Raw genomic sequence first — 57,671 nt, forward strand, 5'->3', positions numbered from 1 at the left:
CTCTGGGTGCTGCGAAACGGCCCAAAAGTTACGAATATCTCTCATGCCTTTCAAGCATTTACTTCAAGGATATCCTGCACAAATTCTGGCGAGGAGCCTATTTCTGTTTTGAGCCCTGTTAGAGTTGGTAAATGCAGTGCGCAGAAGCCCCACAACCGCTCAAACGTGCTTTCGCCCGTTGTCAGGCAGAGAAGCTGTGAATAGCGATAAGGAGGTGCCAAATGAGCGACCTAAAGTACGGAGGCTTTTGGCGACGCTTTGCCGCCACTGTAATCGATGGAGCCGTAATAGCCTTTGCCCTTAACCTGTTCGCCGGTCAATTGCGGACGCAACTGTATGCCCTTATCACTGAGTACCATGGTTACCATAGCGTAGAGCAGTACGTTGCAATCTCTACGTTACTGATGTCCATCGTGGTTACGTGGGCTTACTTCAGTGGTATGGAGAGTTCACCGCTCCAGGCCACTATAGGCAAACTGGCAGTAGGGCTATTATATGTCTCCGACCTGCAAGGCCAAAGGATATCCTTGGCACGGGCTACCGCTCGCTTCTTTGGGAAATTTCTGTCAGGGGCGATTCTATCAATAGGATACCTTTTGGCAGGTTTCACTGAAAAGAAGCAAGCCTTACACGATGAGCTATCTGATTGCCTGGTTTTGTCCAGGTAGCGACTGTGTTTCTATGTCAAGGACGCCGAGCCAATAATCTGTTAAGATCCCATGAATGACAGCGCGCGCCCCAACTGTTCTTGCATAACCTGGCCCAACATTGTTTGGCCCCTCACGCGAACTTGTCTACAAACGTGGGCATCTTGAGGCGGCCAGCACAGTGGAGCAACAGGGTAGAATAGACCACTGGGGACCTCTAGCCCCGTGCCCTCATGCTCGTCGCCTTGGCACTGGCATTCATTGCCTCCGCAAGGCCGTTGTCGATGGGAAGCGCAAGGGAGGCTATCATCTTCTCGCGATGCTGCCCAGGGGACGCGGCGAACTGCCGGGTCGGCCGTACTTCTAACGTCATGGCCGAGACCACCCGATGCTCCGGGGGCGCGGCCCCTTCCTTCCGACCGCGCTGCTCCCTCAGATTGCATGCCGCTTCTTAAGAAAAGACGTGGGACTGATTTGCTGATGCGATTGCGGCGGGTGGGCTAACCGGCGTCGCAGGCCTCGACTGCTTTGCCAGTGGTTTGCCGGGTGGGGAGGGCCGCAACACAGGGTTTCACGGTGGCCGCCCGCGACAGGTTCCAGGCAATGGCCATACCCCGGCAGGTGACTGCTCGCCCCCGCCGTAGGGCCGCAATTGGCTCAAACTTCCCACCTCCGTTCTCCCGATGCGCGTGGAGGGCCCGTTCGCAACTTCCCTTTGTGCGCAGCCCAAAGAGTTGTCAAGCGTCGTTACGTTTTTCAAGCAATTTGCTCAGCGCGACTGCGCACGGGCTCTTTAGACAAGCCAGCGGGTCAGCCTCCTGGGTCGTGCCACGCTAATGTTTCCCCAACTCACGGCCCATCGGCCTCTCCGAATCCCTATTCTGTCTATTCGAGCCTGTCACGGTCATCCCTTGCACCGGGGTCTCTTCGACCTTTGCTCCACTCTAATTCGACTTTAACTCCGCTTTAACTTCGCTTCTCCCTTACCGCTCCTCGAGCGAAGCTGGCGGTCGCACCCCACTCCGGAGCACGGTGGGTTTGCCGGTTCTTGCACCGGTTCCAATCCCGACCGCAAGGGTGACCCCGGTGCGGCTGGCTGGGGCGGAGAAGCAAGAAAACAGGAGGGGGCAACCTGCGGGTGGTTCTTACTGGCGCGCGAAGGCGTGACGTGTCCACGCAGACGTGGTTCCCGAGATTCGAGATTTCCCGAGGGCTAACCTCCGGGAGGCTCTCGCAGGCCCGGGAAGGGAGCATGCGGCCAGGGAGACCATGGGGGCCAGCCTTCCCGAGGTGCAGCGGGCCTATCCCCAACGCGGTAGGTTCATGCTCGCCCGAAGGGCGAGTCCCCAAGGTGGTCCCCTTGGGAGTCGCAAAAAGACTTTTGCAGATTCGGAAAATAGTGCTATCTTTTGACGCAATGAAAGACCCGGCGACCGAGAGCACGGTTTGCAGCGCAACCTATACCTCGGGCAAGGGAAGGGTTCTTGATCGGAAAAGGTGACTGCCGTACGCGCACATAGAGCCGCCGTGCTGAGCTTGCTTTGCTTGGCAGCCGCATTGTCCTCCGCCGGACAGCCTCCGCTGCACATGGTCGAGCGGGGAGCGAACTACTGCGTGCTGGAATGGGCGGCCCCCGCGCTTCGCTTCGAGCGCTTGCTGGATGGGGGGGAAGAGGCTCATTTGCCTCTGCTCGGCGATCTGCCCATAGACATTGTCCACGGGGCTTTGGCCCTGCCAGTGGCCGGCCTGGCGGTGGAGGTCCCGCCCGGGGCGAGGGTCACCTTGGTCGTCGCGGACAGCAGTTCCACACCCGTTGCCGGGAACTACCGCCTGCCGTGTGCCGTGCTTGGCCAAGAGCAGGGCCCCGAGGGCATCAGCCGTGTGAGCCATCGTTTTGTCGCCTCTGCGCCATACAGTCAAGGGGACCCGGTTGCGGGAAGGCCATTTGCCATGCTCGACGGGATGGCCACGGTGGCCGGTCACCAGCTCGTCCGGGTGGCGGTGCATCCGCTGCGCTATGATGCGGCCACGGGGAGCATGCGCCTTGTCGAGCGGGCGCGCCTCCGCCTGCAGTGGCAGAGTGCAGAGCAGACCTCCCTGCAGCGGGCGCCTGTGGGGGACGAGGTGAAACGCGTCGCGGCTGACCTCCTGCGCGGCAGGGAGGTGCCGAGGCCGTTGCCCCGAGGTGCTCCTCAGGACGACTATGGCTGGTACGATCCGACGCGGCCCTACTGCAAGCTGTTGCTGGTGGAACAAGGGCTCTACGTGGTCTACGGCCGCGATCTACAGCGGTTGGGCATTCCTGCCGGCGGGGTGGCAGCCAGCACGCTGCGCCTGTACCACAGGGGCGAGGAGATAGCTCTGCACGTGGCCGATGGCGGCGATGGCCTGTTCGACGCGGACGATTGGCTGCTCTTTCCTGCCGAGCGCCGTTGTGGCGACACTAGCTATTTTGCGGCGCAGTCGGACACCAATGTCTACTGGCTGAGCTGGGGAGGATCGATAGGGAGGCGGCTGGCCGCAGCCGTGGCAGCGCCTGCCGGGCAGGATTTCCTCTACTGGTTCACCGACACCCTGCACCTTGAACAAGACCGACATTACTACCAGGGTGACAGCGATGCCGAGGTGCACAACACCTTTGCCACGCCCGGCGAAGGGTGGGTGTGGCACTTCTTTAACCCGGGGGATTCGCTGAGCGTACAGGTGCCGCTGCCGGATTTGGCCTTTGAAGGGGATGCCCTGCGGTTGATGGTGCGCCTGCGCGGCACCACGCTGGACCAGGCGAACCCAGACCACCATGCGCGCCTCTGGTTCAATGGTCGCTTGGCCGCCGATGTTTGGTTTGATAATCGGCAGCTCATCCTTCTCGAGGCGACCGTCCCCACCGCTGGGGCGCGCACCCTGAACGACCTCGCTATTGCCTCGGTCGGCAATACCGGTGCGGTGATCGACCAATTCTACCTCGACTGGATTGAGCTCGTGTACCCGCGTCGGCCCCAGGCGTTGGCAGGGCGGTTCGCTGGCTACCTCCCTGGCAGCGGAGCGCCGCGAAACATCGCCATCCAGGGCTTTTCTTCTGACAGCATCCTCATCGTCGACGTGGGCAAGGGGCGTGTGCTCACGGATGTCCGCCGTTCGACGAGCTGGTGGGCGCGTTTTGTTGTGCTCTCTGCCGGCTACCACGATGGCAACCGCGCCGAGTTTTGGCAGGACGACCAGCCCCTGTGGAGCGGTGGCCGCGGGCACAATCTGCTCGTGCTGGACGGCCAGAGCGGGCAAGTCCTGGACAAGAAGAATTTCGACACCTATGCTTCTCAGGCGAATGCCGATAGCATGGCGACCTACGTGGAGCGTCTGCCCAGCGGTACGGTGGTACTGGTGGCCATCCGCGATGAGGGGAGCGTGGCCATGACGCCGCGAGCGCACACTGCCTTGGAGAGCTTGGGCAGCGCCCTCACGCGGCAGGTGGGCGCGCGCGACTCCTGGGCCCTGATCGGGCGAAAAGGCGCGGCTCCAGGCTCCGTGCCCGAGGCCTTAGCCCCCGCACGCACGGGGCCTGTGCGCCTGGCCGAGGTAGTCTCTTTTCCCTCAGGCGGCAGAGGAGTGACTGCGGTATTCCGCGATTCCTCGGGTGCTGCCCTCCACCTCGTGGCAGCCGACCTGAACGCCCTGAGAAGGCCGGCGCGCATTGTGCTGGATCAGCCCTCGCACCTGCGCTCGCCGCAGAACGCTGCCGACTATCTGCTCATCACCCACCCGCGCTTTGCGGCTGCCGCAGAAGAGCTGGCCGCATTCCGGCGGGCGCACAACGGCTTCGCCGTCGCGACTGTGTTCATCGAGGATGTGTACGACGAGTTTACCTATGGTCTGGCCGAGCCCGCTGCCATCCGACTGCTCATCGAGCACGCCACGGCCCACTGGCAGCGGCCCCCACGCTTCCTCCTCCTGCTTGGCGATGCGTGCTGGGACCCAAAGGGTTTGCTTGCGCAGACGGTGAAGAAGGACTATGTGCCGACCTTCGGAAATCCGGTGAGCGATGCCTGGTTCGCCTGCACCGATGGCCCAGAGGACTTTATGCCGGACCTTTTTGTGGGACGGATTCCTGCGGAGAGCGCGGAGCAGGCCGAGCGCATCGTGCGCAAGATCATCGCCTACGAAGCGGACAGCACACCCGCAGCGTGGAAAAAGCACGTGTTGCTCATCAACGGCGGCTTCGACACTTGGGAGCAACAGCAGTTCGCCCAGCAGTCGCGGCTGCTCGTCGACTCGATCATCGCTAAGCCGCCGGCCTCCTGCCGACCCGTGGTGATAAGCAAGACCTCCCAAGGGTACTTCCAGGGGGAGCATCGCGACGACATCCTGGCGGCTCTCAACAGCGGGGTGCTGTGGGCGAATTTCGTGGGACACGCAGGCACCGGCACCTGGGACCTGGTGTTCAGCTCCACCGACTTGCAGGAGCTGCACAACCAGGGGCGCTATCCATTCGTGACCAGCCTGACCTGCCACACGGCCCGCTTTGCCAATCCCTACACCAACTGCTTCGGGGAGGAGTTCCTCGCACTGCCGCAGAGCGGAGCCGTCGCCTTCTGGGGCACGACCGGATGGAGCTACCTCTTCCACGACCAGGTGCTGGTAACCAATCTGTTCCGCGCCGCGCTCGTCGATACCGTGCACCTCTTGGGCGCCGCCACCACTCTGGCAAAGCTGCGCCTGTGGGAAAGCCTCGGCAATAGTCAGTTCACCAGGAACGTGATTCTACAGTATTCGCTCCTTGGCGACCCGGCTACAGACTTGGCGTTGCCCTCGCTGCCGGACCTGGTAGTCGAGCCTGCTGATTTCTCTCTGACTCCTGCCACGCCCACTGAAGAGGACTCTTTGGTGCAGGTGGCAGTCAGCGTGCACAACTTTGGGCTGGCCACACCTGGCCCTGTGCAGGTGGGGCTCTGGGCACGGTCACCGGGAACCGGCGCATTTCCCGTGGACACCCCAAAGCTCCTGCCTGCCTTGGGGTGGCAGGACTGTGCTTTGTTTGCCTGGCGCCTGGGGGGACGCGGGGGGAGCTTTGATCTGGAGGCCGTGGTCGATCCGGACGACAGCATCCGCGAGGCGCTGGAGACGAACAACCGCGCCACCATCCGCGTGCCTGTGCGCGCCGTGGAGGTGGTGCTGCTCAAGCCTTTCCCCCATGCGCTCCTCGGCGCTCCCCCGACGCTGGAGGTCCTCACGCCGCTGTCCGCCTCAGGGGCGCCTCACTACGTGCAATTCGAACTGGATACGACGGCGGAGTTTTCGTCTGGGGCTTTGCAGCCCTCCCCGGATATTCCGCCTGGCCCACTTTCCACGCGATGGACGCCTGCGCCGCTTGCTGCCGGACGGCGCTACTGCTGGAGGGCAAGGGCCGTCTATGCAAGCGGGCCTGGGCCTTGGCGAGCAACATCCTTCACTCTTGCCGATGGGGGCAGAGAGATGCGCTGGCAGCAGTACTTTCCCGTGCAGGTAGATGCGGGCGCTTTTCAGGGGGCAGAACAGACGGCCACAGGGGTGCGGCTGGCGCAGGGAAAGGTGGTTCTGCGGGTCGAATCGGCAGGGTACAACGACGGGCAGTACGCGCGGCTCTTGGTTGGCGGCAGCCCGGCGCTGGCCCAAGGACGTGGCCACAACGTGGCCGTCGTGCATCCAGGTAACGGGCAGGTGATCCAGGCCATGGCCTTCGACACCTACGAGTCGCCTGCTGAGGCGCAGCGGCTGGCCGGGTTTGTGGCGCAGATACCGGAAGGCATGCTTGTCCTGGCAGCCATTGCCGATGAGGGCAGCCGCAGCATGAACGAGGCGGCATACCAGGCGCTGGAATCGATAGGGAGCGCGCTCTGTCGACAGGTGGGGGCCCGCGACTCCTGGGCCATCATCGGCACGAAGGGCGCGGCGCCCGGGAGTGTACCCGAGAAGCTGGTGAAGCGCGGCCAGGGTGTGGCGGTGTTACAGGACAGCCTATTCTTCCACATTGCCCAAGGGACTCTGCAGTCGCCACTCATCGGCCCGGCTACCCGCTGGCAGAAAGTGCAATGGCAGGCAGAGGAGCCGGCTCCCTGCACGGCGGTGGCGGTAGCCGTGGAGGCCTACGACCGGACCTCAGGTACCTGGCTGACCGTGCAAGAGGGCAGTGGCGCACAGGGAACCCTTGACCTCAGCCAGCTTGATGCGCAACGCTTCAGGTTGCTGAGGGTGCGCGCCGAGCTATCCACCAGCGACGGCCGCTGGTCGCCTACTCTGCAGTGGTGGGCCACCTCCTTTACCCCCGCAGCGGAGCTGGCGGCGCTTCCCCTCCGGGTGGCGCCGAGCGGCAGTGTGGTGGCTGGCGACCCTGTGCAGCTCGAGCTCGAATTGCACAACCTCGGCTACGCTCCTGCGGAAAAGGTGGTGGTTTGGTGGAGCCAGGTCAGCCAGGCCAAGGAGGAGCTGTTCGGCGCCGACACGCTGCGACGTCCCCTTGCTCCGGACAGCGCCGCAGTCGTGCGGCGCGTGTGGCCCACTGCGCGGCTGGCAGGCAGTTACGAGCTCCGCGCCAAGGTCGATCCAGCCGACCAGATCGGCGAGCCGGTTGAATTCAACAACAATCAGTCCTGCCTCGTGGAGGTGCTAAGGGATTCGCTCGCGCCGGCCATCGAGCTGCTCGCGGACGGTCGTGCCATTGCCGCGGGTGAGTTCGTCAGTGCTCGCCCGCAGATTCTGGTGCGCCTGTACGACAATACCGGAGGGGCCCTCACCGACACTTCTGGCCTGCACCTTCTCCTGGACGGGAATCGCCTCTCCTTCGCAGGTGTCGAGCCCCGTTTGCAGCTTCTGCCGCCCGACCCTGCCGGCGACCAGCGCCTGAAAGGCTCCGTTGTGTGCCAGCCGACCTTGAACACGGGCCGCCACGAGATAGAGGTGCTGTTCACCGACCCGAACGGCAATACCTCCCACCTTCGCGTGGACTTTCAGGTGGCTGAGCGCCTGGAACTGCGCGAGGTGGTGAACTTCCCGAACCCGTTCCGCGCGGGCACAGATTTCTGCTATGTACTCACCGCGCCGGCAGACGAGGTGAACATTCGCGTCTACACCCTGGCCGGCAGGCTGATCAAGACGCTGCGCGACGCGCCAGGCGCAGCCGGCTTCAACCGCGTGCATTGGGACGGTCGGGACGAGGACGGCGACGAACTGGCCAACGGCGTGTACCTCTACAAAGTCACTGCGACGCAGGAGGGAAAACAGGTGGCGGTGATTGGCAAGGCCGTGGTGGCGCGATAGCATGGGCCAGTGTTCTGAGAGAAAGAAGCTTCTGCGGCATCGAGGAATCTACCTGGGCTGACGTGAACGTCCTCTATCTTTCGCAATACTTCCCCCCGGAGGTGGGGGCCACGCAGAATCGCGCCTACGAGATGGCGACGAACTTGGTGCGCATGGGGCACAAGGTGACGGTCCTGACCGAGGTGCCGAACCACCCGAAGGGGGTCATTCACGCGGGCTACCGGGGCAAATTAGCGGTGCGCGAAAAGCTTGAGGGCGTAGAGGTCTTGCGCGTCTGGGTGATGACTTCGCCGCACAAGACCTTTGCCACGCGCCTGGCGTTCTACTTGTCGTTTGCCGTGATGGCCTCGCTGGCAGGCATGCTTGAGCGCAAGCGTTACGACGTGGTCTTTGCCACCTCGCCGCCTCTCTTCGCCGGGGCAGCGGGCCTGATCATCGCGCGTACTCGCCGCACGCGGTTTGTCTTCGAGGTGCGGGATGTGTGGCCACTCTCGGCAGTGGAGCTGGGCGAGATACGCAGCCGTGCCTATGCCCGCTTGGCCGAAAAGTTGGAGATGGCCCTTTACCGGAACGCGCTGGCTGTGCCGGTGGTGACCAGAGGCATCCTCGACGTGCTCCGTGCCCGAGGCGTTGCTGAGGAGAAGCTGGTCTTCATCCCTAACGGCACGAACACCGAACTGTTTTATGACCGTGGCCAGCGGGTGCGCACCGAGTGGGGCCTGAGGGACGAATTCGTGGTCATGTATGCCGGCATCTTCGGCATTGCCCAGGGGATGGAAGTGCTATGTCAAGCGGCCCGTCTCTTGAAGCAGCAGTCCCACATCCGCTTTGTCCTTGTCGGCGAGGGACCGATCAAGGAGCGCGTGCGCGCCTTGGCGCAGCAGTGGCGGCTTGCCAATCTGCTTCTCCTGGACGAGGTGCCCCGTGAGCGCATTCCGGAGTTCATCTCGGCAGCAGATGCCTGCATCGTGCCGCTGAAGAAGAAGCCACTCTTCACGGGCGCCTTGCCCTCCAAGATGTTCGACGCCTGGGCCTGCAGCAGGCCGGTGCTCTTGGCGGTGGACGGGGAAGCACGCCGCGTGCTGGAAGAGGCTCAGGGGGGAGTCTTTGTGGAACCCGAGGATGCCGAGGCCCTTGCGCGGGCGATCGTGCGCCTGGCAAAAGACCGTAGTCTGGCGCGCCGCTTGGGGGCTAACGGCAGGCGCTACGCGGAGCGGCATTTTTCGCGCCGCGCCCAGGCCGAGAGGCTGGCACACCTTTTGGAGGCGCTTGTGCGATGACTTGGCAGTTCAAAGCCTTGCTCTATGCTTACGTGCTGCTCAGCTCGCTGGGGCTGGCACTGCTGCTGGTGCCGTGCTGCCGGCGTGTTGCCTTGCACTTGGGAGTACTCGACCGGCCCATCTCGCGCAAGGCGCACGCGCGACCTATGCCGCTCTTGGGCGGCGTTGCCATGTACGCGACCTTTGTCCTTGTCGTGCTGGCGAACATCGGCCTTTTCTTCTTGCTGGGCTCCCATCCGCTGGTGGCGGAGCATCTGGCGCCGCTCATGGCGCAGAGCTCCCGCTTGCGCCATGTCTTGCCCAAGGTGCTTGGCATTCTCCTGGGCGCCACTGTGGTCACGGGCGTCGGCACGGCCGACGACCTGACCGGCATCCACTTTTCACCGCGGGTGAAACTTGCCGGGCAGACCGTGGCTGCCCTCGTGGCCAATGCCGTGGGCATACGCACCAGCTTTATGCCGGGCGTGGCTTTGGACTGTCTCATATCGCTCCTTTGGATCGTGGGCATAACCAACTCCTTCAACCTCTTGGACAACACCGACGGTGCGGCCGCCGGGATTGCTGCGATCGCCGCCAGCGTGCTCTTTGCCGTGGTGGCGCTGCAAGGTCAGGTCTTCACCGCGCTGATGCTTGCCACCCTGGTAGGCACGGTGTTGGGCTTCCTGCGCTACAACTTTTACCCGGCCAGCATCTTCATGGGCGACGCGGGCAGCCTGTTCATGGGCTATGTGGTTGCCTGTCTGACCCTGGTGGGCTCGTACGTGGTGCCAGGCAGTCCGGGCCTATTGCCGGTCATCTTGCCGCTGTTGGTGCTTGGGGTGCCTCTCTTCGACACGTTTTCCGTGGTGTTTATCCGTCTTCGCGAAGGGCGCCCGATCTGGGTCGGCGACCGCTGCCACTTCTCCCACCGGCTGATGGACATGGGTATGACGCCCAGGCAGGCAGTGCTCTTCTTGTACCTGGTGACCTTTGGCGTGGGCGTGGGGGCCGCGCTCTTGCCCAGCCTCAACGTCTGGCAGAGCGTGCTGGTGCTCCTGAATGAGCTCGTCATCTTTGCCATTATCGTTTCCCTGATGCACATCCGGCAGCAGAGAAGGGTATCCAAGGAAGAGGACTGAACAGGAGAGGAGTGCGTATGCGCATATTAGTGACGGGCGGCGCAGGGTTTATCGGCTCGCACCTCTGCGAGGAGCTGCTGCGCCGCGGCTACGAGGTGTGGGCCATCGACGACCTGTCCACGGGCACGCTCAAGAATATCCAGCACTTGCGGGACAATCCGCGCTTCCACGTGGCCGTGGAGACCATCCTCAACGAGACGGTGATGGACCGGCTGGTGTCGGAGTGCAACATCATCTACCATCTGGCTGCGGCGGTGGGGGTCGAACTCATCGTCAGCAAGCCGGTGGAGGTCATCGAGACGAACATCTTAGGCACGCATGTGGTGCTGCGCTTGGCTAACCGCTACCTGCGGAAGGTGCTCATCACCTCGACCTCGGAGATCTACGGCAAGAGCGAAGCGGTGCCGTTCAAGGAAGACGACGACCGGTTGTTGGGGCCCACCACCAAGAGCCGTTGGAGCTACTCGGCCTCCAAGGGCATCGACGAGTTCCTTGCCCTCGCCTACCACAAGCAGAAGGGGTTGCGCACGGTCATTGCGCGGCTGTTCAACACCGTGGGCCCGCGGCAGACCGGACGCTACGGCATGGTGATCCCGCGCATGGTAGGCCAGGCCCTGCGCGGCGAGCCCATCACCGTGTACGGCGACGGCTCGCAGGTGCGCTGCTTCACCTATGTCGCCGACGTGGTGGAGGCGCTCATTGCCTTGGCAGAGCATCCGGCCGCAGAGGGGCAGATCTACAATGTCGGCAACAACCAGGCGATCACCATTGCCGAGTTGGCAGAGCGCATCAAACGACTGTCAGGCTCCAGCTCGGAGATTGTCTACATCCCCTACGAGAAGGCTTATGAGGCCGGGTTTGAGGACATGCGCGTGCGTGTGCCGGACTTGACCAAGATCCGGCAACTCATCGGCTACCAGCCCAAGTTTGGCCTCGACGAGATCCTGCAACAGGTCATCGACTACACACGGGAGCAGATGAGGCAGCAAGGGGCCTGCTGAACAGGGGAGGCGCCTATTTCGAAGCCGCACGGGCTCAAGGAGGGAACCAAGCCCTGGCCAGGCTTTCCGAGGACTTTGGCGCAACGGCCAGAGGGAGAAAAGCCCACCTTCTCCACGATTAGCGCCAAGTCTCCCGTGAAGGCCCATATCTTTGGCTTTCCGGCTCCGGGGGAGTCGCCACAGTGGGCCTGCGCAGGCTGAGGGCGCGGCGTCGGTCGCTACCGCCCCCGTGTTCGTTATGCACGCCAGCGTGTCGTGACCTTCGAAGCCTGCAAGTGCCCGCTGATTTTGCCAGCGAGGCGCTTCGTTTGTGATCCGCTCCAGCGCGAGGGAACGGCACACAGGCGGACAGGCTCGCGCCGGCGACATGGCGCAGCCGACCTGTGCGCCGAGAGCGCCTGTTTCCCCACGTTTGGGTTCTCCCCAGCTCAGAAAAGGCCTGGGCCAGGCAGGTGGCGAGAATTGGCAAGGCGCTTCAGCGCAGGAAGCCGAACAGAGTGCGCACGCTGCGCCCGATGGCCACCACGCCGAGGGCGCGCATGCCCACCGCCAACACGCCGATCGCCACGTAGCCGATGGCCAGAGCGGATACGCTGACCCCGCCTATGCCGAACACACTCACCGTAAGCAGGCCCGCGCCGGCGATGCTTACTCCTGCCACTCCGAGGGTGAGAAAGCCCAGCGCCAAGACCCCGGTTGCCGAGAAGATGCCGATCGCCACCACGCCCGTGGCCTTGGTGCCGATGGCGATGATGCCCCGCGCATGGCGGAGCTGTCCGTCAGGAGTCTCCGGCCCGAGGTTGATGCTCAGAAGGGGCAGACTACCGAGCCGCCGCCGGGATTGATACTCGTGCGGCTGCAGAGCCAAAGAGGCGGCAAGGTGTCGCAGGCCATCGATGAACCTGTGGAGCGCCGAACCCGACTCCGCCGCAGACCCGGAGCCCTTCGCCCTTGTTCGTGCCCTCTTTTCCCTCCCTCAGTGCAGGTAAACTTCCTGAACCTGGCGATTTGCTCGTGTATACGGCCTATGGGTGACAATGTTCGCCTCTATCTGCAGCACAAAGAGCACGAGCATGACTAGGCCCTGCGTGGGTCAGGTTTCCCAGCTCATGACCACGAAGCCAAAGCTCATGGCAAAGTACACCATGAGATACGGCGCCAACAGGCTCCACTCCTGGCCGAAGGGAAGGCGCGGCACAAGCCAAACAGATCCTCGAAAGCCAAACGCCAAGAGCATGCTCAGGAAAACGGTGTATTGCACTCCCAGCGGCTGACCGCGCGCGAGAAGCAGGGCACAGGCCGCAGGCATGGCCAAGAGAAGATGCGTCCAGCCGAGGTGCTCCAGCAGCACCATGTGCCGTGCGCGAAGGATGAAAACCGCAATGAGCAGCACATTGTGCGCAACAGCCAGCACAGAGTCGTTGCACCCTGCTCCCTCCCCTGTGGTGCGCGAGTTGGCTCGGGCAGGTCTTCTCGTCTCGTGCCAATGCGTAGCCGATCCAGGGGCTTGGCCCGGCTTGAAGGAGCCATGCCGCGTGTACCCGAGGGGAAGGCACCACGCAGCGAGCGGCCGAGTTAGCCTGCCGCATGTGCGGGGCGTACAGCACCGGTTCGAGGTTTGGACACGAGCTTCCTCTCCAGGTTCGTGCCGTCCTCGCCTTGCTGCCGGGCCGTGCGCAAATGCACGGTGGCCGAGCCATTGTCAAGACATTTTTCCGGGCTGCCAACAGTGGCGATGGCTCCGAGCGCAGCCGCAACGGCACACATTTCTGCTTGATTTTCCTGCGCGATTTTGCTACTTTGCAGTGACCGTGAACACGTCCCCGCGCTGCGCCGCGGGGTTTCCCTATCTTTTCGAGGTGCAAGCAGTGGTGACATCCGCAAGTAAGGCACAGAAGTATGAGCGAGAGCTGGCCGAATATGCTGCCCGGCTCCGCGACCTTTTTGCCGAAATGACCGCCGACCTGCGCAAGTCCGAGCACCTGTACCGCTCCATCGTGGACGGCGCAACGGACGCCATCATGACCGTGGACCGCAACCTGCGTGTGCTCTCCTGGAACAAGGGCGCCGAGGAGGTGTTCGGCTACACCGAACAGGAGGCGTTGGGCAAGACCCTGGATGACCTGATCATCCGGCCGGACGTCGGCCCTTCCAGTGACTATGTCAACAGCCAGATTCGCGCCGGCAAGGCGGTGCGCGTCTACGAGGCGGTGCGCTACACCAAGGACGGCCAGCCGCGCAGCGTCCTCATCTCGGCCACACCCATCCTCGGCGACGACGGCACGGTGCAGTTCGTCTCGCTCATCTACAAGGACATTACCGAGCAGAAGAGGGCGCAGGAGCAGCTCATCCAGTCAGAGAAGCAGGCCACCCTCGGTGTGATCGCCGGCAGCATCGGCCACGAGCTCAACAACTTGGTCAGCGGCCTGCTGGTGGAAACGCAGCTCCTGCTGCGCCGCGCCGACAACCCAGAAGAAGGGCGAAAGATAGGCCAGCGCCTGCTTACCCACCTGGAGAAGGTGGCGCTCCACGGCCGCAACCTGCTGTCGTTGAGCAAGCCGGCTCGGCCCCAACTGCAGAGCATGGACCTGACCGAGGTACTGGCGGACACCACCGACACACTGGTGCTCAGCGGGGTGCTGAAGCGCTTCCGCATTGAGAAGCACTTTGCGCCAAATCTGCCGGCGGTGTGCGGCGACCGCAACCAGATCGAGCAAGTGATCCGCAACTTGGAGATCAACGCTGCCCACGCCATGAAGAGCGATGGCGCGCTCACCGTCTCCACCTCTTTGACGGAAGACGGCAACTTTGTGCGCATGGTGATCGAGGACAATGGCCAGGGGATTCCCGACGAGATCAAGGACAAGATCTTCGAGCCCTTTTTCACCACGAAGGCAGAGGGGGAGGGGACCGGCCTCGGTTTGCCCATCGTCAAGCAGATTGTCGAGTCCCATGGAGGCCGCTTCTATCTGGAAAGCCAGGTGGGGGTGGGCACACGCGCCATCGTGGAAATCCCTGTGGCCAAGCAGGAAGCCCGCCGCGTGAGCAACGGGAGGGGTGCTTGAGCACAGCTGGCAACCTCAAGGGCGAGCGCAGAGGGAAGGCATAGCACGTGGGCGAATTGGCTGCGCTGGCTACTGCCGCCTGTTGGGCGCTGGGAACGACCCTGTTTGGCGAGGCGAGCAAGCGGGTCGGTGCCTTCGCCACCAACTTGCTGCGCATTCCCATGGGGGCGTTCTTCCTTGTCTCCACCCTTTTCCTGAGCCGTGGCGTGCTTTGGCCCACCTGGGCCACGTCGCGCCAAGTGGCGCTGCTTACCGCCAGCTCCTTTCTCGGCCTGGCCATGGGCGACGCGCTGTTCTTTCGCTCAGTGGTGCTCTTAGGGCCGCGCCTTGCCACTTTGCTGAGCACGCTGGCGCCGCCGGTGGCGGCAGTCGCGGCGCGAATGGTGCTCCAGGAACGCCTCAGCGCGCTTGCCGTGGCCGGCATGGTGGTCACTCTGGCCGGAGTGGTGTGGGTGGTGTCCGAGCGGAACTCCGCTGCCCGGACCGCCAAGGGGGTGAATGTCGAAGGTGTGGCAGCAGGTGTCGGAGCGGCCGCTGCCCAAGGGGTGGGGCTGGTGTTGTCCAAGATGGCCATGGGTAACAGCCTGGATGCGCTCTCTGCCACGGTGATTCGCGTGACCACCGCAGTGGTGGGCGTGTGGGCCTTGGCGCTGGTTGCCGGACGCGCCCAGGCCGGCGTGCGTGCCCTGCGCAACCGCCAGGCGCTCGCCTTCATGACCGGCGGCGGCGTTGTCGGGCCGTTTCTGGGCAGCTGGCTGATGTTGACCTCCGTGAAGCTGACCGCCACCGGCATCGCCTCCACGCTCATGGCGACCACGCCCATCCTCATCATCCCGGTGGTGCGGGTGGTCTACAAGGAAAGGGCGTCGTCACGCGCCTGGCTCGGCGCCTTAGTCGCCGTGGCGGGCGTCGGACTCCTTTTTGCCGGCTGACAGCGAGGGCAGGAGGTGACCGAGATGAACAGCTCCTTGAAGGCGCTCATCTACCTGGTTCTGTTCTCTGTGCTGCATTTCCTCTACGACTTGACGCACTGGGCCGTCCTCATCCCCTTCTGTGGCACCAATGAATCGGTGTTTCAGCACCTGAAGATGGCGTTTTGGTCTTATCTTGGGGCCAGCGCCATCGAGTATGCCGCCAGCAAGAGGCGAATACGCGAAATGGAGGCCTTTTGGTATTCACGATTGCTGGCAACGGTTGTCGTGCCCTGGCTGGTCTTTCTGATTTGGTATCTGGGCCCGGCTCTTTGTGGGAAGCTCGAGCGTCTGCCCGTGGAGCTCCTCTGGGCGCTGGCAGTTACCTACATCTCCGGCGTCATGGGTGGGGTGTTGGAGAACCGGCTCGTGGGAGATAAGCCCACGGTCTCTTTCAAGGTGCTGGTGGTCGTTTTGGCGGTCGTGTCCGCCTTGCTCTATGTGCGCTTCACCTACAAGTTACCGTGCATAGACCTCTTTGTCGACCCGGCGGGGTTGTGAAAAACGCGATCCCCTTGGGGGCGCCAGGCCAGGGGCGAGGCCTTGGGATGAGCTGCCCGCCTCCTCGGCCGATAGAACCTGCCCTGACCTGGGTCAAGTGGCGAGCCGGGCGATTGTCGTGGAGACTGGTGCATGAATCCGGGAACGATTGTGCGCTGCCGCAATCGCGATTGGGTGCTGCTACCCAGCGATGGGGAGGTGATTCGCTTGCGACCGCTTGCGGGGGCCACCGAGGAGGTGGTGGCCATTCATCGCGCCTTGAGCAACGAGGTTGCCTCCGCCATACCGGAAGAGCGAGTTGAGCCGTCGCTCTTCCCGCCGCCGACCCAGGCAGACCTGAGCGACGCCGCAAGCGCCCACCTGCTCTGACAGGCTACCCGCCTGGCGCTGCGCGAGGGGGCCACCCCCTTGCGCTCCTTGGGCCGCATCTCCATTCGGCCGCGTGTCTATCAGTTCGTGCCGCTGCTCATGGCCCTGCGCCTGGACCCGGTGCGCTTTTTCATCGCCGATGACGTAGGCGTGGGCAAAACCATCGAGGCCTTGCTCGTGGCCCGCGCACTGCGCGACCGCGGCGCAATTGGCAGTTTCTGTGTGCTTTGCCGGCCGTATTTGTGTGAGCACTGGGAGGCGGAACTGCGCACGAAATTCAACCTCGAGGCAGCAGTCGTTCGTTCCGGGACGGTGGGGAGCCTGGAGCGGCGCGTGCCACGGGGCAGGACTATCTACGAGCACTTCCCAATTCTCGTCATCAGCCTCGATTGGGTGAAGAGCGACCGCAACAAGCACCTCTTCCTGCGCTTCTGCCCAGACCTGGTTATCGTCGACGAGGTGCACGGTGCCGCCGAGGCCGCCGGACGCAGCCGCAACCAGCAGGAGCGCCACCGCCTCCTGTGTGAAATTGCCGAAGATCCCCGGCGCCACCTTATCCTGCTGACCGCCACACCGCACAGCGGCATCGAAGAGGCGTTCCGCTCGCTCCTCGGCCTGCTGAGACCGGAGTTTCGCCACTGGAACCTGTCCGAGCTCTCCGAACCGCAGCGCAGCGAGCTTGCTAAGCACTTTGTGCAGCGCACCCGCAAGGACATTGAACAAGGCTGGGACGGTCAGCGCTGCTTCCCAGGGCGCGATTCCTCGGACTTGACCTACCAGCTTTCGGCCCCTTATCGCCAGCTTTTTACCCAGACGTACCACTTCTGTTCCGAGATCGTGCGCAGCGGTGCGAACTTGGAACAGCTTAGGCGCAGGGTACGGTATTGGGCGGCGTTGGCCCTTCTCCGTTGCGTGATGTCCAGCCCGGCGGCAGCGCTGGCCGCTCTGGAGGCGCGTGCCAAGAGACAGGGGGAGAGGGAACCAGACAGCGAAGAAGAGGGCGAATTCAGCCCATCGGTGTTCGAATCCGACGTCGACCGCACCGACGATGAGGTTCCGATCCCGCCAGTGGCGGCAGCGGAACAGACGCTCCAGGAGGATGAACGTCGCAAACTGCGCGAGCTTAGCCGCCTTGCCCAGGCTCTGCACAGCTCGCAAGAGGACACCAAGCTCGCCCGCTGCCAGGAGGCTGTAGGCCGCCTCGTCGCCGAAGGTTTTCACCCCATCGTCTGGTGCCGTTATGTGGCCACCGCCGAGTATGTGGGCGAGCACCTGCGCAAGGTCCTGCCTGAGGAAGTGCAGGTGGTGACCATCACCGGCCGCATCGGCGACGACGAGCGCGAGGCACGCATTAGGGAAATCGAGCCCGATCGCCCGCGCGTTCTGGTAGCCACAGACTGCCTGAGTGAAGGGATCAACCTCCAAGACAAGTTCAGCGCGGTGATGCACTATGATTTGCCCTGGAACCCCAACCGGCTGGAACAGCGAGAGGGCCGGGTGGACCGCTATGGCCAGACCTGCCCGCGGGTGAAAGCCATCCGCTTCTACGGCCAGGACAATCCGGTTGACGGCGTCCTTATCGACGTGCTGCTGAACAAGGCGCGCCAAATCCGCCAGACCCTCGGCACGCACGTCCCGGTGCCGGAGGAGAGCGAGAGCGTCATCGAGGCAGTGCTGAATGCCCTCTTTTTCCGGCGAAGGGCACTGGACAAGCCCGCGCAACTGCGGCTTTTCGAGCTCGAGGACGTAACCGCCCTGCACCATACATGGGACCAGGAGGCCGAACGAGAGCGCATCAATCGCACGCGCTTTGCTCAGCGGGCGCTGAAGCCGCAGGAGGTGCAAAGGGAACTGGAGGCCACCGATAGCGTCCTGGGTGACCCCGAAGCGGTGCGTACCTTCGTGCTCGCCGCTGCCCAGCGCCTCGGTCTGGCCATTGCCGAGGACAAGAGGGTGCCTGACGTGTTCCGCATCAGCATTGCCCCAGAGAGCACGCAGAGATTGCCGGACGCCATCCGTTTTGCCCTGCCCGAGCCGCCCAAAGGCAGCACCCGCTCCAGACCGCAATAGGTGGTGAGCTTCACCTCGCCGACACCCGAAGGCGCCGAATACCTTGGCGGCAACCACCCCTTTGTGGCAGCATTGGCCCGCTACTTAGTGGAAGAGGCCCTGGGCAGACAGGGCGCCGCCGCCGCTGCCCGCTGCGGCGTAATGCGTGCAGGGGCAGTCTCTCACCTGACGAACCTCTTGCTCCTCCGCGCGCGCTACCTCCTTGAACAGACCGACAGAGCGCCGCTGTTGTCGGAAGAAGTCCTGGTTCTCGGCTATCGTGCGGGCGGCACCAAAGAGCCGCAATGGCGGGACAACAACGACGCGCTGCGGCTGTTGGTCGAGGCCAGGCCCGATGCCAACGTGCCCATGGCGGAGAAGCGCGAGCTGGTGCGTGCTGCTCTGGCCCAGATAGGCGAGTGGCCAAAAGAAGGTGCCGATCTGGAGCAAGCCAGCGCAATCCAGCAGCATGTGGGCCAGGTGCTCACCCTGCGCGCCCAGGCATGAGCAGAAAGCCACAAGCGTATTCTACACGCCGCAGGGCAACCGTGCGCCGCGCGTTCGTCGTGAAGCCGTTTTTGCCACCGGACCTTCTGGGACTGTTGGTCTTGCAACCCTTGGTGAGGTCATGAGAGCATTTCCTGCCATTCGCATCGAGGGTGGACTCTTCGGCCCGGACGTCTTGGAGCAGCTCCTGGCCGGCGAGCTGCCCGGCCAGCGCCCTACTGATTTTGCCATTGGCCGACGCCACCTCACCGATGAGATCGCCGCGGTGTTTGCCGATGCTCGCTCCCTGTGGGGCGTGTTCCAGCACCGCCTGGAGCGGTTACCTTCGTCCGACTTGGGCACTTCTGTGACCCGCGACGCCTGGGTCATCCCCTTTCTGGGGCTCCTTGGCTACGAGCTCCGCTACAACGCTCGCGCCTATGACGTGGACGGCCTCACCTTTGCCATTTCGCATCGGGCTGGCGAAAGCGAGGAGTCGCCGCCGGTGCACATCGTCGGCGCGCGCCAGGAATTGGGCCGGCTGGCCCCCGCCGGCCGCCCGCGCCTGGCGCCGCACTCCCTGGTGCAGGAGTTCCTCAACCGCACCGACCACCTGTGGGGCATCGTCACCAACGGCCTGACCCTGCGCCTGCTGCGCGACAGCACTTATGTGCGCCGCCAGGCCTACATCGAGTTCGACATGGCCGCCATTCTGGAGGAGCAGCACTTTCAAGATTTTGTGGCCCTCTACCGGCTGCTCCACCGCTCCAGGCTGCCCGAGAGTTTTGCCGATACCGACCAGTGCCTGCTCGAGCAGTACTACCGCTACTCCGTTGAACAGGGCGGTCGGGTGCGCGAGCGTCTCCGCGACGGCGTGGAGCAGTGCCTCACACGTCTAGCCGAGGGCTTTTTGAGGCACCCCCGCAGTGCGCGGCTCAGGGAACTGCTGTCGCCAGAGTACCATGGTAGCAACAAACTCCTCCCGCAGGACCTGTACCGGCAACTGCTCCGCCTCGTCTATCGCTTCCTCTTTCTCCTGGTTTCCGAAGACCGGGGCCTGATCAGCTCTGACCCCCTCTACTGCGAGCACTATGGCGTGGCCCGGCTCCGCCAACTGGTGGATCGACGAAGCTGATACACGGAAGACGACGACCTCTGGTGCTGCCTGCGCGTGCTCTGGAAGGTCCTCTCCGACGAGAAGTTGGCCGGTCTCCTCGGTGCTGCCCCTCTCAACGGGGAGTTGTTCGCCGAGCTGGACCTCGACGCCGCAACCATCAGCAATCGCGACCTGCTGGAGGCCTTCCGCTTCCTGGCCTACTACCAGGAGAGCGCATCGAGCCCACCGCGCCGCGTCAACTATGGCGCGCTGGATACCGAAGAACTCGGCTCGGTCTATGAGAGTTTGCTCGATTACTACCCGGCCGTGACCTCCGATGCCGCCGGGCGGCCGAGCTTCGAACTGAGGCCCGGCTCGGAGCGTAAATCCACCGGCTCCTACTACACGGCGCCAGAACTGGTGGCAGAACTCGTCCGTTCGGCGCTGGAACCGGTGCTGGCAGAGCGATTGAAGCAGGCCAAGACTCGTGACGACAAAGAAGAAGCCGTTCTCTCCCTGCGGGTGCTCGATCCTGCGTGTGGCTCTGGCCACTTTCTGCTGGCCGCCGCCCGCCGCTTAGGGAAGGAACTGGCGCGCATCCGCACCGGCGAGCAGGAGCCGACGCCGGAACAGGTGCGGCCTGCCACCCGCGACGTCATCGCCCGCTGCATCTACGGCGTGGACAAGAACCCGCTGGCCGTAGAGCTCTGCCGCTTGGCCCTCTGGTTAGAAGCCATTGCCCGGGTATGCCGCTCACCTTCCTCGGCCACCGCATTCGCTGTGGCGACTCACTTGTGGGTATGATCGACTTGGCACGCCTCAAAGAAGGGGTGCCGGACGAGGCGTATAGGCCGCTCTCCGGCGATGACCGCCAGGTGGCGCGCCAGGCGGCGCGGAGCAACCGCAACGCGCGGCAGGTGCATGAGCAGCAACTCGAGACGGCCTTGGACGACGGCCTGGGCCAGGAGCTGCAGGCCTATGCGATGGAGAGTAGCGAGCTGGCCAAGGTGAGCCAGGACTCGCTGGCGCGGGTACAGAGCGTCGAACAAATCTACCAGAATATGCGCGGCGGGGGCTCGTCGTACGAACGCCTGAAAAAGGCTGCCGACCTGTGGACGGCCGCGTTCTTCACGCCGCTGACCAAAGAAAACGTGACGCGTATCGCCATCACGCGTTACGTTCGCCAATGCATGGAGAACCCGCAGACGCCGGACGGCCGGGTGACTGGTGGGGCTGAGGGGCTGGCCACCGAACACGCCTTCTTCCACTGGCCGCTGGAGTTTCCGGAGGTCTTTCTCCCCTCTCCCTCTGGCAGAGCGCCCCGGGGTGAGGGGGCCGGCTTCGATGTCATCCTCGGCAACCCGCCCTTCATGGGCGGGCTGCGCATCAGCGGCAACTTCGGCGAACCCTACCGCAAGTGGCTGGAATATGCCTTTGCGCCCTTCGGCGGCACCGCCGACCTGTGCGCCGCCTTCTTCCGCCGCGCCTTCAGCCTGCTGCGCCGCGGCGGACGGCTGGGCATGATTGCCACCAACACCCTCGGCCAGGGCGACACCCGCGAAAGCGGCCTGGCGGTCATCCTCCAACAGGGCGGGCAGATACACTTTGCCCAGCGCTTCGTCAAATGGCCCGGCCAGGCCAGCGTCGAAGTCAACCTCGTCGCCCTGAGTCGCCCCCCTCTCCCTTTGGGAGAGGGGCTGGGGGTGAGGGCGCTCCCGTTCTCGACTGCCGCCTCGATGACCAGCCCGAACGCGAACCCGCCCGCCTGAAGCGCAACGAAGGCAAGGTATTTCAAGAGAGCATCGTATTGGGAATGGGTTTTGTGTTACAGCCTGAGGAAGCCGAACGATTACTTGCCCATAACCCGCGCCATGCCGACTGCCTCTTCCCCTACCTGAACGGCGAAGACCTCAACAGCCACCCGCAGCAGCAACCTTCGCGCTGGGTGATTAATTTTTTCGATTGGGATTTGGAACGCGCCCGCCAATACCCCGACCTGCTGCGCAGTGTGGAAGAGCGCGTGAAGCCAGAGCGCGAAAAACTGCGCGATTCCATTCCTACCCAAGCCAGACGCAAAAAATTCTGGTGGGAATATGGCTCTGCCGCAACACAACTCTATCAAGCCATCGCCCCCCTGCAGCGGGTACTGGTGCGAAGTCTTACGGGCGACAAACACGGAATGATATTTTTACCCAAGGGGCTTGTATATGACCAAACAATAATCGTTTTTGGTTTTGGCGATGATTACCACTTTGGATTATTGCAATCCAGTTTACACGAAACCTGGGTGTGGAAATACGGACCCACACTACGAACTGATAAACGTTATACCGTAAGTGCCTGCTTCGAGACCTTCCCCTTCCCGCCTGCCGAATACGCCGCGCCCCATTTAGCCGCCCTGCTAGCGCGGCCGCCCTTCGCCCGCGCCGCGCAGGTTGGGGGCGCCTATCACGAACACCGCCGCCAGGTCATGCTGGCGCGGGGCTTGGGCCTCACCAAAACCTACAACCTGTTCCACAACCCCGCCTGCCAGGATGACGACATCCGCCGCCTGCGCGAACTGCACGCCGAAATGGACAACGCCATCCTTGCCTGCTACGGCTGGGAAGATTTAAACTTGCAGCACGACTTCTACCAGAACGAACGCGGGCAGGTGCGCTTCATGCCCTCGGCAGAGGCAAGGCGGGAGAGCATTGTGCCGTTGATCGAATTGAATCAGCAAATTGCAGCGCGTAGTAGGAGGCAACCATGACTTGGCAAGACAACCTTACACCAGAACAACAACAGGCAGTGTCTTCAACTGGAGTGCATGCAAGACTTCTCGCCGGTCCAGGAACAGGCAAAACTCTCGTACTTACTCGCAGGATTCTCTATCTCGTGCATGACATAGGCGTAACTGCTAGCGACATTCTAACACTGACATTTACACGAGCTGCGGCTGCTGAGCTAAGACGGCGAATTACTAACGAGTTTGGTAATGGGGCAATGCCTCACATTTCTACATTGCACTCTTATGCCCTTAGTCTCATACTACAGCGGGGAGCGCGCGGAAAGCTTCCTACCCCGATTCGCATCGCCGATGATTTCGAGGAACGTTTCATTATCGAAGAGGATTTAAAACACATCATGGGTCTTTCGCGTGTAACTGAGGCGCGTGAACTTCTAAACCAACTTTCTGCTGATTGGGAAAGGTTGATTGCGGATGCAGATGGTTACCGCGCTCCCAATCCACAGTTCCATGGCGCATGGCAGGAACATAGGCAGATTTTTGGATATACCTTACGCGCAGAGCTGGTTTATCAGCTTAAGCACGCTCTTGAAGAAGGGATTGTCGGTATAGAGCAAAAACCCAAACACATTGTCGTTGATGAGTATCAGGATCTTGATCCATGTGACTTGGCAGTTAGCAAAGGCTTGACCGAACATGGTGCAGAGCTGTATGTAGCAGGAGATGATGACCAGAGCATATACGGATTTCGATATGCTGATCCAGAAGGCATTCGACGCTTTGACAAGGATTACACGCCCTCTGTCTCACTTGACCTCAAGGAATGCAAGCGGTGCGGCTCACAAATACTAGCTCTCGCTAATTACGTCGCTAATCAGGACCCCCGTCGTCTTCCCAAGACTATTGCTCCAGCCGCCGAGGTGCCTTCAGGTGAAGTTCACATTCTCAATTTTGCTAACCAGAGTAGAGAAGCTGACGCGATCGCGCATATATGCCAATGGCTTGTGACAGAGCAGAATATTCAACCTGAGCAGATTCTGATTTAGCTCAGGAGTGACCGAAACCGCGTTTTCTCCGATCCTATCCGTAAAAAACTCGAACAGCTTGGAGTACCTGTAAGCATAGCAGTTGACCCACTTGAGCCCGTAAACAGCAAAGAAGGACGTCAGTTCCTGAGTGTTTTGCGTCTGACAGCCAACGATAACGACCATCCCGCTTGGCGCACCCTGCTTATGTTACGAAGGAATAGCATAGGTGAAGAGAAGCTAAACACTCTCTATGCCTTACCTCGCAAGCAAGGTAAGAGATTTGCTGAGGCTATTTCTGCTGTAGTTTCCAATCCTGGTCTTCTGCCAGGATTTGGTCAATCATTTGTGCGAGAAGTGGAGAGCATACGACAAGCCGTCGCTGATGCCAAGACAACTGTCCAGTCTACCACTGGCCTGACAGATGCTATCAAGGAGATTGCTAACAAACACATTGCCAGCCAAGATGTGCGGCAAAAAGTGATAGCACTGTTTGAGCATGTTATCAATGCATATTCTGTCCGAGACATTATTGAACTTCTTCGCTCAATCAGTGTGTCCCTTGGTGATGCTGAGCAGGAACAACAAAGCAACGCTGTCAACATTATGACTATGCATCAAGCGAAGGGATTAACAGCTCAGGTAGTAATAGTTGTTGGTGCAGAGGAGGCCCAGGACGCCGCGCGCCTGGCGCTCTATCTCCGCCTTGCCGAGCCGAAACCGTTGCTTAGCATACTTCTGCTGCGTCCCGGATGTGCTTCCCATGAAGCTAAGCGGCAGGCGCTAGGCCCAGAGCGGCGGAGGCAGTCGCAAGACTCCTCGAGGACCAAAAGGGACAAGATCACGACCTTGCACTCAGAGCTGCTCAGCCTTTCGCATGTGCTCAACCCGCTCCTCCGGCAAGAGCAAGGGCGGCAAAACCTACGATTCACCCCCCGCAGAGGAGCCGAGGGGGCCACCAGGGGCCCCGAGTGGCTGTACAACTGTGTGGCCCCTCCAGTGGGGGTCATGCACGGTGGCCTGGACGTGGGGGTACTTTGCCGACGGAAGGTGGAATCGCTGGCGGCAGGAGTAGCTGAAGTGGTGCCGCCGGCGGGCAGCACGCGGTTGTGCCCGGCTCCGTGCGCCTATTCTGCCGCCCGAATGTTGTTGCTCGCGGGGCTCTCACCAGGCGAAAACCAGCCGCGGGCAATGCAAGGATCACGGCTCTTGGGAGGCGCGCGGCGGTACAGGTGGCCCTTGCTGGTCGGCACGACCTGGCAGGTTGCAGTGCCCGGCGGTCTTTTCGCGGCAGTTGGTTGGTGTTGGGCACAGGGCAGCTGCGGACAGTTGCCCTGTGGCTGACATCGGCAAGGCCCGGGGGACTGCGGGTGGTACCCCCCTGCTGCGCCCTATGAGCGGGAAGGGCCGAGCGGTGAGCCACCCTTGCGGGCCTCCTGCTGATCTGGGACGGCTGACCAAAACGCCCGGGGAAGCATCCAGGCGAGGGAGGTTCGCAGGCGGCAGATTTCTCCTTCCCAGAAGGAGAAAAGTGCTTGATATTCGCCTTCCAAGAAGGTAAATTTAGACCGATGCGCTGGCAAGACACATCCTCCATCAGGGCGCGCCTGGCGCAAATGCTGAGCGATTCGTTGGTGGCGCCTTTGCCGGCGGCTACTCCGCGCCGGGTGCACACGCGGGTCTGGTTGCCCGGCAAGGCCACGGCGGTCATCGGCATGCGTCGGGCGGGCAAGACGACCTTTCTCCATCAGTTGCGGCGCGAACGCATGGAGCAAGGAGTGCCCCGCGAGCGCCTGCCCTACATCAACTTCGAGGACGAGCGGCTGGCCGGTATCGAAGCCAGCCGCCTGCACACGCTGGTTGAGGAGTACTATCGGCTGTTCCCCGCCTTCCGCGGCAGAGAGACGGTGAGTTGGTTCCTTGACGAGATCCACACGGTGCCTGGCTGGGAGCGTTTCGTGCGCCGACTCATCGATACCGAAAAGGTGGAAATCTGTGTGAGCGGTTCATCGGCGGCACTGCTGAGTCGGGAAGTGGCCACAAGCATGCGCGGCCGCGGCTGGGAGGTGGTCATCTATCCGTTCAGCTTCGCCGAGTACCTTTGTCACCATCAGCGCCCCGTGCCCAGTCGGTTGGACCTGTTGAGCTCTGTCGAGCGCTCTGAGCTTGACCATGCCTTGCGCGACTACCTGCGCGTTGGTGGTTTCCCCGAGGCGCAGGGGTTAGACGAGCCTGAGCGCTTTGCCCTGTTGCAGCAGTATGTGGACCTGGCCGTGCTCCGCGGCGTGATGGAGCGCCGTGGTCTGACGCAGGTGGTGGCCTTGCGCTGGCTGGTGCGGCACCTCTTGGGGAATCCGGGCGGGTCGTTCAGCGCGGAAAAGTTCTACCGCGACTTGAAATCACAAGGCATAGCGGTGTCGCGGGACACGCTGCACCAAATGGTCTCGTCGCTTGAGGATTGCTTTCTGGTGCGCATCTGCTGGCTGGACACCGCATCCGAGCGCCGGCGTATGGTGAACCCGCGCAAGGTCTATCCGGTGGACATGGGCCTGATTCCGGTCTTTGACCGCATGGGCAAAGCCAATGTCGGCCATGCACTGGAGACGGCAGTGAGAATTGAGTTGGAGCGCTGGGGGATGGAAGTGAGCTATGTGCGCACTGCCACTGGCGAGGAGGTAGATTTTGTGGCGCGCCGCCCCGGCGCCAAGCCCCATTTGATTCAGGTGTGCGCCGAACTGGCCAGTGCGGACACGGTGCAACGCGAGGTACAGGCATTGCAGGCTGCGGCCGCAGAGTACCCCGGGGCCAGTCTGCATCTGGTCACCCTTACCACCGACGCGCTGCCGGAGTTGCCTGCCCATGTTCAGGTTCATTCGGCAGCGCTGTGGTTGCTGGGCGAAATGCTTGGCTAAGGAGAACTCATGAACATCTTCGACCTTCATGAGGCGGTCCTGAGGGATTATCGTGACTTTGTCCGCTCGTTTCTGCTCATTGCGGACGCGCGGGCGCGCGCCTTTGTCGACGAGGCCTTTGACCGGGAAACGACCTTTTGGCCGGATCCGCTCGTGCAGGTGAGCCCGGCATACGCATCTGGGCCCACGGTGGACGAACTGCTGGCCGAGGGGTTGCTTGTGGCGGAAACCGCCCGCATCTTTCGCAACAAGGATGGTGCGCCATTCCTGCTCTACCGCCATCAGGAGATGGCCATCCGCAAAGTACAACGGGGTGAAAGCATCGTGGTCACCAGCGGCACCGGTTCGGGCAAGACACTCTGCTACTTCCTGCCGATCTTTGACAACCTGCTGCGGCAGGCGACTCGAGCTCCAGGAACGCCGGCGTTGGTCGTCTATCCCATGAACGCGTTGGTGAACTCCCAGCACGCCTCGCTGGAACGCCTCAAGGCCAAGTACGAAGAGCGCACTGGCCGGCGCTTTCCCCTCACCTTTGCCAAGTACACCGGCGAGACCCCCGATGACCAGCGCGAACAGATGCGCACGCAGCCGCCGCAAATTGTGCTCACCAACTATGTGATGGCAGAGCTGATGCTGGTGCGCCCAGAGGACGAGAGCTTGCTCCCTCGCGGAGGCGGTGCCCTGCGCTTCTTAGTGTTTGACGAATTGCACACTTATCGTGGCCGGCAAGGGGCGGATGTGGCCATGCTCATCCGACGCCTCAAGGAGCGTTGTGCAAGCACAAACCTGGTGCACGTAGGCACCAGCGCGACGATGGCAGCCCACCCGCAGGCCAGCCCCGAGGAGCGAAGGCAGGCCGTTGCTGACTTTGCGACGCGATTCTTCGGGCATCCGTTCACTGCGGACAACATCGTGGAGGAGACGCTGGAGCCCTTTACGCCGGGTGGCCCACCTTCCGCAGAAGAGCTGAAGCGGCGCCTGGCCCAGGGCCAAGGCCTGACAGAAGACCTGGAGGCATTTCGCCGGGACCCGCTGGTCCGCTGGGTGGAATACGAGATGGGGTTGGAACCCCTGGTGGAGGGTGGCCTGCGGCGGCGCATGCCGAGCTCCTTGAAGCAGACCGCGGCGCGACTCGCCGCGCTCGTGGACGCGCCTCAGCAGATCTGCGAGCAGCAGTTGCGCCAGGTGTTCGCGCGTGGCGGCGACCTGGTGCGCAAAGGAGGGGGGCGAGCATTGGCTTTCAAGTTGCACCAGTTCCTCGGACAGGGGCGAACCGTGTACGCGACACTGCAGGGCGCTGACCGCCGCGCATTCTCCCTTGAGGGACAGATTCAGGCAAGCCAGGGCCGCCTCTTTGTGCCCATCAAGTTCTGTCGCCACTGCGGGCAGGACTACTACCATGTGCTGCGCACCGCGGACAGCTTCTTCCCTCACCCGGTGGGGATCGCCAGCGAGGACCAGGAGGGGAAGCCTGGTTTCTTGATGCTCGCGCCACAGGAAGACTGGAGCGAGGATCTGCTCCCCGAAGAGTGGCGTTACCCGAACGGCAGGCTGCGCCCCACCTGGAAGGAGCGAGTGCCAACCCCACTGTGGGTCTTCCCGGGTGGGTCCTTTTCCGTCACCGCGGTCCCTGGGGCCCAGAAGATGTGGTGGCAGGGGGGTGGTTTTTACCTCTGTCTGAGTTGCGGCGAGTTTTACACCGACCGAGAACGGGAGTTTACCAAGTTAGCAACCCTTTCCAGCGAGGCGCGCTCCAGCGCAACGACGGTACTTGCCACTTCTCTGTTGCGCCATGCCGCACGCACAAAGGCCGCGCAGCAGAAGCTTCTCACCTTTACCGACAATCGGCAAGATGCCTCTCTGCAGGCGGGCCACTTCAACGATTTCGTGCAGGTAGGGCTCTTACAGGCCGCCTTGTACGCGCGCTGCGCAAGAGGAGCCCGCTGCGCTCCGACGAAGTAGCCGCGGCCGGGGTCCAGTGCTCCGGGCTGAGCATTCGCGACATTGCGCGCACACCGCAGTTGGAACCAGGGTCGCCGGCAGCGCGTGACGTCTGGGAGGTGTTTACTGATCTGACTGAATATCGCCTGTACGATGACCTGCGCCGTGGCTGGCGCGTGGTCCACCCGAATCTGGAGCAAGTGGGTCTGTTGCGCATCGAGTATCGCGGGTTGCAAGAGCTGTGCAGAAGGCCGGAGCTGTGGGAGTTCAGTCTGGCAATGGCCGCGTCTACCCCGGAAGAGCGTGAGGCAGTGCTCCGACCGGTGCTGGATCAGTTGCGCCGCAAGTTGGCAATCAGGGCCAGTGTGCTGGACAGAGACCGCCAGCGGCGGCTGCGTACCCGTGCGGAACAGCACCTCAATGAGTTTTGGGGCCTGGACCCAGAGCTCGACGAATTGCAGCAGGCGAGGCGTTTTGTGCTGCCGGGCTCCTCAAAACGGCAGGTGGAGGGTTTTTGGCTGGGGGTGCGCAGCACAATCGGCCGTTTCTTGCGCGCCCAATTGCACCTCGACGGGCAGGCGTACGCCGACTTTATCGCCAAGCTCCTTGACCTGCTCGTTGCCCATGGTCTGCTGGTCCGCTTGGACCCGGTGGACGACCACCAGTTCTTTCAGCTTGACGCGGCCTGCCTCATCTGGTGCTTGGGGGACGGCACACCGCCACCGCCGGATCCTATCTACGCCCGCCGTGCTCAAGGCGACTACTATCGTGAGGCGCGCTCCTTGGTTAACACCTTCTTCCAGCAGTTCTACCAACAAGAGGCGGCAGCGCTGGCTATGCTCCAGGCGAGGGAGCACACCGCGCAGGTGGTCAGGCCCGGCGAGCGAGAACGTCGAGAACGAAGGTTTCGCTGGGCAGAAGAGGACAGGAAAGAAGCGCCCACGCTGGGCCGTCGTCTCCCCTACCTGGTCTGCTCGCCGACCATGGAGCTGGGCGTAGACATCGCCGACCTGGAGATTGTGCATCTCAGAAACGTGCCGCCAACTCCCGCTAATTACGCGCAGCGCAGTGGTCGGGCCCGCAGACAGGGACAACCAGGCCTAATCCTCAGCTACTGCGGGGCCTTTAACACGCACGACCAGTACTTTTTCCACAGGCAGGCGGAAATGGTGGCCGGAAGCGTGCGGGCGCCCCGCCTGGACATCGCCAACGAAGCGCTGCTGAGATCTCACATCCACGCCCTCTGGCTTGGCTGCATCGGTCTGTCGCTGGGGAAATCCATCGAGTGCGTGATCGACATAGAGCAGCCGAACCTCCCGCTGGCGGAGAAGAAGGCGGCGCGGATCCGGCTCAGTATTACCGCTCGCGCCGATATCGCCGAACGAGTGCGTCGTATGGTCAGTGCCGACAGAGGGCTGTTAGCCACATCCGGATGGTTTGATGACTCATGGATAGACAGGGTTCTTGAACAGGCGCCTGAAGCTTTCAACAGGGCATTCGACCGCTGGCGCGAGCTGTACAGAGCGGCCAGGTGCCAGCTTGAGGCCGCACGCATTGACGAAGACCGCGCCCGGACCGCAGAGGGCCAGGCACAGGCTCGCAGAAGGCAGGACGAGGCACGTCACCAGCTGAATCTCCTTCTGCAGCGGGTGGTGGCGCGGGAAGAAGGAGACTTTTACCCCTACCGGTACCTGGCAAGCGAGGGCTTTCTGCCCGGCTACAACTTCCCTGCCCTACCGGTGCGGGCCTGGGTGCCACGAGGGGAAGGGGAATTCATCGCGCGCCCGCGCTTTCTGGCCATCCGTGAGTTTGCCCCGAACAATGTGCTCTTTCATGAAGGCGCAAAATGGGAGGTGGTGGCCTTCCAGAGCCCGCCGGGAGGCATGGACGAGCGCAGGAGCCAGAAGCGCTTCTGCTACACCTGCGGCGCCTACTGTGATGACGACCTTGACCTCTGCCCCGTGTGCCACTCCAGGTTCGATGCACAGAACAGTCTGGTGGCCACCGTGCTGGAAATGCCCAATGTGCGCACGCGTCGCCGCGAACGCATTACATCCGAAGAGGAGGAGCGACGTCGCCGCGGGTACAAACTGGAGGTTTTCTACCAGTTACCCATGCTCCCAGAGGGTTTGCGTTTCCTGCAGGCCGATGTAATAGCGGAGAACGAGACGTTGCTCCAACTCCTCTACGCGCCCGCAGCCACCCTCATGCGTATCAACCACGGGTGGTACGGTTCGGATCAACCTGGTTTTCTTGTAGACTTTGAGCCGGGCGAGGTGGTGTCAGCAAAGCCGGAGGAGAACGGGCAGCCGGCTCGTGTCCACCGCGTGGAAAATGTTCGCCTGGGTGTGGTAACTACCCAAAATGCCTTGCTTGTGAAGCTGGTGCGCCCAGACCTCCAGGGCGACCCAGCACTGGAAGCAACCCTCCAGTATGCGTTGGAACGAGGCATTGAACACGCTTATCAGTTGGAGGAGACGGAGCTCGGCGCGGAACGCATCGGACAGGGCGAGCACCGTTCCATCCTACTCTACGAGGCCACAGAGGGGGGATGCGGAGTCCTGAGGCGCCTCGTGGAGGAGCAAACGGCCTTAGCGGAAGTGGCAGAAGAGGCGCTCGCACGCTGCCATTTCGGCCCAGATGGAAGCGACCAAAAGCCAGACTGCGTGGCCGCATGCTACCAATGCCTGCTCAGTTTCGACAATCAGCACGAGGCACTGCTGCTCGATCGACGGCGCATTCGAGAATTGCTTGTCCAATTGGCGGCCAGTCGCACGTTAGTGCGTGCCGGCGAGCGCTCGCGCGAGGAACAACTCGCCTGGCTTCGTTCCGTGACCGACGCGCGCTCAGACCTCGAACGCCGGTTCTTGGATGTACTGGCCTCCGAACGCCTGCGACTGCCGGACGAGGCGCAAAAGAGCATCGCCGCGCCACGTTGCATCGCGGATTTCTTCTTTCGACCCAACATCTGCGTGTTCGCTGACGGTTCCGTGCACGACGATCCGGTGCAAAGGGACCGGGATGATGCGCTCCGAGCAGAGCTGCGGGCGCGGGGCTACCGGGTGGTGGTCATCCGCTACGATCGCGAAATCCGCGAGCAGATTAGCGAATACCCCGAAGTGTTCGGGCAGATTAGCCCTTAAGGAGTGCCCATGAAGCAAACCCCCTTCTCCCTCCGACAGAGGGGACGGAGTTTTCGCTTCGCCTTTCGCGGCCTGGCCCTTCTGCTGCGCGAAGAGCACAACGCGCGCATTCACTTGGCCGCTGCAGTAGGGGTCATCGTGGCGGGGTTCCTTTTCCGCATCTCGGCCGGCGAATGGCTGGCAGTCACCTTTGCCATCGGGTTGGTTTTTGCACTGGAGCTGCTGAACTCAGCAGTGGAGCGCCTCGCCGACCTGGTGAGCCCGCAACGCAGTGAGGCCATTGCCAAGGTCAAGGACCTCTCTGCCGGCGGCGTGCTGGTGGGGGCCATGACTGCCCTGGTCATCGGCCTGTGCGTCTTTGTGCCGAAAATCGTGGCCCTGCGGTGAGCAACTGGGAGGAAAGATTTGTGGCTTGCTCCTTGTGCAAAGCACGGCGGCGCACTCGAGGCGTGCGGCTGTACCGTGCGAAGGTGGAGAACCAGCATGCGTGGGATTGAGCTGCTGCGGGAAAAGAGGCGCTTTGTCATCTTGACCGAAGGGAATACCCACCCCACGCCGGGCAAGACGGCTGCAGGAGTGGTCCGTTACCGCGGCGATGAGGTCGTAGCCCTGATCGATTCCACTCAGGCCGGGGGCGATACGGAAAAGCTCCTGGGGGTGGGCAAAGGGATTCCGATTCTGGCCTCTCTCGCGGAGGCGCTTGCCCTGCGGCCCGACACGCTGCTCATCGGCATTTCGCCGGCAGGGGGGCAGTTGCCGCCAAGCTGGCGGGCCATTATCCTCCAGGCCATCGATGCGGGACTCGATGTGGTGGCGGGTTTGCATGTCTTTCTCGGCGATGACCCGGAGTTTGCCGTGCGGGCCAAGGAGCGCGGCGTGTCGCTGGTGGACGTGCGCCGCGTGCCCGACGAGCTGACCGTGAACAACTGTCGCGCGCAGGAACTGCCGTGTTTCCGCGTGCACACCGTGGGGAGCGACTGCAACATCGGCAAGAAGATCGTCGCGCTGGAGGTCGCTAAGGTTCTGCAAGCCCAGGGGCGGGACGCAGTCTTTGTCGCCACCGGACAGACGGGCATCATGATTTCCGGGCGCGGCATGGCCTTGGACCGGGTCATCGCCGATTTTGTGGCGGGGGCTGCCGAGCGACTGGTGCTGGAGAACGCCGCGCACGACTACCTGCTCATCGAGGGTCAGGGCGCCCTCACGCATCCGCTCTACTCCGGTGTGATGTTGAGCATGCTGCACGGCTTTGCGCCGCACGCGCTCATCCTTTGCCACGAGTACGGGCGCACCATCATGCGCGGCTCCAAGAACACGCCCGTGCCGTCCATAGCCAAGGCCATTGCCCTGTACGAGGCCATGGCCGAGCCGGTTTTTCCTGCCAAGGTGGTGGGCATCGCCCTTAACCTGCGCATCTTAGCGGATGAGGAGGCGGAGCGCGAGGTGGCACGCGTGGAGCAGGAGACAGGACTGCCGACCACTGACGTGGTCAAGTTCGGCGCCGACAAGTTGGTGCAAGCCATTTTGGCCTATGAAAAGGAGTGGCGCGCAGGGGAGGCTGGGCGCGCCGTTGCCTCAGCGCAACCCAATGCGAGGACATTGCCATGAAAAAGTGGAAAGAGGTGTTGCTCTTCATGTACGGGCGCGGCTCCTGGTACGGCGACCCATTGGCCGAGGTGGAGGGCCTCACCGAAGACCAGCTCTTCTGGGTGCCGGCCGACAACTGCCTGCCCATCATCTGGCACGTGGGACACATCGCTCACCGGGAGCGGGTGCACATTGGCAAGTTCCTGCAGGCGCTGCCCGAGCCGGTGGTGCCGCCGGCCTTCCGGGTGTTCGGCGGCGAGTGGACCGGCATAGAGCAGATCAAGAGTGCACTCTCTTCGGTGCAGGAGCTCTTTGCCTGGGTGCGGCAGGTTCGCCAGGAGAGCATCAGCTACATCAGCGGGCTGGGCGAGGAAGATTTTCACTCCGCAGCACCCACGCTGCAGGATGAGATGACCGTGGCCCACTGGCTCCTCAATACTGCCTCGCATACCGCCCTGCACATCGGGCGCATCCAGCTGCTGCGCGCGATGTTGGAGGGGAGACAGGAGCCGCCATGTTAGCCGGCAGAGGGGAGTCTGGGGCACGAGCCCGGTGTCAAGACGAGGGCGCCGAGGAGAGGGCAGAGGCACTCCACGAAGCGAGTGGCACCGACCTTGAGGCGGGCCAAGCCGCGCAGCCCTCTGCACCCGCCCTGGCGCATGGCTTTCGCCGGGCACTGAAGTTGGAGTACTTGACCGTGGGCTACAATGTGGCCGAGGCTGCCGCTTCGATTGCCGCAGGCACGGTTGCGGGCAGCATTTCGCTGGTCGGCTTCGGCCTGGACAGCGTGGTGGAATCCCTTTCCGGCCTGGTGCTTATCTGGCGCCTGCGGCAGCATGGCCGGAGTGACGCGGCAGGAGAGGAGCGCATCGAACGGCGCGCCACCAAATTCGTGGGCCTCACATTTCTGGCGCTGGGGCTGTATGTGCTGGTGGAATCGGTGCGCAAGCTGATTGGGCAGGAGCGGCCTGAGCCCTCGCCCTTCGGCATCGCCATCGCAGCCCTTTCCTCGGTGGTGATGCCCATCCTTGCCAGGCAAAAGCTGCGCCTGGGCCAGCGACTCGGCCTGCGCTCGCTGGTGGCGGACTCCAAGGAGACGTTCGTCTGCATGTGGCTCTCGCTGGCGCTGCTTTTAGGCTTGCTGACGAACTCTCTGTTCGGCTTCTGGCTTTCAGACCCGCTGGTAGGCCTGCTCATTGTGGCTTATCTGGCAAGAGAAGGCGTGGAACTGCTGCGCAATGAGGAGAAAGAGTGAATTTCCAGAATAGGAGGACCGGTATGACGACATCGAGCAACAGGGTGGTGGGCCACATGCGCTCCTCAGCCCGCGTTGGCGAATGGGTGCGGGCACAGGGAGGGCGTGGCAGGGGATCGAGTGCGGTATGGCTTCTGGCGGCCTTGCTGCTGGGGTGGGCCCTTTCGGCGCGGGCGCAAGTCAGCATTGGCCTGGAGTCGGGCGTTGTGATGAGCGGCTACAACGACGTGCGCGTCCCGAAGACCGCGGGAGCCGTCCTTTCGCTCTCCCAGGACCTCAGCACGACGAGCAAGCTCTTTGTCCGTCTGCGGCTGAGCTACGGCTTTGCGCAGCGCCATGTGCTGAGTCTGCTCGTGGCACCGCTCCGCCTGCAGGCGAGCGGCGCGGTGGACAGGCCTGTGCACTTTGCCGGGACGGATTTTCATGCGCAGGTGCCGTTGTCCGCCTCCTACCGCTTTGACTCCTATCGGTTGACTTACCGCTACCTCCTCGACAACGCGGGCGCTGTGCGGCTTGCCGTGGGCTTGACGGCGAAGGTGCGCGACGCGGCCATTCGCCTCCAGGCCCGCGGCCTGAGCGGAGAGACGACGAACACGGGTTTTGTGCCGCTGCTCAGCGGCCGCCTGCAGTGGCAGCCAGGCAGGCGCCTGGGGCTGGTCGTGGATGCCGATGCCTTGGCAGCGCCCCAGGGCCGCGCGGAGGATGTGCTCGTGGCCCTGACGTGGGCAGCAAGCCGACACCTGCAGGCGTACGGCGGCTACCGCCTCCTTGAAGGCGGCGCCGACGTGGAGCAGGTCTACAATTTCGCCTTGCTCCACTACCTCTCCCTTGGCGCCGTCTGGACGTTTTGCGCGCGGTGAGTGAAGACTCATTGCCGCCCGCGTTTCCGACATTCAAACCGCTCGAGCTCCGGGACCGCAGCTTCGTCGAAGAACTGCTTTGGCGGAGCCAGCCACAGGCCTCGGAGTACACGTTTACCAATCTCTTTATCTGGCGGTGGAGGTACCAGGTGAGCTGGGCGTGCCTTGGCGAGTGGCTCCTGTTCTTGTGCCGCGACCACGACGGCACACCATATGGTCTGCAGCCCATCGGGCCGCACCCGGAAGCCGCGGTCGTGCGGGAGTTCATGAACTGGCTCGGTCCGCAGGTCGGCCCGGCGATGGCTCGCCTGGAGCGCGTGGAAGAAAGGTGGGCGCAAGTGGTGGAGGAGGATGGTGGCCTCGTAGTGGAGCCCGATCGCGAGCAGTTCGACTATGTCTACCGCACGCAGGATCTCATTCAACTGGCCGGGCGGAAGTATCACAGCAAGCGCAACCACGTCAATCGTGCGTTCCGCGAGCTTAGTCCCACCTACGAGCCGCTAACGGAGCGCCACGTGCAGGCGTGCTTGGAGGTAGCAAGCAGATGGTGTGCTGCCCGCCGCTGCTGCGACGATCTGACCCTGGTGGACGAGTGGGATGCGGTGCGCGAGGCGCTGCGCCATTTCCCCGACCTCCACGCTGAGGGCGGCGTGGTGCTCATCGACGGCAAGGTGCAGGCGTTTGCCCTTGGCGAGCTGCTCAATGCCGACACGGCTGTGGTCCACCTGGAGAAGGCCAATCCCGACATCCCCCCGCTCTTTGCTCTTATCAACCAACAAACCTGTGCCCATCTCTGGCCGGAGGTGCCGTTTGTCAACCGCGAGCAGGACCTCGGCGACCCTGGGCTGCGCAGGGCGAAGGAGTCGTACCACCCCCATCACATGGTGCGCAAGTTCCGCGTGCGGTATCGCTGAGGGTGCGCGCGGCTCGCCCGATGCTCTCGCCCGAGCTATGCCAGCTTATGCTGGGCGCCCCTGGTGTGCCGGCGGGTTGGCCGATGCTGGGGAGTTCAAGGGAGAGGTCCTATCCACCGGCAGAGGTCAGGCAAAAGGTCTCCATTCCCTGTCGCAATCCGTACGATTGCGACAGTTCGGTTTGAATGCCGTTGCCTCCGTGCCCGCCTGTGCCGCCCTGTCCGGCAGAGCGTAGCGCAAGCCTGCGGTTTGGGCTGGGCAAATCGGAGATTTGCCCCACCGGGAAGGGGTAGATACCTCCGGCGAGTGAGCGGGCCATAAAGAAGGAGCCGGAGTGGGTTGTGCCTTCCAGAACCTTTGGCCTCCTCCTCCCTCGCCTCCTGGCGAGACGGCAATCAGCCAGCGGAAGCGGCTTCCAGGCCAGTTGCCGGGTCTTGTGGGCAAAGTCTGGCGGAGCCGTGCTGCGTGCGCGACTCGGCTCTGCAAGGGTGGGGGCCGGAAATGTCGATCGGGGGAGGCACGGCCAAGTGCTGCTGGCCACGTGGGCACCTCTGACAACCGACCAGGAGAGGCGACGAGCCGCATTGCCAGGGCCATAGGCATCAGGGCACGGGGTGTCGATCGCCACCGGTGCTTTCTAACGTCTTGTTCCACTGTCTCCGCGGCCTGAAGAGGGGCGTTCGCGCACAATTTGCCGAAGAACGCCAAGATTATTTCTTTTTCCTGGGCACGTAAACCTTATTGCCTTTTGCATTGATGTGGTACCTCCCGCCACGTGGCCCCATGTGGATCGCCGTATCTGACAAAGTCGACCTTCTTGAAGCGCCACAGGTCTCCGCACCGGTAGGCTGGGTGGCTCCTGCCTTCACAGGTCGTTTCCATTCACCGTATCGTGCCATCCCGCTCAGCAATGGGCTCTTGGGCAGGAACATTTCGTTGATATAGCCAATTTCATTGCCGACGACGACCCTGCAATATCCAGAGGAATAACCCACCACGAGTACTTCAGTGTCCTTGGCCAAATGTCTTACAACATCGCCCAGTGGATCCGGCCTATTTCTCATGTTGGCATCAGCGGTTAACCTAAGGAGGACACCGCTGGTCGTGTCATTGTCACTCCGCACTCTTAGCTTGATTGCATCAAGTTCGCCTATCTTGTGGTTCACGGAATCTAAGGCCGATTCCAACCTCGTCTTGACAGCCAGGAGGCTATCAAGCTGAAGCTGGATCTCCATTAGTTCTTGGGTATGACCACAACCAGGCAGAACTAAGAGGGCGATCAAGGTGAGAACAATAGCTCTTTCCTTATGCATGGCCAACCTCCTCCCATGGCTTGACGAGCCCGCCTCGGCGCGTCCATGTGCCACTTACCGCAGCGGCTACGGGAGCCCCATTCAAAGACCGCCCTTCGGTTTGACAAAGAGCAGCAGTCCCGTGAGGCAATGAGGTACGTTTGTCGTCCACCCGATCTGTCCCGCGTCGGCGCTCACAGCGCGGGGGTGGTTCGACAGGTTCCAAGGTGGTTGCTGTGCCTGTATTGTTCGTTTCAACCGAATTGACATCTCGAGGAAGGTCAAGAACAAAGTTAAGAATCGCTGCGCGAGACCGGGGAGGCCCCCGCTCCCCGGTGGGACGAGCCGCTGCCACCTGCGAAGGTCCCCTCTTGCCTGAGGTCTCCAGACTCCGCCCAAAAAGGCCTTGACATTTTAGGCATTAAGTTGTACCTTAATCGGCGTTCGAATGCACAAGGTGCTCAGCCATCATCGTCAGGAACAGGTGGATATGCCCGTACCGTTGATTTTCGAACAGAGTCGCGAAGGACAGATGGGGGTTTCGCTGCCGGCCCTGGATGTGCCGGAAAAGGCTTTGCCTGACTTGGTGCCAGCGCAGTTCATCCGGAAGCGGGCTCCGCAGTTGCCAGAGTTGAGCGAAGTGGAGGTGGTCCGCCACTTTGTCGCCTTGTCGGTGATGAACTACCACGTGGACAAGGGCTTTTACCCTCTTGGCTCGTGCACCATGAAGTACAACCCCAAGGTGAACGAGAACGTGGCGCGGCTGGCTGGCTTCGTGGACGTTCACCCGTTGCAACCTGCGGCGAGCGTGCAGGGGGCCCTGCGCCTCATGCACGAACTGGCAGGCTACCTGTGCGAGATCGGCGGCTTCCAGGGGGTGACGCTGCAGCCATCGGCAGGCGCACATGGGGAGCTCACCGGCCTCATGGTCATCAGGGCCTACCATGAGCGCCAGGGAAATCCGCGCGCCACCGTGGTGATCCCCGATTCGGCGCACGGCACCAACCCGGCGAGCGTGACCATCTCCGGCTACAGGCCGGTACAGGTCTGCTCGGGGCTGGACGGACGGGTGGACCTGCAGTCCTTGCGCGCGGTGCTGGACGAAAACACCGCGGCGTTGATGCTCACCAATCCCAATACCCTCGGCCTGTTCGAGTCGCAGGTGGAGGAGATGGCCCGCATGGTGCACGACGTCGGCGGCCTGATGTACATGGACGGGGCAAACCTGAACGCCCTGTTGGGCATCGTGCGGCCCGGCGACATGGGCATCGACGTGATGCACTTTAACCTGCACAAGACCTTTTCCACCCCTCACGGTGGCGGTGGGCCTGGCGCGGGTCCGGTCGGCGTGAAGGAGTTCTTGTTGCCTTTCCTTCCGCGGCCCTGGGTTGGGGTGCGAGAGGGGCGTTACTACCTGGAGGAGGACTGTCCGGAGAGCATTGGCCGGGTGCACGCCTTCTACGGCAACTTTGGCGTGATGGTCAAGGCGTACACGTACATTCGCATGTTGGGCGCGGCTGGCCTGCGCCGGGTGAGCCAAGGGGCCGTTATCAACGCCAACTACCTCTTGGCGAAGTTGCGCGAGGCTTACGAGTTGCCTTACCCTGGGCCGGCCATGCACGAGTTTGTGCTGTCCGGGGATCGGCAGAAGGCCAAAGGGGTGAAGACCTTAGACATTGCCAAGCGGCTTCTGGATCTGGGCTTCCATGCGCCCACGGTGTATTTTCCTCTCATTGTGCACGAGGCGTTGATGATCGAGCCCACGGAGACCGAGTCGAAGCAGACCTTGGATGCCTTTGCGCAGGCGATGCTGCAGATTGCCCAGGAGGCGGAGCAGAATCCGGACCTGCCCAGGCGGGCACCGCAGAGGACGCCGGTCAGTCGCTTAGATGAAGCGCGTGCGGCGCGCATGGGGAACATCTGCTACCGACCAGGGGCAGCATAGCGCTCACCGTCATCTCACTGCACCTCCGCGCACAGGACACCGCAGGTGTTCTCTGGTGAAGGACCGAGTTCACAAGCCACGCATTCTCGTCGTCGACGACGTGGCCGCCAACGTCGAGTTGCTCAAGAGCCACCTCTCAACTCAGGGGTATGAGGTGCTGGTGGCGCACAGCGGCCCCGAGGCGCTCGACATTGTCGACCAGGAGGCCCCCGACCTGGTGCTCCTCGACGTGGTGATGCCGGACATGGACGGCTTCGAGGTCTGCCGCCGGCTGAAGGCCAGCACGGCCACCGACTTTGTGCCGGTGATTATGGTGACCGCGCTCGACGAGGTGGAATACAAGGTGCGGGGGATGGAAGCCGGCGCGGACGACTTTGTCACCAAGCCCTTCAACAGACTGGAGCTGCTGGTGCGAGTCAAGTCGTTGCTGCGTATCAAGCAGCTCCACGACCAGCTCGAGCACAAGGTGCGCCAGCTTCAGGCCATGGAGGCACAGCTCCGCGAGATGGCCATCACCGATGGCCTCACTGGTCTTTACAACTATCGCTACTTCAAGGAGCAGCTCACCCACGAGGTGGACCGGGCGGCGCGCCACAAAGAGTGCTTTTCGCTCATCATGTTGGATATCGACCATTTCAAACTTTACAATGACACGCACGGCCATTTGGCCGGGGACAAGGTGCTGAAAGACCTCGCGCGCCTGCTGCGCGACAACGTGCGCAAGATCGATGTGGCGGCCCGCTACGGCGGCGAGGAGTTCGCTTTGATTCTGGTGCAGACGCCAAGGCCGGCAAGCGGCGTGGTGGCACGGAAGCTGCAGGCGCTGGTCGAAGAGTTTCCTTTTGCCCATGGCGAACAGCAGCCACAGGGGAAGTTGACCATCAGCATGGGCGTGGCCACTTATCCCGAGGACGGACACACGGCGGAAGAGCTCATCGCTGCGGCCGACCGTCGGCTGTATCGGGCAAAGGCAGAGGGACGCAACCGCGTGGTCATGCACGACTGAGTGAATCGCCCGCGAATATGGTTCCACGACGCAGGACAAATGGCACGCTCTTCCGTTGGCTCTATCTGGCCTTGCTGGCGGCAGGGGTAGTGCCCATTCTCTTAGTCCTGGTGGTGGTGCTCTGGCGCCCTGGCGCGGTGAGCGCGGGCGTGGTGCTGGCTGCGGCCATGGCTGGTCTGCTGCTTGTAGCGGGTGCCAGCTTGCTGGCTGCTCGCCGTCTGACGCTGGCCGTGACCCAGCCCTTGGCGCGGCTTGCTGAGGGCGCCACGGAGATTGCTCGCGGCAACTTCTCCCACCGCATCGAGGTCGACTCGGGCGGCGAAATCGGGCGGTTGGCCAAGCTGTTCAACTACATGACCACCGAGCTTCGCCGACTCAACGAGATGAACCTGAGCCAGATTATCGCCGAGCGGAGCAAGACCAGCACCATCATCCGCAACATCGCCGATGGGGTCATTGTCACCGACCCGCAAGAGCGGGTGCTGGTATTCAATAACGCCGCCGAGCGGTGGTTTGGGGTCAAAGAGGAAGAGTTGTTGGAACAGCCCATTGGACGCCTTATCAAGAACCGCAGGCTGCTCAACCTGCTCAGGAAAGCAGGAGACGGCGCGCAGGGGGAGAGCCCGCCGGTGGAAATCACCGTCAAGCCCCCTGGCGAGTGGAAGGAGCGCACCCTTGCGGCCAAGGCGGCTCGTGTTTTCCAGGAGGACCGCACGCCCATCGGCACGGTGACCATCCTGCGGGACATCTCGCGGGAAAAGGAGATCGACCGCATGAAGACGGAGCTGGTCTCCATGGTGGCCCACGAGCTGCGCTCACCCTTGACCTCCATCTCGGGCTTTAGCGAGCTGCTCCTCGACCGGAGTACCACCAAGGCCCAGGCGGCGGAGTACGCGGGCATCATCCTCAAAGAGTCCAATCGTCTCAGCGACCTGATCAACAAGTTCTTGGACATTTCACGCATCGAGTCCGGGAAGGTGCAGCCGAAGAAGGTGCCGCTGCACTTAGGCGACGCGGCGCGGACCGCAGCGGTAACCAATGCTCCGGTGGCGCAGCGCAAGGGCATAAACCTGCGCGCGACGGTGGCGGAGGAGTTGCCGGAGGTGCTGGCCGATCCGGGGATGATCGACCAGGTGTTGCTCAATCTCATTTCCAACGCCATCAAGTACAGTCCGCCGAACACGGAGGTGGAGGTGCGCGTGACCGACACCCCGTGCGGCGTGCAGGTGGCGGTGGTCGACCAGGGCTATGGCATTCCGGAGAAGGCCTTGCCCCATATCTTTGACAAGTTCTACCGGGTGACCGAAGACCAACGGGTGCGCGAGGTCACCGGCTCGGGCTTAGGTCTTTCGCTGGTAAAGCAGATTGTCGAAGTGCATGGGGGCACAATCAGTGTGAGCAGCAAGGTGGGGGAAGGGACCACGTTTGTGATTACCTTCCCCGTGGCAGGAGTAAAAGAGCTGACGGCTGTCGAGCAGAAAGAGTGAGACGGATTGGGTGACGGGCGCGGGAGGACCTCTTTCTGGCATCTCTACCAGGGAGAGAGGCGCACATGGGAAAAGATGTTATCCTCCTCATTGACGACGACCCGGAAATGCAACGGTTGGCAAAGAGGGTATTTGGCGACCCCGTCTATGACCTGCGCATTGCCGAGACTGCCGAAGAGGGGCTGCGGAAGCTGCGCGAAGTGAACCCCGACATCATCATCTTGGACTTTGCATTGCCCGACTTTGACGGCGAAGAGTTTGTGGAAATTATCCGCTACGACCCCAACTATGCGAAATGGAGCGCGGTGCCGATCCTCATGCTGACCGCTCGGGCGGAATTCTACGGGCGGGCTGAGCGTTTCTTCGGCATGGGGGTCCTGGCCTTTCTAGTGAAACCCTTCGGCCGCCACGAACTCCTCAACATCGTCGATAACCTGATTCGCCGCAGTCGCTATGAGCAACGCTTCGGGCGGGGGACGCAGGCGGCAGCCAAGCCGGTGTCGCCGGTGCCCCCGGAGGAATTGGAGGAGTCCATCAGCACCATTGCTGGCTTGACCAAAGCGGTGCTTGAGCGGCAACCGTGCGGCCTTTCCGAAGACCAGCGGCTCGACCTTTCCGCAATCTACAATCGCTGCCGCAGTCTGTTGCGCATGATGGCTGCCGCCCAAGGTGGCAACGGCGGACCAGGTAAGAACCCGTTTGGCTTCGGCATGGCAGGTCAGACACCATGAGTTTGGGCGCTCCGGCCTTGGTGGAAAGACTTCTGGGCACAGCAAGGGTTCTCCGCGTGAGGTGGCTGTGAAGGAAGGGGATGCGCCTGCACATTTGACTGCAGCGACGGCAAGTGGGCACAGAGACGAGCTGCCCTTGCTTGCTGAGGACCGGGTCATCGTCATTTCGCCGCGACCGGACCGTTGCCAGCTATCAGCGGTGCTCGGGGGAGAAGTGGAGTGCTTCGCTGACCTGGGCGGGGCGCTGCAGGCAGTGGCGCGTGAGGTGCCGACGGTGGTCCTGGTGGAATCGGCGACCGCTGGCGGGGCAATGGAGGTGCTGCGCGCGCTGCATGCGCATGGCCAGGCGAGCCCGCCTGTGATTGTTCTTTCCGACCCATTGCTGCCAGCCGCAGAGCGAGAATCGCTTTTTGCCATGGGCGTCGAGGCGCTGTTGCCCCAAGAGGCCGGCCCGCAAGAGTTGCGCACGGTGGTGGAGGCGGTAGTGCAGGCCCGTCGGGCCGAATCGCGCGCCCAGGGGATGCGGCGGAGGCTGCGCCGCACGCAGTACGAGTATCAGGAGCTCATCGAGAGCGTCAACGACCTGATCTTCACGCTGGATGCCGAGGGGCGCTTCCGCTTCCTGAACCGCCAGGTCACTGCGCTCACCGGCTTCCATCGCGAGGACTGGCTTGGGCAGCGCCTGGTGGACCTGGTCATCGCTGACGACCGGGCCGACACAGCCCACAATCTGGAAGAGACGCTCCAGGGGCGAGCGAAGATTTTCGAGATGCGCATCCAGTGCGCCGATGGCCAGGTGCGCTATTTCTCGGCAAACATCAACCCCATTTTCGAGCGGGGACAGATTGCAGGGGTGGCCGGCATTGCTCGCGACACCACGCAGCGCAAGCAACTGGAACAGGAGATCGTCGAGCTCAAGAACTTTAACGAGAGCATCATCCAAAGCATGCAGGCCGGGCTCATCACGCTCGACTTGGAGAATCGCATCACCTCCTTCAATCCGGCGGCCGAAGAGATCCTCGGCTACAAGGCGCGGGAAGTCACTGGCCGGCCGCTGGAGGAAGTGTTGCCCAAGGAAGATTGCCTGAAGATCCTGCCCAACATTGTCGGACCCGGGCATTCGCTGTGGAACCGTGAGCTCATCGTGCCCACCAAGAGTGGCAAACCGGTGCACATTGGCTTTTCGGTGGCGCCTCGGCTGGATGACCACAATCAGCGAGTGGGCACCATCATTTCTTTTCGCGATATCTCCGAGATCAAGCGCCTGCAGGCGGAGATGATCAAGATGGACCGGCTGGCCTCCCTGGGGGTGCTGGCCTCGGGCATCGCCCATGAAATCAAGAACCCGCTGGCCGGCATCAAGACCATGGCCCAGTCGCTGCAGGAGGAGAGCGACGCCGACGACCACCGCCGGGAGTACCTGGAACGCATCGTCCGCCAGGTGGACCGCCTCGATGCGCTCTTGAGGACCTTCTTCTCGTTTGCTCGTCCGCAGCCGCCTGTGCGGCGGCCGCACCGCCTGCCAGACATCATGCAGGAGGTGGTCGCTTTGGTGGGGCAGAAGATGCGCAGCAAGGGCATTGAGCTGGTCACCTCGTACGCCGATGATTTGCCCCTTGTCTTCGTCGACTTTGACCAGATCCAGCAGGTCTTTCTCAATCTGCTGCTGAACGCCGTGGACGCCATCGAGGAGCGCGGGACTGTCCACATCGCGGCCAGGCCGGTGTGGACCACCCTGAAGGCCATCGACCGCCGCCGCGGCGTCTTGCCCACCCTGCTCCAGGAAAGCCTGTTCGTGGAGGTCACCGTGACCGATAGCGGCTGCGGCATTGCCCCAGAGGACCTGGGCCGGGTCTTTGACCCGTTTTTCACCACCAAGCCCGATGGAACCGGCCTGGGTCTTTCTATCGTCTACCGCATCATGAACGAACACGGCGGAGAGATTCGCGTGGAAAGCGAGAAGGGCAAAGGTACCACGTTTACTCTGCTAATCCCCACAGAGGGTTGACGAGCGATGCGCGCGCACCTGCTCATCGTGGAAGACAATTGCGACATGTGCCAGACGCTGGCCGATGTGCTGCGTCGGGAAGGGTACAGCGTGCGGACGGCCTATTCTGGCGAGGAGGCCATCCAGATTGTGGAAAAGTACCCGGTGGACTTGGTGCTTCTGGACCTGCGTCTGCCAAAGATGGACGGCTTGCAGGTGCTGGCGCACATTAAGGAGATCGACCCGGACGTGCTGGTGATCATGATCACCGCCGTCTCCGACCCGCGGCCGGCGGTGGCCGCCATGAAGGCAGGTGCCTACGATTACCTCAACAAGCCCTTCGAGCTGGATGAGCTGAAGATGGTGGTGGCCAAGGCGCTGGAGACCATTCGTCTGAAGTTGGAGGTCTCCCAGCTTAAGGCGCAGCAGCGGCTGCGCTCACCCCTGACGGAACTGTTTGGCGATAGCCCCCAGATGCAAGAGGTGCGGCGCCTGATCAAGATCGTCAGCGAGACGCCGCGCACCTCCGTGCTCATTCAGGGGGAGAGCGGCACCGGCAAGGAGCTCGTGGCCGACGCCATCCATCGCAACAGCGTGCGTGCGGACAAGCCTCTGGTCAAGGTCAACTGCGCCGCCATTCCGGAGAACCTGCTGGAAAGCGAGCTCTTTGGCCACGAGCGCGGCGCATTCACCGATGCCAAGACGATGAAGAAGGGCATCTTCGAAATGGCCCATGGGGGGTCCATTTTCCTGGATGAAATCTCCTCCATGAGTCCGGCGCTGCAGCCCAAGCTCTTGCGGGTGCTGGAAAGCGGCAGCTTCCGCCGTGTGGGTGGCACCGCCGACATCGAGGTGGACGTGCGCATCATCGCGGCCACCAACCGGGACCTGGCGCAGTGCGTGCGCGAAGGCACCTTCCGCGAAGACCTGTACTACCGCCTGAAGGTGATGGTCATTGACCTGCCGCCCCTGCGCGAACACCCGGAAGACATCATCCCCCTTGCCAAGCTGTTCTTGGAGGCGAACAACCGCGAGTTCAACAAGAACATCCGGGGGATCGACAAAGAAGCCCAGCGGCTGCTCTTGGAGTATCCCTGGCCAGGGAATGTGCGCGAGCTGAAGAACGTCATCGAGCGTGCAGTTATCCTGTGCCCCGGAGATCTGCTCACCGCAGACCTGCTGCATCTTGGTGCGGCGCCTTTTGCCGCCAAGCCCATCACTTCGACAACCCAGCCCACGAGCGTGCCCGACGCCCTGGACGAGGTCGAAAAACGGCACATTTTGCAGGTGCTGGAAAAGTACGGGGGGAACAAGTCGATGGCCGCTCGAGCCCTCAACATTTCCCGCTCCACCCTGCGCGAGAAGCTGAAGAGCTACGGCGTGGAATAGGCAGTCAGTACCGTCCTCCTGCCTCTGCGAGGCCGCGTGAGCCCTCGCGCTGGGGCCCTCACCCTGCGCCTTTCTGACCTGCTGTCTCGTTTCCGCCCACCGCATCCCCATGTGTGGCATTTTTGGGACAATTTCGGCCACTCCCCAGACACCACCACGGCTGTGACGAAATTGCAACCTGAGGCATAAGTGTCCAGCACTATAAGGTGCGCAATAATAGGACACTACGCGGCGACCCCGGATGCTACGAAGGGACACCTCTACAGGCACAAGAACCTTGTGGCATAATAGTTGCAGCTTGCTGGTCGGCAACGGAAGGAAAAGAGATGATGCAACGACTTGTGAACATTCTGGTTGTGGAAGACGAAGAAGATATCGCTGTGGCACTGGCGGGCTCCCTGCGCACACTGGACGGGGTGGGTCAAGTGACGACCACCGCTTCGGCAGAATGGGCCTTGGCAGAGATGGCGAGGCGGGCTTACGGGCTCGTGCTGTGCGACGTGCGCCTCAAGGGGATGGACGGGCTTGAGCTGCTGTCGCGCATTCGCCAGAGCCATCCGCATACCCGGGTGTTGCTGATGACCGCCTTCCCCAGCGACCACATCCAGCTCCATGCCCTGCGGCTCGGCTCGGACGGGCTCGTCGAAAAGCCCTTCGACCTCGGGCAGCTGCGGCACGAGGTGAGCCGTCTGCTGAGGGCGGCACGTCGCGAGCTGGCAAAGGAGCCACCACCTGGAACCGGGACTCCGGTCGCCGCGGGCACGTCGGATGAACCTGCTGTCATGAGGAAGTGAGGTGTGAGGATATGGGAACAAGAAGCAATAGACCGGAAAAGAAAGGCACAATGCCGCACAAAGCGCGTGTAATCCTGGCCGTGTCGGGCATTCTGTGTGCGTCGCTTTCCCTAGTAGGCTACACGTTTCACATATACAGCCCGGCAAGGAAACCTAATGTAGGGGTCGCGACGCGGGTGGCGCAGGCGCACAGGCTTGCCGAAGTGAATGACAAGTACGAAGCCAACGTGCAAAAGATCGCCGCCATAGTGCGGCGGTACAACCCGAAGCTTTCGCCGGAGCGCGTGCGCGCGATCGGTCGTGAGATCTATGACATGAGCATCAAGTACGACAACCTCGATCCGGATCTCATCTGCGCCACCATCACCCACGAGAGTGCCCGCACGTGGGACTCCACGGTGGTCTCTGCGGCAGGGGCCATGGGCCTCATGCAGATCATGCCTGCCACCGGAGCCTATCTTGCGGCACTGGAGGGCATCCAGTGGACGACGGCTGAGGAGATCCTGTTCAACCCCATCTACAACATTCGCCTCGGGTGCCGCTACCTGTCCATGCTCATCGACGCCTATGAAGTGGACGGCGGGCTTGCCGCCTACAACAGCGGCCCAAAGCGGGCGGAAAGGTGGCTGGCCAGCAACCGCAACAATCAGGTTCTTTACCGTGAAACCCGCGGCTACATCCCCGCGGTGCTCCGCCTCTACGACCAGTTCAGGAACTCTGAGGGTCTGCTGTGAACCATGGTCAGCAATGAGCAAAACAGCCGCCTCCCCTCCTTGTGGGAAAGCCTCGACGCGAACGGCGGCGAAGCTGAAGCATCTGAGTTCAGCTCCTTTCTCTCCTCCTTGGGGGAGCCGCGCCTGATAGTGGTCGGCGTGGGCGGCAGAGGCTGCCATTGGGTCTCGCAGCTGGCCTCGGGCAGTCCGCATGAGGTGGAACTGGTCGCTGCCGACACCGATTTGACGGACTTGCACAACTCTTTGGCGCACCGCAAGGTACTGCTCGGCGAGCAAGTGGCCGGTGGCCAAGGATGCGGTGGCGAGCTGCTCATCGGCAAGGCGGCGGCCATGGAGAGTAGCGAGGAGCTGCGCAGCTTGTGCCAAAAAGTGGAGGTGATGGTCATCGCCTGCGCGCCAGGGGGTGGGACAGGTAGTGGCGCCGCGCCAGTGCTGGCCGGGATCGCTCACCAAGAGGGCCTCACCACCATCGCCGTGGTGCCAGCCCAGCCACCTCGGGATGCGAGTGCGGAACGGTGCGCTGCCGACGGGGTTGCCCGTTTGCGCGACGAGGCAGATATCCTGTTGAGCATCGCCGATCCTTGGCCGCAGCAGCAAAGCGAAGAAGCTGAGAGGAGGGGCAGCCACCCGGTCGTAGCCGTGCTCCGTCACCTGCAGCCACGCCTCGGGGAGGAGAGCCCGCTGTTGGCCGCCATTCGCCAGGAGGCTGCAGGGCAAAAGCTGACGGGCCACGTGGCAGTGAGCGAAGGTTTCAATGTCGGCGACCTGCAAGCCGCCCTTCACAAAGGCCTTCGGGCTGGGGAGGAGTGTCGCTTTTCTGGCCCGGCGAGGCACCTGTTCTGTCACATCGAGGGCGAGGCGCACCAGGCCGCCGCAGCGGCTGCTGAGCTGGCCGAGCAGCCGCGCAAAAGGGTAATGGCAGGTGTCGAGGTCAGCGTGACTTTTCGCCCGGACGAGCACGCGGGGAACAGGCTTTCGCTGATTGCCTGCGTCATGGAGCCTGCCGCGGCCGAGGCGTCCCAGGCTGAGGCCGTTGCGGAAGAGGTTTCACCCCCTGAGCCGGAGCCATGGTTCGACGTGCGACAGCCCCAGTTCGCCTTGGCGTGTGAGGAACTCCTGGCCCCGGAAGCCACGGAACCTGAGGCCGCTGCCGCACCACTGGAGGATTTTCTCAGGCGCCTGCGCAGTGCCATCGACGGCGTTCTCCGCGACCAAGGGGGCAGTTCCTTTGCCGAGTTGGCCCACTTGTGCCAGGAGGCAGATCTTCCGGCGCCATTGCGGCAGGAAGTGGTGGCTGAAATCCTCAAGACGCTGGGCGCCCTGGCCGATAGGTGGTCAGAGGGGACGCATTCGCTCGCCCCACAGGAAAGGGCGCTGCTTGGTCGTGTGCCCTCCCTTGTGGCGTCGCTCTGCTTGGGGGCGGAAACCGCCGTGGTTCCTGCACGCACCTTGGCGGCCGAGCTTGGGGGGCTGCTCCACAATGATGAGGGCACGGATGCTTCTCTCGAAGAAGCCCCAAGCGAGCTTTTTGCCGAGGGCTCGGCCCTTGATCTGCTGGCGGTGTAACGCCCTTCTTGTTCCCCCACAAATCTGCCCCGCGTCCTCCCACATTGGCAAAAAACAAGTTGATTATTTGGCAAATATTCCCTACTATTTGCCCACGAATGCGGAAAGACACCCAATACAGCCAACCACTTGTATGACCCCGGTGGTGGAACTCGACGGTGGCTCCCTCACTTTAGAGGCGCTCTGGGAAGTGGCTCACGGCCGTGGGTCGCTGGCCCTTGCCCCCTCGGCGATAGCGCGCATGGATTCGTCCAGGCGGTGCATCGAGGCGGCCATCGCACGCCACAGCGTGCTCTACGGGGTGACCACCGGTTTTGGCAAACTGAGTACGGTCACCATTCCCGTTGACGAAATCGAGCGCTTGCAGTACAACCTTCTCCTGAGCCATGCCACAGGTACGGGGGACCCATTGCCTGCCGCCACCGTGCGGGCCATACTGGCGCTCAAGGCAAATGCGCTGGCGAAGGGTCTCTCAGGCTGTCGCCGCGAGGTGGCACAGACGCTGATCGACATGGCAAATCGGGGAGTGCTGCCGGTCATTCCCGAGAAAGGTTCGGTGGGGGCATCTGGCGACTTGGCGCCGCTGGCGCACATGGCACTGGTGCTCATCGGCGAGGGGGAGGCGTTCTATGAGGGGAGGCGGCTGCCTGGCGGCGCTGCTATGGCCGAAGCCGGAATTGCGCCGCTCCGTTTGGCGGCTAAGGAGGGGCTGGCCCTCATCAACGGCACCCAGGTGATGACCGCCATCCTGGCCTTGGCGACGGTGGAATTCGAGCAACTCCTCAAAGTGGCCGACATCGCTGCGGCCATTTCTGTGGAGGCGATGCTGGGCACTGCCACCGCCTTTGACGAGCGCATCCACAGAGCAAGGGGCCTGGCCGGGCAGATGACCTCCGCTGGCAACATTAGGCGCTTGCTGCAGGGCAGCCCCATTGTCGCCTCCCACCGCCAATGTCACAAGGTCCAGGACCAGTACAGCCTGCGCTGCGTGCCGCAGGTGCATGGGGCGGCGCGCGAGGCAGCCGGTTTCGTGCGCGATATCGTCAGCACGGAGCTCAACGCCGCAACCGACAACCCACTGGTCTTTGCGGAGGACGAGGCGGTGCTTTCCGGTGGCAATTTTCATGGACAGCCCATCGCGCTGGCTGCCGACACCCTGGCGATCGCTGCGGCGCAATTGGCCAACATCGCCGAACGCCGTACCCACGACCTCCTCGATCCTGCCGCTAGCGGTCTGCCTGCCTTCCTGGCTGCGCAACCGGGACTGAACTCTGGCTTGATGATTGCCCAGGTCACCGCTGCCAGCCTGGTCTCCGAAAACAAGGTGCTCGCCCACCCCGCGTCGGTGGATTCGATTCCCACCTCGGCAAACCAGGAGAACTTTGTGAGCATGGGCACCTGGGCGGCGCGTAAGGCTGCCGAGGTGGTGGGCAATTGTCGGCATGTGCTGGCCATCGAGCTTCTCTGCGGCTGCCAGGCCTTGGACCTTCGCCAGCCGTTGCAACCGGGACCAGGAACCGGTGCCGTGCATGCGGTGCTGCGGCAGCACGTGCCCACGCTGCGCGAGGATCGGCTGCTCCATCGCGACATCGAGACGGTGAAGGCGCTTATCGCCGATGGCAGCCTCGTGGCCGCCGCCGAGGCAGCGGTTGGACCACTGTGAAGATGACGCTCACTATGGAGAATTCTATGCCTGAGAAGATCCTCTATGAAGGCCTTACCTTTGATGATGTTCTCTTGATCCCCGCCCGCTCCGAGGTCCTGCCTCGCCAGGTGGACACCAGGACGCGTTTCTCCCGTCACCTGGAGCTCAACATCCCCTTAGTGAGTGCTGCCATGGATACCGTCACCGAAGGCAACATGGGGATCGCCATCGCGCGGGAGGGCGGCATCGGCATCATCCACAAGAACATGTCCATCGAAGATCAGGCGGCGGAGGTGGACAAGGTGAAACGCTACGAGAGCGGCATGATCCTCCACCCCATTACCTTAGCGCCGGATCGCAAGGTGTCCGAAGCGGTAGAGCTCATGCAACGGTTTCGCATCTCCGGTGTGCCGATAGTGGACGGCGAGCGGATAGTGGGCATCCTCACCAATCGCGACCTGCGCTTTGAGACCGACCTCTCCCAGCCGGTGCATCGGGTGATGACCAAAGAGCCTTTGATCACCGCGCCCCCTGGCACTACGCTCGACGAGGCCGAGCGCATCTTGCGCAAGCACAAGGTGGAGAAGCTGCTCATCGTGGATGAGGAGAACCGCCTGCGAGGGCTGATCACCGTCAAGGATATTCTGAGCAGGAAACGGTACCCGAATGCTGCCAAGGACGAACACGGACGCTTGCGCGTGGGTGCAGCCGTAGGCGTGGCCTCCGACACCATGGAGCGCGCCGCGGCGCTGCTGGCGGCCGGTGCCGATGTGCTGGTGGTGGATACGGCCCATGGCCATTCTATGGGTGTCATCACCACGGTGCGCAGGCTCAGGGAGGAGTTCCCGCAGGCAGAGATTGTCGCCGGTAACGTGGCTACCCGGGAAGGAGCCCAAGCTTTGATTGACGCCGGCGTGGATGCGGTGAAGGTGGGCATCGGCCCGGGTTCCATCTGCACGACGCGTGTGGTAGCGGGCGTGGGCGTACCGCAGCTCACGGCCATCATGCAGTGCGCAGAGGTGTGCCAACGACACGGCGTGCCGTTGATCGCGGATGGCGGCATCAAGCAGACCGGTGACATTGCCAAGGCCATAGGCGCAGGTGCCGACAGTGTCATGTTGGGCAACCTGCTGGCCGGTACGGAGGAAAGCCCGGGAGAGGTGGTGTTTCTTGAGGGGCGAAGCTACAAGGTCTACCGCGCCATGGGCTCACTTTCTGCCATGCGCGGGGGCCGTGGCGATCGTTACTTCCAGGAAGGGGTGCGGGATGTGAAAAAGTTGGTTCCCGAGGGGATCGAGGGGCGCGTGCCCTATCGTGGCAAGGTCAGCGACTGCATCTACCAGATGGTGGGAGGTCTGCGCGCCGCCATGGGCTACTGCGGCACGCGGACCATCGCCGAATTGAAAGAGAATGCCCGCTTCGTGCGGATTACCAATGCGGGATTGCGCGAGAGCCATCCCCACGATGTGATCATCACCACCGAGGCCCCTAACTATAATCTGCCGCACGGGTAGCCCTTCCTGGCCAGGGACAAAATGATAACGGGCGCCTCAGACCACGTCGGGATTAGGGGGGTTACCGGCAATGGCATCGGCGCCCGTTAGAGGCTCATGAGTGCTCTCAGGCTAAGGCGTTGACCCTCCGCGCCAAGCGCGACTTGGCATTTGCCGCCTTGTTCTTGTAGATGATGCCCCGCAGGGCCAGCTTGTCCAATAGCGAGCACGCCTGCCGATATGCTTGCTCGGCTGAGGCTTTATCTGCTGCTGCCCGTACCTTTTTGATGGCCGTGCGCATCATGGAGCGGTAATGTCGGTTTGCGGCCGCAGCCTTTGCACTGGTGCGAATACGTTTGAATGCTGAACGATGATGTGCCATACTTCCTGCCTGTCAACTCCTTCCAATTTTGCAGGCCAAATATATAAGAATCTCTGACGAAAATCAAGCGATTAATTTCTCGATGCTGCGTGCATATTTTGGCCTGAGCTCCTTGACTGCAGGCGGCCGTACGGAGCGGAGGCGCTAAGCTCAGAGGCTCCCGGCACAGCCTGTCCCCAAAGGGGGCCGGGGGGGTTCGCCATGGCGGTCCGCGAGATCGTCAGCGCCGGCGTTGCGAGTTGCTCGACCCCGCAAGCGCCGTTTTTCGGCACGATGGCGCACAGGAACTGGCGTTGGCCCTTCGTTATCCGCCTGCACACACCCGCTCCTGCCCGACGTCATTTTGGCGCCACAAACTGGCGTCGCTATCCCTCGCAGGGCTACCGGAAATGGGCCGGCGAGTTCGCTTCGGCGTTGACGGCCGCAAGGTCGGTGGTGCTCTTGAGATCCGGCGTGAGGGCCCCACTCAGAGGCGCCGGAGTTCTTGCCTTGGTGCCCCCGTCGATTCAGTGTGGCTCTCGTGCTTTTCGCAGCTTGTTAGAACCAGCCTCATAGGAAGAGCCTCGTTCTATTTCTCAACTTCGTTACAGGCACATCCCCAGTGTCCTTCACCATCCCGGTCCAAATGCATCAACAAGACCGCACTTCGCTTCGGTCATAGGAATGCCCGTCTGCAGCTCACAGAGTATCCCACCCGCCGGGCTTATCCCATAGAAAGGTCTGGAGCGGGGACGAGATTCTGCTGCATTCACCGCATTGAGACGCGCGCGTGTCCTCAGTAAAAGGCATCGCAACAAAGGCCGCGGCGTGGCAAGAAAGCGAGCCTCAAGTCGGCCCCGCTCCCAGCTTCTACGTCACCAGCAGCATTTTCTGCACCGCCTGAAAGTCTCTCATGCGGATTTGATAGAAATAGACCCCCGATGGTAGGCCGTGGGCCTGGAAGCGGAGGCGGTAGACGCCCGGCTCGTGCAGCGCATCCGTCAGGCGTGCGACCGTCGTCCCGCGCAGGTCAATGACATCCAGGACAACACGGCAGCGGTCCTTCACATGATACTCGATGGTGGTTTCCGGGTTGAAGGGGTTTGGGTGGTTGTGCCGCAAGTCGAATGATGCCGGCACGACGGTTCTTTCCCCTTGGACTGAGGAAGGACCGGCATGCACCGTTGCGGTACCGGACACGCCGGAGCTCTGATCATTGCACGTGACGACAAAACTGCCTTCCTGCGTCGCGGTGAAGAGTCCGGTGGAGTCGATTACCCCGCCTGTCGCCGTCCATACGGCGGGAAAATTGAGGGTATCCTCATCCGCGTTCATGCCCACCGCCGTAAACTGTTGTTGCTGGCCGGCGGTGGTGGCGCCGACAAAGGAACCGTCGATTGTCAGGGTCACGCTGACGGTGTCCGTTGTACCGCGCGCCGTATTGGGTGGAATGGTGAACGGAACGTCGAGGCTGTCGACGCCAAAAGGCGCCAGCTTTTCCGTGCTGTCGGAAAAAGCCGCGGCCCAACCGAATTTGGAAGCCACAGAGTAATGAATGCGTTTTGCAGCCAGGCTGACATTCCACAGGCGTAACGGCAGGGAATGGTTCGTACCGGAAAAACCGCTGCCGTCGGGCAGGAAGGCACGCGCCCCTCGAATAGTCGTGTCCGCCGGAAAGACGGCGACCGGCCCGAAAAAGATGCCCTGCAATTTCCACTGCTCGGATGGGATGACACGGTTACTGAAAATCCGCTTGCTGAAGCCCCCGGAAATCGGCTGAAAGGCGGTGGTGCGGGTGAAATCGAGGGTGCCGTCGGCCGTGGTATTGAAATCAACTCCGCTGAACAGGCCGATGCCGACGCCTTGTGTGATGGCGACGTCGATCAGCCGGCCATAGACCCGCAGCGTGTCGGCCACGATCATTGTGCCTGATTCGGGCGCAATGAGAATGGTATCTGCGCGGAGGGTGACGCTGTTAAGGTTGTGCTGCTGCAAAGAGTGCTTACCTAAGCCGCTCGTCTGCCCGATATTGCCGTGGTTGGTCACTTTTTGGCCATTGATTTCCACGCTCCCATTGCTCAGAGTACCGGTTCCGGCCGCAATAGTCCTTCGGTTGATGAAGTTTTTTGTGGAAACAATCACATTACCGCCGACGGAACTAGGCCCCAAACCCATGCCGCCTATGACCCCACAGAGCGGGTGAATCATCCCCGCATCGGCATAAATCGCTATCGAGCTAACAAAAGGCGACTCAGCGCCCTTGATGGTACTCATATCCGCCATTTGGAAACTGTAGGTTGATATGGTTATATTTACCCCGCTCATTACTCCGCCAAATAGGTTGCATTGCCCTACGCAAAACTGGAAATGGCCCTGCAAAATCTGGCCGCCTTGGTTATTCAAGATAATGCCATTACGGTCGGCCGAATCATTGTTGGGGCAATACTAAAGCTACACTCAAAATTGGAGGCTCCACGAATCTCGCCTTCGTTGCTTATACCTAGCTGCTCAGTTGTTTGAGACAATGGTCTGATGCAAAAGTCGCCGCTATAGTAGATGCTGCCTGACTTTCTTACAGTTAGTTCTTCTACATTGAGTTTATTGTCTTTTTCGGCCATCAATCTTCCTACGACCGTAATCGCCTTAACCGCAACATTAGTTGGAAGAACGCACGTTTTGTCCACCGGAATAATGACGTGATCTGATTTCGCCGGCACATTGCCATTACTCCAATTAGCCGGATTGTTCCACTTACCGTGGCCGCCGGCGTTGGTAAAGTAGATGTCGGCCTTTACGAGAGATGCAAAGAAAAGAGCCGAAAGAACAATGCACCGCTTGCTCATGACATGCCCTCCTTGGTTGGGATATTCGAGACTATGATCATGAACTCCCAGAAATGTTCGTTGCGAGTGTCCGACCTGCCGGCGCCCAGGATAAAGGCTTTTGCGGTCATGGTCAGCAGACCCGGCGCACCGCCAGTGATCACCTTTACCGGCAGAGAAAGCAAGTCGGCGCGCGAGCATGCTTGTTGCACCGGATGGCGCGCGCACGGATCCCTCCTCTCATGGTTCCCTCCATCAGTCCGTGGTCACAGCCAATGGTCTAATTCCATGGCCTTCCTTGGGTATGACCAAGCGTTGAAGAACGCGCGTCACTTGCGGCAGCAGGAGCATGTTCTTTACCGGCACGCTCGTGCCACCACCGACACGATTCTTACTTTTCTCAAGGTCGACCTCCATGGAAGTACTGCATTGCTCGCCCGCCTGCTGCGGCGACATAGGAACTGGGCTCGGGAATCGTCGAGGTCCCGTGGTAAAGAGAGGCAAATATGTCGTACTGTTCGGCCTCGGCGCCGTATCGAGGCAAGCAGGAATTGGTTCTGCTGAGCTGCATAGGCGATAGCCGGGTAGAACCTCATCCCTTCACTTGGCTCGGAACAGGCAATGGGGGTGTTGACAACCTGCGAGGCGAGCGGCCCGGCGCTCTCATCGATCAGCGCAAGAAGCCAGTCCTCCGGCAAATTACGCAGGCGCTGGCCGAAGACATCCGACTGCGGGACCTGCCAACTGGGATCGGCGCCCCAGGACTCGTCCCATGGGGTGGGGCGCCAGTCGTTCCAAGCGACGAGTAAGGTGCCGTCCAGTTGATTACAGCCGATTTGGTTGAACTCCTGATTGCAAGGACCGGTGTAGATCGGAGAGTCCTCCCAGGTCTTCCACGCTGCCGGATCTCGGGGAGGGTCTCCTTGCTCATCCAGCAGGGCGACGGCATGGAGCGAGTCCGCTTCGCGTTCAGGCTTCAACCCCATGCGGAAGGCGGTGGCATCCGGAAAAGAGCCGAGGCGCTGCCCAAGATCTCCGGAATAGCCATGATGTTCCGTCCACACGACCAGGCACTCAGGCAGGGGATTGCTATGGCGACGCGGGTGGAGTTCTGGCATCTCACACGTGTCGTCGTTGGCGGCGACAAGCGGCGAGCCGCAAAAAGAGCTCATTGCCCCTTTGGCTTGGGTTGCGATGAAAGTGCCGCCCCTATCGCGAACGCTCATGGGGAACTCGGGCAGCCATGGGGTACCCGCGTGAACGTAGCCTTTCGCACAGCACCAGCGCACGCCAGCCTTCCCCAAGTGCCCAGGCGAACCGCTGTGCGGCCGTCGAGGCACTCCCGGCATTTCCGACGTGGAGTTTAAGAAAAAGCAGCGGCCAAAGACCACCGGCCACTCGTGGCTCTCCGGCGTGTGCAGGCCAAGGCAGGATGCGTCCGGCGTCAGTTCACCCGCCTCCCCGGAAAAGGCAAAGGGCGTGGAGGACCGGGTGTGGGCGAAATCACCAGGGGGGAACAGCGCAGCATCTTCGTTGAGCAGCCTCCCGTACACGTTCCAGTTGACGCTCCAACTCCACTGGTCTACGGTTGCTCTGCGCTCCTCGTCCCACACGCAACAGATGGTCCCCCTGGTTCTGTTGGAGGACAGACGTGGATGGAACTGACCGCTTTCGTGATTACCGATACCCAACTCTCCCCTGGCCAGCGATCGCGGAGTGGCAATCTTATTGCCCTGCGCGTCGAGCAATAGGCCGGAGATATCTGTTTTGCTCGCGCGCTCATCCTCCAAGGCGGTTATGAACCTCTTGCTCTTGGCAAGGCACCCCGCGTCGGGAAAGAAGAGGGCGTTGCTTCCGTCATTGACGACCTGGCAAGGCTCCGCGGAAGCGCCATTCTCGTCGACGAATCGGCCCAACACCGAGTAACCCCCACTAATCGCACGCCAGACCACCAGCCATCGCGGCTGGAGGACATCGTATGCTGTGGTCGGCTGGTCCTGCCTGTTCTGGTCCGAGACCACCGGCACTTGCTTGACCAGCTGGATGTTGGTCTGCCGGTCGAAATGTGCCATGGGCGCTTTTCGCCGCTTGCCGACAAGCGAGGATTGCCGGGGTTGTGCCTCCCCGATGCATTCACCCTTGGTGCTCCGCAGTCGGCTGAGGCGATCGGCAAATGTGTTGTCA

The 57,671-nt window shown here is 62.2% G+C and carries 44 protein-coding genes; 35 read left to right on the forward strand and 9 right to left on the reverse strand.

Annotation, left to right across the window (positions count from 1 at the left end; genetic code table 11):
- Window positions 1-864: 864 nt before the first annotated feature.
- Window positions 865-1,020, reverse strand: coding sequence for a transposase (locus NUW13_15520; GenBank protein MCR4440418.1), 156 nt, complete (start codon window positions 1,018-1,020; stop codon window positions 865-867).
- Between the two features lie 1,214 nt (window positions 1,021-2,234).
- On the opposite strand from NUW13_15520, the gene NUW13_15525 reads away from it, so the two are divergent.
- From NUW13_15525 to NUW13_15540, 4 genes are all read left to right on the forward strand, one after another.
- Window positions 2,235-7,934 carry a C25 family cysteine peptidase gene (locus NUW13_15525; GenBank protein ID MCR4440419.1) on the forward strand — a complete coding sequence of 1,900 codons (5,700 nt, stop codon included), beginning with the start codon at window positions 2,235-2,237 and terminating at the stop codon, window positions 7,932-7,934.
- Between the two features lie 62 nt (window positions 7,935-7,996).
- Entirely contained in the window at window positions 7,997-9,214 is a 1,218-nt protein-coding gene (locus NUW13_15530) for a glycosyltransferase family 4 protein (protein ID MCR4440420.1), read from the forward strand.
- Window positions 9,211-10,332: an undecaprenyl/decaprenyl-phosphate alpha-N-acetylglucosaminyl 1-phosphate transferase gene (locus NUW13_15535; GenBank protein ID MCR4440421.1), complete on the forward strand. Its 1,122-nt coding sequence runs from the start codon at window positions 9,211-9,213 to the stop codon at window positions 10,330-10,332. The genes NUW13_15530 and NUW13_15535 overlap by 4 nt, the downstream gene beginning before the upstream one ends.
- Window positions 10,333-10,349: 17 nt before the next feature.
- Complete coding sequence (locus NUW13_15540) at window positions 10,350-11,333, forward strand: GDP-mannose 4,6-dehydratase (protein MCR4440422.1); 984 nt, start codon at window positions 10,350-10,352, stop codon at window positions 11,331-11,333.
- A gap of 475 nt (window positions 11,334-11,808) precedes the next feature.
- Here the strand turns inward: NUW13_15540 and NUW13_15545 are convergent, their stop codons facing one another.
- Both NUW13_15545 and NUW13_15550 read right to left on the reverse strand, forming a co-directional pair.
- Window positions 11,809-12,201 (reverse strand): hypothetical protein, encoded by a 393-nt coding sequence (locus tag NUW13_15545; protein MCR4440423.1) that lies wholly within the window; start codon window positions 12,199-12,201, stop codon window positions 11,809-11,811.
- A gap of 225 nt (window positions 12,202-12,426) precedes the next feature.
- Window positions 12,427-12,747 (reverse strand): hypothetical protein, encoded by a 321-nt coding sequence (locus NUW13_15550; protein MCR4440424.1) that lies wholly within the window; start codon window positions 12,745-12,747, stop codon window positions 12,427-12,429.
- Window positions 12,748-13,201: 454 nt separating this feature from the next.
- On the opposite strand from NUW13_15550, the gene NUW13_15555 reads away from it, so the two are divergent.
- The 11 genes from NUW13_15555 (at window position 13,202) to NUW13_15605 (ending at window position 23,644) form a co-directional block, all read left to right on the forward strand.
- A complete protein-coding gene (locus NUW13_15555; protein MCR4440425.1) occupies window positions 13,202-14,398 on the forward strand; it encodes a PAS domain S-box protein in 1,197 nt (398 codons plus the stop codon).
- Between the two features lie 47 nt (window positions 14,399-14,445).
- Entirely contained in the window at window positions 14,446-15,330 is an 885-nt protein-coding gene (locus tag NUW13_15560; protein MCR4440426.1) for a DMT family transporter, read from the forward strand.
- Window positions 15,331-15,354: 24 nt separating this feature from the next.
- Window positions 15,355-15,870, forward strand: a complete 516-nt coding sequence (locus NUW13_15565; protein ID MCR4440427.1) for a DUF6512 family protein — start codon at window positions 15,355-15,357, stop codon at window positions 15,868-15,870.
- A 132-nt stretch (window positions 15,871-16,002) separates the two neighbouring features.
- Window positions 16,003-16,239 carry a hypothetical protein gene (locus tag NUW13_15570; protein ID MCR4440428.1) on the forward strand — a complete coding sequence of 79 codons (237 nt, stop codon included), beginning with the start codon at window positions 16,003-16,005 and terminating at the stop codon, window positions 16,237-16,239.
- A 39-nt stretch (window positions 16,240-16,278) separates the two neighbouring features.
- Window positions 16,279-18,309, forward strand: coding sequence for a DEAD/DEAH box helicase (locus tag NUW13_15575; GenBank protein MCR4440429.1), 2,031 nt, complete (start codon window positions 16,279-16,281; stop codon window positions 18,307-18,309).
- Window positions 18,310-18,795, forward strand: coding sequence for a hypothetical protein (locus tag NUW13_15580; GenBank protein MCR4440430.1), 486 nt, complete (start codon window positions 18,310-18,312; stop codon window positions 18,793-18,795).
- Window positions 18,796-18,916: 121 nt separating this feature from the next.
- Entirely contained in the window at window positions 18,917-19,909 is a 993-nt protein-coding gene (locus NUW13_15585; GenBank protein ID MCR4440431.1) for a hypothetical protein, read from the forward strand.
- A 36-nt stretch (window positions 19,910-19,945) separates the two neighbouring features.
- Entirely contained in the window at window positions 19,946-20,674 is a 729-nt protein-coding gene (locus NUW13_15590; GenBank protein MCR4440432.1) for an N-6 DNA methylase, read from the forward strand.
- Window positions 20,617-21,639 carry a BREX-1 system adenine-specific DNA-methyltransferase PglX gene (locus NUW13_15595; protein MCR4440433.1) on the forward strand — a complete coding sequence of 341 codons (1,023 nt, stop codon included), beginning with the start codon at window positions 20,617-20,619 and terminating at the stop codon, window positions 21,637-21,639. Before NUW13_15590 ends, NUW13_15595 begins: the two co-directional genes overlap by 58 nt.
- Before the next feature lie 44 nt (window positions 21,640-21,683).
- A complete protein-coding gene (locus NUW13_15600) occupies window positions 21,684-22,622 on the forward strand; it encodes a hypothetical protein (GenBank protein MCR4440434.1) in 939 nt (312 codons plus the stop codon).
- The gene (locus NUW13_15605) at window positions 22,619-23,644 is read left to right on the forward strand and encodes an ATP-dependent helicase (GenBank protein MCR4440435.1); all 1,026 of its coding nucleotides are present in this window, start codon (window positions 22,619-22,621) and stop codon (window positions 23,642-23,644) included. The genes NUW13_15600 and NUW13_15605 overlap by 4 nt, the downstream gene beginning before the upstream one ends.
- Before the next feature lie 609 nt (window positions 23,645-24,253).
- Here NUW13_15605 and NUW13_15610 read toward each other — a convergent pair.
- Window positions 24,254-24,388 (reverse strand): hypothetical protein, encoded by a 135-nt coding sequence (locus NUW13_15610; GenBank protein ID MCR4440436.1) that lies wholly within the window; start codon window positions 24,386-24,388, stop codon window positions 24,254-24,256.
- Window positions 24,389-25,194: 806 nt separating this feature from the next.
- On the opposite strand from NUW13_15610, the gene NUW13_15615 reads away from it, so the two are divergent.
- The 9 genes from NUW13_15615 to NUW13_15655 all read left to right on the forward strand — a co-directional run bounded on the left by NUW13_15615 (window position 25,195) and on the right by NUW13_15655 (window position 36,235).
- Window positions 25,195-26,535 carry an ATP-binding protein gene (locus NUW13_15615; protein ID MCR4440437.1) on the forward strand — a complete coding sequence of 447 codons (1,341 nt, stop codon included), beginning with the start codon at window positions 25,195-25,197 and terminating at the stop codon, window positions 26,533-26,535.
- 9 nt (window positions 26,536-26,544) lie between these two features.
- Window positions 26,545-28,497 (forward strand): DEAD/DEAH box helicase, encoded by a 1,953-nt coding sequence (locus NUW13_15620; GenBank protein ID MCR4440438.1) that lies wholly within the window; start codon window positions 26,545-26,547, stop codon window positions 28,495-28,497.
- A gap of 98 nt (window positions 28,498-28,595) precedes the next feature.
- A complete protein-coding gene (locus NUW13_15625; protein ID MCR4440439.1) occupies window positions 28,596-31,619 on the forward strand; it encodes a DUF1998 domain-containing protein in 3,024 nt (1,007 codons plus the stop codon).
- A 9-nt stretch (window positions 31,620-31,628) separates the two neighbouring features.
- Window positions 31,629-32,006 carry a diacylglycerol kinase family protein gene (locus NUW13_15630; protein MCR4440440.1) on the forward strand — a complete coding sequence of 126 codons (378 nt, stop codon included), beginning with the start codon at window positions 31,629-31,631 and terminating at the stop codon, window positions 32,004-32,006.
- A 96-nt stretch (window positions 32,007-32,102) separates the two neighbouring features.
- Window positions 32,103-33,227, forward strand: a complete 1,125-nt coding sequence (locus NUW13_15635; GenBank protein MCR4440441.1) for a DUF1611 domain-containing protein — start codon at window positions 32,103-32,105, stop codon at window positions 33,225-33,227.
- Complete coding sequence (locus NUW13_15640) at window positions 33,224-33,727, forward strand: DinB family protein (protein MCR4440442.1); 504 nt, start codon at window positions 33,224-33,226, stop codon at window positions 33,725-33,727. The genes NUW13_15635 and NUW13_15640 overlap by 4 nt, the downstream gene beginning before the upstream one ends.
- Window positions 33,721-34,461: a cation transporter gene (locus tag NUW13_15645; GenBank protein MCR4440443.1), complete on the forward strand. Its 741-nt coding sequence runs from the start codon at window positions 33,721-33,723 to the stop codon at window positions 34,459-34,461. The genes NUW13_15640 and NUW13_15645 overlap by 7 nt, the downstream gene beginning before the upstream one ends.
- 23 nt (window positions 34,462-34,484) lie before the next feature.
- Window positions 34,485-35,321 (forward strand): hypothetical protein, encoded by an 837-nt coding sequence (locus tag NUW13_15650; GenBank protein ID MCR4440444.1) that lies wholly within the window; start codon window positions 34,485-34,487, stop codon window positions 35,319-35,321.
- The gene (locus NUW13_15655) at window positions 35,318-36,235 is read left to right on the forward strand and encodes a phosphatidylglycerol lysyltransferase domain-containing protein (protein MCR4440445.1); all 918 of its coding nucleotides are present in this window, start codon (window positions 35,318-35,320) and stop codon (window positions 36,233-36,235) included. Before NUW13_15650 ends, NUW13_15655 begins: the two co-directional genes overlap by 4 nt.
- 710 nt (window positions 36,236-36,945) lie before the next feature.
- Here NUW13_15655 and NUW13_15660 read toward each other — a convergent pair.
- Window positions 36,946-37,548 carry a hypothetical protein gene (locus tag NUW13_15660; protein ID MCR4440446.1) on the reverse strand — a complete coding sequence of 201 codons (603 nt, stop codon included), beginning with the start codon at window positions 37,546-37,548 and terminating at the stop codon, window positions 36,946-36,948.
- A gap of 469 nt (window positions 37,549-38,017) precedes the next feature.
- Between NUW13_15660 and gcvPB the strand changes: the two genes are divergently transcribed.
- The 11 genes from gcvPB (at window position 38,018) to guaB (ending at window position 52,325) form a co-directional block, all read left to right on the forward strand.
- Window positions 38,018-39,472 carry an aminomethyl-transferring glycine dehydrogenase subunit GcvPB gene (gene gcvPB, locus NUW13_15665; protein ID MCR4440447.1) on the forward strand — a complete coding sequence of 485 codons (1,455 nt, stop codon included), beginning with the start codon at window positions 38,018-38,020 and terminating at the stop codon, window positions 39,470-39,472.
- 55 nt (window positions 39,473-39,527) lie between these two features.
- Window positions 39,528-40,478, forward strand: coding sequence for a diguanylate cyclase (locus tag NUW13_15670; GenBank protein ID MCR4440448.1), 951 nt, complete (start codon window positions 39,528-39,530; stop codon window positions 40,476-40,478).
- 17 nt (window positions 40,479-40,495) lie between these two features.
- The gene (locus NUW13_15675) at window positions 40,496-41,965 is read left to right on the forward strand and encodes a cell wall metabolism sensor histidine kinase WalK (GenBank protein ID MCR4440449.1); all 1,470 of its coding nucleotides are present in this window, start codon (window positions 40,496-40,498) and stop codon (window positions 41,963-41,965) included.
- A 65-nt stretch (window positions 41,966-42,030) separates the two neighbouring features.
- Entirely contained in the window at window positions 42,031-42,696 is a 666-nt protein-coding gene (locus tag NUW13_15680; protein ID MCR4440450.1) for a response regulator, read from the forward strand.
- Window positions 42,697-42,763: 67 nt separating this feature from the next.
- Window positions 42,764-44,704: a PAS domain S-box protein gene (locus tag NUW13_15685; GenBank protein MCR4440451.1), complete on the forward strand. Its 1,941-nt coding sequence runs from the start codon at window positions 42,764-42,766 to the stop codon at window positions 44,702-44,704.
- 6 nt (window positions 44,705-44,710) lie between these two features.
- Window positions 44,711-46,072 (forward strand): sigma-54 dependent transcriptional regulator, encoded by a 1,362-nt coding sequence (locus NUW13_15690; protein ID MCR4440452.1) that lies wholly within the window; start codon window positions 44,711-44,713, stop codon window positions 46,070-46,072.
- 326 nt (window positions 46,073-46,398) lie between these two features.
- Window positions 46,399-46,866, forward strand: a complete 468-nt coding sequence (locus tag NUW13_15695) for a response regulator (protein ID MCR4440453.1) — start codon at window positions 46,399-46,401, stop codon at window positions 46,864-46,866.
- Between the two features lie 176 nt (window positions 46,867-47,042).
- Window positions 47,043-47,600 carry a transglycosylase SLT domain-containing protein gene (locus NUW13_15700; protein MCR4440454.1) on the forward strand — a complete coding sequence of 186 codons (558 nt, stop codon included), beginning with the start codon at window positions 47,043-47,045 and terminating at the stop codon, window positions 47,598-47,600.
- Between the two features lie 3 nt (window positions 47,601-47,603).
- Complete coding sequence (locus tag NUW13_15705; protein MCR4440455.1) at window positions 47,604-49,166, forward strand: hypothetical protein; 1,563 nt, start codon at window positions 47,604-47,606, stop codon at window positions 49,164-49,166.
- A gap of 133 nt (window positions 49,167-49,299) precedes the next feature.
- The gene (hutH, locus tag NUW13_15710; protein MCR4440456.1) at window positions 49,300-50,829 is read left to right on the forward strand and encodes a histidine ammonia-lyase; all 1,530 of its coding nucleotides are present in this window, start codon (window positions 49,300-49,302) and stop codon (window positions 50,827-50,829) included.
- A 26-nt stretch (window positions 50,830-50,855) separates the two neighbouring features.
- Window positions 50,856-52,325 carry an IMP dehydrogenase gene (gene guaB, locus NUW13_15715; GenBank protein MCR4440457.1) on the forward strand — a complete coding sequence of 490 codons (1,470 nt, stop codon included), beginning with the start codon at window positions 50,856-50,858 and terminating at the stop codon, window positions 52,323-52,325.
- A gap of 106 nt (window positions 52,326-52,431) precedes the next feature.
- Here guaB and rpsT read toward each other — a convergent pair whose 3' ends face one another.
- From rpsT to NUW13_15735, 4 genes are all read right to left on the reverse strand, one after another.
- On the reverse strand, window positions 52,432-52,686 hold the full coding sequence (gene rpsT, locus NUW13_15720) for a 30S ribosomal protein S20 (GenBank protein MCR4440458.1): 255 nt from the start codon (window positions 52,684-52,686) through the stop codon (window positions 52,432-52,434).
- Window positions 52,687-53,535: 849 nt separating this feature from the next.
- The gene (locus NUW13_15725; GenBank protein ID MCR4440459.1) at window positions 53,536-54,939 is read right to left on the reverse strand and encodes a hypothetical protein; all 1,404 of its coding nucleotides are present in this window, start codon (window positions 54,937-54,939) and stop codon (window positions 53,536-53,538) included.
- Between the two features lie 125 nt (window positions 54,940-55,064).
- Window positions 55,065-55,508, reverse strand: a complete 444-nt coding sequence (locus NUW13_15730; GenBank protein ID MCR4440460.1) for a G8 domain-containing protein — start codon at window positions 55,506-55,508, stop codon at window positions 55,065-55,067.
- 335 nt (window positions 55,509-55,843) lie between these two features.
- Window positions 55,844-57,559 (reverse strand): hypothetical protein, encoded by a 1,716-nt coding sequence (locus NUW13_15735; protein ID MCR4440461.1) that lies wholly within the window; start codon window positions 57,557-57,559, stop codon window positions 55,844-55,846.
- Window positions 57,560-57,671: the final 112 nt, after the last annotated feature.

Source organism: candidate division KSB1 bacterium, from assembly GCA_024655945.1.
Lineage (GTDB): Bacteria > Zhuqueibacterota > Zhuqueibacteria > JANLFK01 > Oleimicrobiaceae > Oleimicrobium.

Bases quoted from the DNA above. Each gene is read 5' to 3' on its own strand.
- NUW13_15520 (MCR4440418.1), bottom strand. From the start codon at position 1,020: ATGACGTTAGAAGTACGGCCGACCCGGCAGTTCGCCGCGTCCCCTGGG.
- NUW13_15525 (MCR4440419.1), top strand. From the start codon at position 2,235: ATGGTCGAGCGGGGAGCGAACTACTGCGTGCTGGAATGGGCGGCCCCC.
- NUW13_15535 (MCR4440421.1), top strand. From the start codon at position 9,211: ATGACTTGGCAGTTCAAAGCCTTGCTCTATGCTTACGTGCTGCTCAGC.
- NUW13_15540 (MCR4440422.1), top strand. From the start codon at position 10,350: ATGCGCATATTAGTGACGGGCGGCGCAGGGTTTATCGGCTCGCACCTC.
- NUW13_15565 (MCR4440427.1), top strand. From the start codon at position 15,355: ATGAACAGCTCCTTGAAGGCGCTCATCTACCTGGTTCTGTTCTCTGTG.
- NUW13_15570 (MCR4440428.1), top strand. From the start codon at position 16,003: ATGAATCCGGGAACGATTGTGCGCTGCCGCAATCGCGATTGGGTGCTG.
- NUW13_15585 (MCR4440431.1), top strand. From the start codon at position 18,917: ATGAGAGCATTTCCTGCCATTCGCATCGAGGGTGGACTCTTCGGCCCG.
- NUW13_15595 (MCR4440433.1), top strand. From the start codon at position 20,617: ATGCCGCTCACCTTCCTCGGCCACCGCATTCGCTGTGGCGACTCACTT.
- NUW13_15600 (MCR4440434.1), top strand. From the start codon at position 21,684: ATGGGTTTTGTGTTACAGCCTGAGGAAGCCGAACGATTACTTGCCCAT.
- NUW13_15605 (MCR4440435.1), top strand. From the start codon at position 22,619: ATGACTTGGCAAGACAACCTTACACCAGAACAACAACAGGCAGTGTCT.
- NUW13_15610 (MCR4440436.1), bottom strand. From the start codon at position 24,388: ATGGGAAGCACATCCGGGACGCAGCAGAAGTATGCTAAGCAACGGTTT.
- NUW13_15615 (MCR4440437.1), top strand. From the start codon at position 25,195: ATGCGCTGGCAAGACACATCCTCCATCAGGGCGCGCCTGGCGCAAATG.
- NUW13_15620 (MCR4440438.1), top strand. From the start codon at position 26,545: ATGAACATCTTCGACCTTCATGAGGCGGTCCTGAGGGATTATCGTGAC.
- NUW13_15630 (MCR4440440.1), top strand. From the start codon at position 31,629: ATGAAGCAAACCCCCTTCTCCCTCCGACAGAGGGGACGGAGTTTTCGC.
- NUW13_15635 (MCR4440441.1), top strand. From the start codon at position 32,103: ATGCGTGGGATTGAGCTGCTGCGGGAAAAGAGGCGCTTTGTCATCTTG.
- NUW13_15640 (MCR4440442.1), top strand. From the start codon at position 33,224: ATGAAAAAGTGGAAAGAGGTGTTGCTCTTCATGTACGGGCGCGGCTCC.
- NUW13_15645 (MCR4440443.1), top strand. From the start codon at position 33,721: ATGTTAGCCGGCAGAGGGGAGTCTGGGGCACGAGCCCGGTGTCAAGAC.
- NUW13_15650 (MCR4440444.1), top strand. From the start codon at position 34,485: ATGACGACATCGAGCAACAGGGTGGTGGGCCACATGCGCTCCTCAGCC.
- NUW13_15660 (MCR4440446.1), bottom strand. From the start codon at position 37,548: ATGCATAAGGAAAGAGCTATTGTTCTCACCTTGATCGCCCTCTTAGTT.
- gcvPB (MCR4440447.1), top strand. From the start codon at position 38,018: ATGCCCGTACCGTTGATTTTCGAACAGAGTCGCGAAGGACAGATGGGG.
- NUW13_15675 (MCR4440449.1), top strand. From the start codon at position 40,496: ATGGTTCCACGACGCAGGACAAATGGCACGCTCTTCCGTTGGCTCTAT.
- NUW13_15680 (MCR4440450.1), top strand. From the start codon at position 42,031: ATGGGAAAAGATGTTATCCTCCTCATTGACGACGACCCGGAAATGCAA.
- NUW13_15690 (MCR4440452.1), top strand. From the start codon at position 44,711: ATGCGCGCGCACCTGCTCATCGTGGAAGACAATTGCGACATGTGCCAG.
- NUW13_15695 (MCR4440453.1), top strand. From the start codon at position 46,399: ATGATGCAACGACTTGTGAACATTCTGGTTGTGGAAGACGAAGAAGAT.
- NUW13_15705 (MCR4440455.1), top strand. From the start codon at position 47,604: ATGGTCAGCAATGAGCAAAACAGCCGCCTCCCCTCCTTGTGGGAAAGC.
- hutH (MCR4440456.1), top strand. From the start codon at position 49,300: ATGACCCCGGTGGTGGAACTCGACGGTGGCTCCCTCACTTTAGAGGCG.
- guaB (MCR4440457.1), top strand. From the start codon at position 50,856: ATGCCTGAGAAGATCCTCTATGAAGGCCTTACCTTTGATGATGTTCTC.
- rpsT (MCR4440458.1), bottom strand. From the start codon at position 52,686: ATGGCACATCATCGTTCAGCATTCAAACGTATTCGCACCAGTGCAAAG.
- NUW13_15725 (MCR4440459.1), bottom strand. From the start codon at position 54,939: ATGAGTACCATCAAGGGCGCTGAGTCGCCTTTTGTTAGCTCGATAGCG.
- NUW13_15730 (MCR4440460.1), bottom strand. From the start codon at position 55,508: ATGAGCAAGCGGTGCATTGTTCTTTCGGCTCTTTTCTTTGCATCTCTC.
- NUW13_15735 (MCR4440461.1), bottom strand. From the start codon at position 57,559: ATGGCACATTTCGACCGGCAGACCAACATCCAGCTGGTCAAGCAAGTG.